Genomic DNA, 43,847 nt, shown 5'->3' on the forward strand with positions numbered 1-43,847 from the left:
CTTGGCGGTGACCGTGCCGTCCGAGCCCAGCGTGACCTCGGCGCCCGGCGGGACGTCAATGGGCGCTCCGCCATCGGAGAGCACCGGCAGCCCGGTGGGCGTGAGCAGCTGGCCCGTGGCCGACAGCTCGAAGGTGCCCGCGCGGGTGTAGGCCTCGGTGCCGTCCAGGCCCTGCACGGCAAACCAGGCGTTGCCCGCGGCCATGGCATCGAGATTGCGGCCGGTGCGCTGCACGGGACCGGGCGTGTTCACATGGCCGGAGGTGGCTTCGAGCGCGAACACGCGGGTCTTGGAGCCGTCGCCCTGCAGCGGCACCGAGCGGAAGGTGGAAAGCTCCGCGCGAAACCCCTGGGTGGATGCGTTGGCGAGGTTGTTGGACAGCACGGCCTGCCGGTGGGCGGCGGCGTTCGCGCCCGTCATCGAGGTGTAGATGATGCGGTCCATGGTGCGATGCTCCTTTCAGTACCCTGCAGTGCTGCGTGCCGTGCGCAGCGTGTGCAACCGGCGCGGCCCAGGCGCGGGCAGCCGCGCAAGGGCCGCCCCGCCGCGCTGGCTGCGTCCCCCTCCCGGAGCGCACAGCGCGCCGAGAGAGGGGGAAGGCGCGAAGCGACTCAGGGGGTGTTTCATCTCAGGTTCACCAGGGTGGACATCACCTGGTCTTGCGTCTTGATCGTCTGGGCGTTGGCCTGGTAGGCACGCTGCGCGGTCATCATGTTCACGAGTTCGGCCGTGAGATCGACGTTGGAGTCTTCCAGGGCGCCCGAGCGCAGGGCGCCGAAGTTGCCGTCCGTCGCGGTGCCCACCACGGGCTGGCCGGATTCAAAGGTGGCCACCCAGTTGTTGCCGCCCACAGAGGCCAGGCCCTGCGTGTTGCGGAAGCTCGACAGCGCGAGCTGCCCTTCCGCGCGGGTCACGCCGTTGGAGTAACGGGTCATGATCATCCCGTTGTTCTCGATGTTGATGCCGGTGAGCTCGCCCGTCGTGTAGCCGTCCTGGCTCAGGTTCGAGACCGCGAACTTGCTGCCGCTCTGGGAGACCTTGTCCAGGCTCACGTCAACGGTGAACGTGGGCAGGTTGTTCGGGTTGGGCGGCGTCGGATTGACGGTGAGCGGCAGCGAAAAGCCCGTGGCGGGTGGCGTGGCGGTGGGGCCGGTGATGACGCCGTTGTTGTCGAACGTGATCTGGCCGATGGGGGTGGCCACCACGGGCGGGGTGGCCGTGGGATCGTCGAGCGCGTCGTACACGTCCCAGGTGTTGTCCGTCGCGGTCTTCTGGAAGTACAGGCTCACCGGCTTGGCCACGCCCTGGCTGTCGAACACGTTGATGGAGGTGCCATAGGTGGCGCGCGGCGTGGCCGGGATGGGTGGCGTGGCGGCGGGGTCGCCGGCCGCGTCGGTGGCGGTGGCGGGCAGGTTGAAGGCCGCGGTGATCTTCGTCGTCTGCTTGGCCGGGATCGGCTCGGAGGTGGGGAAGACCATGGGGATGGGGTCGGTGCCCGAGCGCAGGCCGGTCACGGGGTCCACGGGGTAGCCCATCACGTTCGCGTTGTCGTTCGTGATCATGTTGCCCTCCTTGTCCAGCTTGAAGTTGCCGGAGCGGGTGTAGGCGGGCGTGCCGTCGGGCAGGGTCAGCGTGAAGAAGCCATTGCCGTTGATGGCCACGTCCAGGCTGTTGCCCGTGATCGTGAGGTTGCCCTGGGTGAACTGCTGCGAGACGGCGCCGACTTCGACGCCGATGCCCGCGTTGGTGCCGCCGGCCGAGCCGATGGCGGAAGCGACCATTTCAGCGAATTCCGCCCGCGAGGCCTTGAACCCGACGGTGTTGGAGTTGGCAATGTTGTGTCCGATGACGTCGAGGTTCTTGCTGGCGGCATTCAAGCCCGAGAGGCCTTGCTGAAAACTCATGGTGTTCTCCTGATAGAGGCGAAGAAAGGGTTTGGGCCGGCGTTAGACCAGGGCCTTGATCTGGCTGTAGTTGATGGTCTTGCCGTTCGCGAGCGTCAGCTTGAGCTGGCCGTCCTCGGCGCCCGCGGCGGTGACCTTGGACAGGGACAGCGGCGTGCTCGACAGCTTGGCCGAGCCGTTGACGGCGCTGACGCGGAACTGCAGCGCATCGGTGGCGCCGGTGTATTTGCTGGCGTCCCACTCGAAGGTGTGGCGGCCCGCGGCCTTGGCGCCCAGGTCGATGGTGTCCACCACCTGGCCACCCGCGGTGGTGACCTCGATCTTCACGTTCGTGGCGGCCGAGGGCAGCTCGAAGCCGCCCTTGCCGACCTTGTCGGCCACGGCGACGCTCGAGCCTTCGGTCATCACGTTGCGGCCGATCAGCGCCGTGCCCTGCATCACCTGCAGCGAGTTGAACTGCTCGGACATGCTCTGCATGGTCTGGTTGAGCTGCTGGATGCCGGTCACCGTGTTGATCTGCGCGATCTGCGAGGTCATCTGCGCGTTGTCCAGCGGGTTCATCGGGTCCTGGTTGTTCAGCTGCGCGACGAGCAGCTTCAGGAACCGGTCCTGCGCGGCGGCGGGGTCGGTGGCGGCGTTGGCTTTCGTGCCGGTCGCATCCGTCACGGAAGGGGCGTTGGTGGCGCTGAGGATCATGGTGGGGTCTCCCGGAAATTACTGGCCCATCTGCAGGGTCTTGAGAAGCAGCGACTTGGCCGTGTTCATGACCTCGACGTTGTTCTGGTACGAACGGGAGGCGGAAATCATGTTGACCATTTCCTCCACGGCGTTGACGTTGGAGTGCGTCACGTAGCCCTGCTCGTCGGCCGAGGGGTGGGCGGGGTCGTGCACGCGGCGTCCGGGGGTGTTGCTTTCGCTGATGGCGCTCACCCGCACGCCGGCGGAGCTGTCGGCGCCCATCGGCGCGGTCTGGAACACCACCTGGCGCGCCTTGTACGCCTGGCCGTCGGGGCCGGCCACCGCATCGACATTGGCCAGATTGCTGGCCACCACGTTGAGCCGCTGCGACTGCGCGCTGACGGCGCTGCCCGACACGCTGAAGATGGAGAACATGGACATGGGGTGACTCGCTTTCTGCGCTGCAATGCGGTGGGCTTTACTGGCCCTGGATCGCGCTGAGCATGGTTTTGGCGTTGCCGTTGATGAAGCGCAGCGTGGCTTCGTAGCGCACCGCGTTGTCGACAAAGTTCGCGCGTTCCCGGTCCAGGTCCACCGTGTTGTTGTCCAGGCTCGGCTGCGCCTGCACGGAATAGCCCAGTGCGCCGGGGGCGCCAGTGCCCGTGCTGGCCGCGGGCAGTGGAATGTGGCGGGGGTCTGTGGCGCCCTTGGCCCCCAGGTTGCCCGTGGTGCCCACGGAGCCTGCGGTGGCGAGGCGGGTTACGCCCGATCCGGACCCCGTGGCTTCGCGCATCGCGTCGCCAAAGCTGAAATCGCGTGCCACGTAGCCCGGGGTGTCGGCGTTGGCGATGTTGCTGGCGATGGCGCGCTGGCGCTCGGCACGCAGCGTCAGCGCGTTGCCGTGAAAGTCCAGCCGGTTGGTCATCTTGTCAAGCATGGTTGCCTCACACCCTGGGTTGCAATGGCGCCGGGCAGGGGGCTTTCCGGCGTGGCTTGATTATGGAAACCGTGGCTTTTTTCTAAAGCGCGAAGAACGAGGAAATGGGCGCGCAGTTTCGGGTTTTGCGCTGTGCCCGGCTGCCTATAGTTCCAGTCGTGAAATAGTCTTTGCCGCCCTGCGCGGGAAGACGCGCGACGCCCAGGAGGCCCCATGCCATCGATCTTTTCTTCCCGTTTCGTCCGAGCCTGCGCGCAGGCTGTGTCCTTGCGCGGGCAGGTGGCCGCGCACCGCGCCCTGGCGGGCGTGGCGCTGGCGGCCGCTGTGGCCGGCGGCAGCGGCGCCGCGTTCGCGCAGGCCGCCGCCGATCCCGCGGCCGACCTGGGGCCGCTGACCCAGCGCTGGCTGGACGATGCGATGTCGCGCAACCAGCCTGCGGGGCTCCCCTTGCGGATGGAAGTGAGCGTTGGCTCACTGGATTCCAGGCTGCGGCTGGCGCCGTGTGCGCGGGTTGAGCCCTATCTGCCGGCCGGCGCGCGGCTGTGGGGGCGTACGCGCCTGGGACTGCGCTGCGTGGAGGGGCAGACCGCATGGAACGTGTATCTTCCGGTGACCGTCAAGGCCTTTGGCCCCGCCTGGGTGCTGATCAACCCCGTGGCTCCTGGCGCCATCCTCACGGCCAACGATGCGACGCAGGCCGAGGTGGACTGGGCCGAGGAGTCGGCGGCCGTCATGGCCAATCCGGAGCTGTGGGTCGGGCAGGTGGCCGCCCGCCAGCTGGTCGCCGGGCAGACTTTGCGCCAGACCATGGTGCGGGCCCCGCATCTTTTCCGGGCAGGGGCCCAGGTCAAGGTGGTCGCGCAGGGGCCGGGCTATGCCGTGACATCGGCCGGCCAGGCAATGTCGGCAGGGGCAGCGGGGCAGATTGTTCGCATCCGCATGGACAATGGCCGCGTTGTCAGTGGAACTGTGAATGAAACTGGGACAGTGGTCGTGGCTCTTTGATGACGCTGTGGCGATAAATGGCTAAAGTCCGGGCCAAAAGGGTCGAAAACATTGCTACTGTGCCCCACATCAAGCGGGGTGGTGGAGAGAGCGATGAAGATTGGTCAAAAACCGGAACTCCCGGGCGCCTTGGCGCAGACGGGGCCTGCCAAGCAGGCCAAAAGTCCTGCCAGCGCTGCTGAAGGAGCCGCCAAGGACGCAGCGGCCGTGTCAACCGCCGGTGTGCCCGTCACGGTGTCCACCGCAGCCCGCGCACTGGACCAGACGGCCCGTTCCACGGGCGATTTCGATGCCGGCAAGGTCAAGGCCGTGCGCACGGCCATCGAAAAAGGCACGTTCTCGGTGGATGCCGAGGCCATTGCCGACAAGATGCTCACCAACGCCCAGGAAATCCTCTCCCGCTCCCGCGGCTGATCCCACAGCTCGCTTGGCAGCCAGATGCCATCCAGCGCACAATGGGCCATGTCGCTGGAAGAATCCCTCTCGGCTGTTGAACAGCTGATCGAAAAAGTCTCCGCCGCCCTTCTTGCGGCAGATCCCCCATCCCTTGAGAAAAACAGCATGGCCTTGCGGGACGCTGCGGCCCAGTTCGCGCGCGTCCTGGAGCAGGCGGCGGCCCGGGGCCTGCCTTTGCCCGCGCAGTTGCAAAAGAGGGTGGATGCCATCGGCGACATGCTCGCCAATCACCGCGAGGGCCTCGCCCGCCTGTCCGCCAACGCCGACCGCCAGGTTGCCAGCCTGCTGCCCCAGGCCGGCTCCCCCGCCACCTATGGCGACGGCCGCGGCGCCCAGCCCGGCAAGCCCGGCGTGGCACGGATCTACAAGTCGGCAGGCTGAGTCGAGTCGCAACTCAAAAAAGATAGCTGCCAGCGCTTGAGCTACCTGCGTTTGAATGGCCAAACCGGCTTGATCCAACGCAAGTCAAGCGCAAGCAGCTATCCCATCGATAGCGAACCGGGGTCAGTACGCCGGAGTTCGGCCTTGCGCAATGGCCGTCGAAACGGTCGCAGCCCAATACCAGTGCCACCGTGGATCTGGCTTCGCCAGTCCAGGGGTGGTGTCCCCCTCAGGGGGAAGGCGCCGCAGGCGACTCAGGGGGAGCCATGGCCTCAGGGAGCCCTAATGCGCCCGCATCTTGGCACGCAAGCGGGCGATGGACTGGCTGTGCAGCTGGCACACCCGTGACTCGGTAACCCCCAGCACGGCCGCGATCTCCTTGAGATTCATGTCGTGCTCGTAGTACATGCCCATGATGTGCTGCTCGCGCTCGGGCAGGCTCTTGATGGCGTTGACCAGGGACATCTTGAGCCGCTGGTCGCGCAGCAATTCCATGGGGTCGGCATCGCCGTCGGCAACATGGCGGTCCAGGAAACCGTCGTCGTCCTCGTTGCCGTGTGTCATGTCTTCCAGGTACACCAGCTGCGTGCCCCGCACCTTGCCCAGCAGATTCTGGTAGTCCGCCAGGTTCATGCCCATTTCGCTGGCGATCTCGGATTCGAGCGGGCTGCGGCCGAGTTTCTGCTCCAGCCGTTGCACGGCGTGCTCGATGTCTTTCTGGCTCTTGCGCGAGCTGCGGGACATCCAGTCGCCCTCGCGCAACTCGTCGAGCATGGCGCCGCGGATGCGCTGGGTAGCGAAGGTCTCGAACTGCACGCCCTGGGCGGCTTCGTAGCGCGAGAGTGCTTCCGCCAGGCCCATCATGCCGACCTGGATCAAATCGTCCAGCTCCACGTTGGGCGGCAGCTTGGCGATCATGTGGTGCGCAATCCTTCGCACCAGCGGGACGTGCTGGCGGATCAGCGCATCACGATCGAGCTGGCCTTTGGCGGTGTACATCAGATCAGTGGCTCCGGACAAAATGCGCAGGCATGCCTGTCAAGTTGCTGGGTGGCAGCGCAGTCAGCGATTCACTGATAGTGCCCGCATTTTCCAGTAGTTGCAAGGCCAGGCGCTGGAGGTCCTGGGGGTTCTGCGTGGCGATGGTGGTCGTGCGCACCGGGCCACCCAGGTGGCGCTCCGCGCAGTCCTGCAGGGTCAGCAGCGCGTGCTGTGTCTTGCGCCGTTCGGCGGCGGTGTCGCCGCGCAGCAAGGCCGCCACCATGCAGGGCAGGGTCGTGTGCAGGGCGATCTGCTTGAGGCTCTTGTAGCTGGTCAGCACGCCGGCCGATCCGTCGCCCATCACCACCAGCGGTATGGTGGACGTGTGCGTCAGCAGCGGCCCGAGCGTGGCCGCAGGCGCGTGCAGCACGATCAACCCGTAGGTCCGGAAATAGGGCAGCAGGCTGGGCAGGGGGGCCGTTTCATTGCGGCTGGCTTCCCGGCTGATGCGCAGAAGGCCCTTCGCCGCCGGAATCACCGCCAGCGAGGAGGCCATGGCCCCCATGTTCAGGCTGACACCCTCGTTCCAGGGCGCCTGTTGCAGCAGGTGCAGCAGCCCTGGGCTGTCGTCCGTCTCCTGGGCGGTGCCATCGAGCACCACCACCGGGTAGCCCAGGCGCTGCAGGCTTGCGCAGATCTGCCACAGCGTCTCCAGCCCGGTGCCCGCGTTGTCCTGGCTGGCGACCGCCACCACCCGCAGTTCCGATTGCGGGGTGAAGCTGTGCAGGCCTGCCGCCTGGTGAAAGCCGATATCAAGCATCGACCAGCCCCCGTTCGTTCATGGTGTCGGGCGAATGCGAGAAGAAGAAGTTCAGGTCGGTTGCCTTGGGGTCGAAAGCCGACTTGGCGGGAGCGCGCATGGAGGTGCTGATGAGCTTGTGTGCATCGGCGCGCTCCCAGTCTTCCGGCACGCGCTGGCCGTTGGTCACGCCGCGCAGCACCATCTGGTGGCGGATCAGTGCGTCGATGGCCGGGCCGAGTTTCACGGCTTCGTCCACCTTGGACAGGATGGCCTGCTGGGAGCCTTCGGTCTTGAACGCCGTGAGCACATCGTCGAGCGTGTCGCCATGGCAGCCCGCGTTGAGCACCAGCAGGCGGTTCACATGGGGCAGGTCCAGCACGTCGAGCATGTCGCGCTTGCGCGGGTCGCGCGGGGCCACGCCCGTGGTGTCGATGAGCACCATCTTCTTGCCCGACAGCAGGCCCAGCAGGTCCTGCAGCGCGGCGCGGTCGTGGGCCAGATGGGCGACGATGCCCAGCATGCGGCCGTAGGTGCGCAGCTGCTCGTGGGCTCCCACACGGTAGGTGTCCAGCGTGATCAGGCCCACGCTGCCGGGGCCGTGGATGCGCGCGCACATCGCGGCCAGCTTGGCGGTGGTGGTGGTCTTGCCGACGCCGGTGGAGCCCACCAGCGCGAAGATGCCGCCTTGTTCGTACAGCGGGGGTTCGGCCAGGTCGGTCCTGAGGTTGCGCTCCAGCACCTCCATGAGCCAGCGCACGGATTCGGCGGCCGACAGCTCCTCGGGCATGCGCTCCAGCACGGCACGGGCGAGGGAAGGGGAGTAGCCTGCGCGGATCATCTTGAGCATGAGGTTGGACTGGATGGGGTTCTGCCGCGCCTGCCCCAGCCACGCCAGGGTGTTGAAACGGTCCTCGATCAGTTCCTTCATCGCGTGCAGCTCGCTCATCACGCTCTGCTGGTTGGCGGCCGATTGCACGGCGCTGCTCACGGCGGGCTCCTGCCGGCGGCGTGGCGGCTCGGGCGGAATGTCCATGGGGATGGTGCGCAGCGGGTTGTGGCGCGCCACGGCAGGCGCGGGCATGCGTTCGCGCTCCGGTTCCTGGTCGCGGCTGCGCTCCGACAGGGTTTGCGGTTCGGCCGGGCCATTGAGCGCCTCGTGGCGGCGGCGCAGCATGCGCTCGCGCACATAGTCCTGGAACGACAGCGTGCTCATCGCCAGCTGCTCGGTGTCTTCCTCCACCGCGTTGCGGCCCAGGGTGCTGGCGGCGGCGGCGGCTGCCTGGCTTGCGCGCTGGGGCGCGCTGCGCGCCGGTGTGGGGGCCAGCAAGGGCGGGTTGGCGGACGGGCCCGCGCCACCACCGTCCAGCGCCGAGAGCGTGTCCTCGGCCGTGGCCACGACTTCGACGCCGTTGGCCGTGGGGCGGTTGGACAGGATCAATGTGCCGTCACCAAAGGCCATGCGCGCTTTGGCCAGAGCCTCCCGGGATGTGGGAGCGTGGAAGCGTTTGATGTTCATGCTGATGCACCTCTAAGGATCGGCCCAATGCGGATGGTGTGGGTCTCGGGGATTTCACTGTGGGCAAGCACCTGCAGCCGGGGCGCGACGCGGCGCACCAGGCGGGAGATGGCATTGCGGATCTGGTCTGGCACCAGCAGGCAGGCGGGCAGGCCCATCTCTTCCTGCTTGAGGGCCACCTCGGCGGCCTTTTGCGTGAGGATGTCGGCCACGCCAGGGTCCAGGGCGGGGCCGGCCGTGTTGCCCAGCGCCTGCACCAGCAGGCGTTCGAGGCCTGGTTCGATGGCGATGACGTTGAGTTCGCGGGTGGGGCCGTAGATCTGTTGCACGATGGCGGGCGACAGCGCGATGCGCACGCGGCGGGCCAGCTCGACCGGGTCGGAGATGCCGCCGGCAAACTCGGCCAGCGTTTCGATGATGGTGCGGATATCGCGGATGTGCACAGACTCTTCCAGCAGCAGCTGGAGGACCTTCTGGAACGTTGCGATGGAGACCATTTTCGGGACCACTTCTTCGATGAGCTTGGGAGCCAGCTTGGCCACGTGCTCCACGAGTTGCTGCGTTTCCGTGCGACTGAGGAGCTTGGCGGCTTGCACTTGCATCAAGTGTGACAAATGGGTGGCCATCACGGTTTCGGAATCAACGACCGTAAAACCCGCCATTTGTGCGGCTTCCTTCTGGCGGTCGTCGATCCAGTGTGCTGGGAGGCCGAACGCGGGGTCGGTGGTGGGGGTGCCGATCAGGGGCGTGGTGATGCCGCCCGGGTTGATGGCCAGGAACATGCCGGGGAAGGCCTCGCCTTCGCCGACCACCACGCCACGCAGCGTGATGCGGTAGCCGCTGGGCTTCAATTCGAGGTTGTCGCGCACGTGCACGGCGGGCGGCAGAAAGCCGACTTCCTGCGCGAACTTGCGGCGCACGCCCTTGATGCGCGTGAGCAGGTCGCCCTGGCGGCTCTTGTCCACCAGGCTGATCAGGCGGTAGCCCAGCTCCAGGCCCAGCAGGTCCACGGGCTGCAGGTCGTCCCAGGTGGCCTCGCCGTCGCTCACGGGGGCGGGCGGGGCCTCGACTTCGGGCGGCACCTTTTGGCGTTCGTGCAGCACCCAGGCGCCATAGGCGAGCAGACCACCCATGGTCAGAAACACCACGTGGGGCATGCCCGGGATCAGGCCCAGCAGCAGCAGGATGCCGGCGGTCACGCCCAGCACGCGGGGCGACATGAAGAGCTGCTGCACGATCTGGCGGCCCATGTCGTGGTCCTTGCCCACGCGCGAGATCACCATGGCCGCAGCCACCGAGATCAGCAGGCCGGGAATCTGCGCCACCAGCGCATCACCAATGGCCAGCAGGATGTAGCTGTCGGCCGCCTGCTTGGCCGACAGGTCGTGCTGCAAGACCCCGATGGCGAAGCCGCCGATGATGTTGATCAGCAGAATCAGGATGCCAGCGACCGCATCGCCGCGCACGAACTTGGAGGCACCGTCCATGGACCCGAAGAAGTTCGCTTCTTCCGCCACTTCGGCGCGGCGGCGCTTGGCTTCCTTCTCGTCGATCAGGCCGGCGTTCAGGTCGGCATCCACCGCCATCTGCTTGCCGGGCATGGCGTCCAGCGTGAAGCGTGCCGACACCTCGGCGATGCGCTCGGCGCCCTTGGTGATCACCACGAAGTTGATCACCACCAGGATCGCGAACACGATCAGGCCCACAGCGAAGTTGCCGCCGATCAGGAAGTGGCCGAAGGCCTCGATCACCGCGCCGGCGGCGCCCGGGCCCGTGTGGCCTTCCAGCAGCACCACGCGGGTGGAGGCCACGTTCAGCGACAGGCGCATGAGGGTGGTCAGCAGCAGCACCGAGGGAAAGGCCGCGAAATCCAGGGGGCGCAGCATGTAGGCCGCCACCATCATCACCATCAGGGCCACGGCGATGTTCAGCGTGAAGAACGCGTCGAGCAGCCACGGCGGGATGGGCAGCACCATGAGCGCCAGGATGGCCACCACGAGCAACGGGGCCGACAGCCCCTGGAGGGCGTTGGCATTGCTGCCCGCCCATTGCTGCAAAGATTTCACGGAGGTGTTCATGCGGCGGCACCTTGCACGGGCGTGCGGTTCAGCGGATCGAGTTCAGGGGGCACAAACGGCTCCACCAGGCTGTCGGGCATGCGGCCTTCGCCGCGCAGGGCGGCCTTGAGGCGGTAGACGTAGGCCAGCACCTGGGCCACGGCGGTGTAGAGCGTGGCGGGAATGGCCTGGTCCAGCTCGGCATGGGCATACAGCGCCCGGGCCAGCATGGGCGACTGCAGCACGGGCACGTTGTGCTCCTTGGCCACGTCGCGGATCTTGAGCGCGATGAGGTCGGTGCCGCGCGAGATGACCTGCGGCGCGCTCATGGTCTTCTCGTCGTACTTGAGCGCCACGGCGTAGTGGGTGGGGTTCATGACCACGAAGTCGGCCTTGGGAACGGCGCCCACGCTGGCACGGTCGGCGATCTCGCGCTGCTTCTGGCGGATGCGGCCCTTGGTGTGGGGGTTGCCGTCGGATTCCTTGTGCTCCTGCTTGATTTCCTCGTGCGACATCTTCAGGCGCGCCTTGAAGAAGTAGGCCTGCAGGGGCACGTCCACCAGCGCCGCCAGGAACACCACCAGGAGCAGCAGGCTCATGCCGGACGTGAGCCAGTCGGCCAGCTGGCGGATGGCCATGGGGGAGGGCTGCAGCACCAGCATGGCCACGGTGTCGATGCTGTTGCCCATGAACTTCCAGGCCACGTAGCTCAGGACCGCGGTCATCAGCACCATCTTGGCCACGTTGGCCATCTGCTGCTTGGAAAACAGGTTGGCGAGCCCCGAGATCGGATTGAGCCGGTTGAACTGGGGCGAGATGGGCTTGAGGCTCAGAATCCAGCCGCCGGCGCCGATGGCGCTGATCAGGGCCGCGGCACCGGTGAGGATGGCGAACACCGCGCTGGCCACCAGGCCCACGACGACCATGTCCTGCAGGCGCTTGAGCATGGTGCCGGGCGCCATGACGGTGGTGGCGTCAAACGCGAGCTGCTGGCTCATCGCCCGCTGCATGTGGTCCATCAGCTGGGGGGCCAGAATGAGCAGGCAGGCCGCGCCCGCGCCCAGGATCGCCAGGTGGGAAAGATCGCGCGAGCGTGCTCCCTGGCCGTCTTCGCGCGCTTTCTGCAGCTTGCGCTCTGACGCGGGTAGGCTTTTTTCTTGGCTGGATTCCATGGTGGCATGACGGCTCGTGTCATGCCATTGTCGTGAGCGACCCGGAAATCTAAAGGCCGATAAGGAGGCTGCAGCCCCCTCTTTTCAGAGACGTAACAGGCGCCGGCGTGGCGCCTGCGGCCGCCGCAGGGCCGCGGGCGGCGTTGCGTGGCCGCAGCCTCAGAAGCCGAGGCTGGCCAGCAGGTCGTCCACCTGGGACTGGTCGGTCACCACGTCGGGAGTGTGCTCGGGGTCCACCACGGGGCCCTGCAGGTGCTGGGTGCGGGGCGGTTCGGCCACGGCGGCCACCTGTGCATTGGGGGGGGCGGTCTGGATCAGCAGCTGCACCAGCTGGTCCTCGATGGTGGCGGCGAGGTTGACCACCCGGGCGATCACCTGCCCGGTCAGGTCGTGGAAGTCCTGCGCCATCATGATTTCGGTGAGGTGCGTGTCGGCTTCCTTCGTCACCCGCTCGACATCGGTGAGGAAATTCATGATTTCCCCCTTGGCCACGGCCGCCACCGGGTCCTTGACCAGGGACGTCACCACACGGCGCGTCTCGGCGGCGATGTAGTCGTGCTGCGCCTTGGCCTGCTCGACGCGGTTGAGCACTTTCTCGGCGGCTTCCCCGGTCAGCCGGGCGATGTACGACAGGCGGCTCTGGGCGTCGGGCAGCTCGCCCATGGAGCCGCGCAGCTTGTCGGCGTAGCCCAGCTCGTTGAGCGAGTCGTGCAGCTGGCGTGTCAGCAGGCCGATCTTGTGGTGTACATCCGCAGGCGGCTGGCTGTTGTCCGGTATGTCGTCCATGGTGTCATAGCCCCATCTTTTTCAGGATCAAGGTCACTTTCTCTTCGAGTGTTGCCTTGGTGAAGGGTTTGACGATGTAGCCGGCGGCCCCGCCCTGCGCGGCGGCCACGATGTCTTCCTTGCGGGCTTCCGCGGTGACCATCAGGACGGGCAGGTGCTTGAGCTTGTCGTCCTTCTTGATTTCCGCCAGCAGCTGGAAGCCGTTCATGTTGGGCATGTTGATGTCGGTCACCACGAAGTCGAACTTGCTGTTGCGCAGCTTGTTCAGGGCGGCCACGCCATCTTCGGCCTCGTCGGCATCGGCAAAGCCGCTTTCCTTGAGCAGATTGCGCACGATGCGCCGCATGGTGGAGAAGTCGTCAACGATCAAAAAACGAAGGGCTGTGGTCACGTGGGACCCTTTCGGTCGGAAATGGCTGTAAGTATTGTCATGGGTGGCAGGGTTGGTGACAAGTCGTAACGTTTACCTGCCGGGGGGGGGATTTTCCCGCTTTTCATTCAACAGTTCTGTCGAAGTGATTTCGGGAATCCCCTTGCCCATGAGTCGTTCTTCGGCCTCCCGGGTCAGCACCGTGATGGTGATGCGCCGGTTGGCGGGTGCGCGCGGGTTCTTTGGCTCCAGCAGATCGCTGGCCGCCAGGCCCACCACACGTCCCAGTTTAGCGTCTGGCATGCCGGCCGAGACAAGCTCCCGGCGCGAGGCGTTGGCGCGGTCGGCCGAAAGCTCCCAGTTGCTGTAGCCCCGGTCGCTGTTTCCGTAGGGGACTGCATCGGTATGGCCAGCCAGGCTGATGCGGTTTTCCACCCCGCCGAGGGCGGCGCCGATCTCACGCAGGATGTCGCGCATGTAGGGTTTCACCAACGCGCTGCCGCTGTCGAACATGGGGCGGTTCTGGTCGTCGATGATCTGGATCTGCAACCCGTCGGGCGTGATGTCGATGCGGATCTGCGACTTGTATTCATTCAGGCGCGGGTTTTCCGTGATGAGCGCATCGATCTTGGCTTCCAGCGCCTTGATGCGGTCCAGGTCCTGCTTGGCCTGCTCGGCCCGGGCTGCGTCGATGCTCATGCGGCGCTGCTTGGCGGCCTCCACGTCGGAGCGCCGCACCTGGCCGTGCACCTTGGACAGGTCGTTCCCCCCGCCGGGAATCACGCTGGAACTGTTGCCGGCACCGTCGCCGCCGGTCATGGCCACCTTGAGCGGCGACGCGAAATAGGCTGCAATCCCCTGCAGCTCGCCCTTGGCGGTGGAACCCAGCAGCCACATCAGCAGGAAGAACGCCATCATCGCCGTCACGAAGTCGGCATACGCGATCTTCCAGGCGCCGCCATGCACCGCATGGCCGCCTTTCTTGATGCGCTTGATGATGATGGGCTGGAGCTTCTTTTCTGCCATGGTCAGCTATCCCGTCGGCTCCCCATGGCGCTGCGCACCACCCGCAGCCTTTGATGCCGGCTTGTCCCAAGCCAGGGCAGCAAGCCAAGGTCCGCCCCGCAGCGCCGCGAGCGCGGAGGGAAGGCGCGTGGCGCACCAGCGCGGTGTCTCATTTCTTCCCCTTCACATGCCCCTCCAGCTCGGTGAAGCTGGGGCGGACGCTGGAGAAAAGCACCTTGCGGCCAAACTCGATGGCCGTGGCCGGGTTGTAGCCCTGCATGCTGGCCAGCAGGGTGGACTTGATGCACTGCAGCTCCTTGGCGGCATCTTCGGTCTTTTGCTCGACCAGGCCGCCCAGGGGCTCGACCACGCCGTAGGCCAGCAAGATCCCGAGGAACGTGCCCACCAGCGCCGAGCCGATCATGCCGCCCAGCACCGAGGGCGGCTGGCCCACCGAGCCCATGGTGTTCACCACGCCCAGCACGGCGGCCACGATCCCGAACGCGGGCAGGGCGCCGGCCAGGCGCGCCAGCGCGGCCACGGGCGCGTGGGCCTCCTGGTGGTGGGTGTCGATCTCGCTGTCCATCAACGCCTCGATCTCGTGCGAGTTGAGGTTGCCCGACACCATCATGCGCAGGTAGTCGGTGGTGAACTCGATCACGTGGTGGTCGCTGCCCACCGTGGGGTATTTCTTGAAGATCTCGGATTCGTGGGGTGCTTCCACATCCTTTTCGATGGCCATCAGCCCCTCCTTGCGGGCCTTCTGCAGGATGTCATAGAGCATCGCCATGAGCTCCATGTAGCGCGCCTTGGTGTACTTGGATCCCTTGAGCGCCATCGGGATGGCCGCCATGGTGGCCTTGATCACCTTGGGCTGGTTGTTCACCACGAAGGCGCCCAGCGCGCCCCCCAGGATGGTGATGATCTCGAAGGGCAGGGCCTTCAGGATCACGCTGATATTTCCCCCGTGCACGATGTACACGCCGAAGATGCAGCCTAGGCAAACGACGTAACCGATGATGACAAACATGCTTTGTGCGTGATGAGTTGCGGCGAGCGGGCAAACGATGCGGCGGATTCAGGGGGGGCAAACAACGCGGGCGCTGTGTTCTCAAATGTATCGGATTGCAGGGGCCAGACCAACGAACGGGTTGCCTGGGACGACCTGGCGGCCGGCGTGCCGCGCAATGACGTTAGCACAAGACGGCGCAAAAAAAGAGGCCAAATTGGCCTCTAGTGGTTGTGTGGTAAGCGGTAGATGCTCCTGTTTTTGAGACTTTTCGCCCGCCCAGGCCTGCGTGCCACCACTACTTGAGCAAGGCCAGCACGCCCTGCGGAATCTGGTTGGCCTGGGCCACCATGGCCGTGCCAGCCTGCTGCAGGATCTGGGCGCGCGACAAGTTGGCGGTTTCTGCGGCAAAGTCGGCGTCCTGGATGCGGCCACGCGAGGCAGACATGTTTTCCGAGGACAGCTGCAGGTTCGAGATGGTGGTCTCGAATCGCGCCTGCAAGGCACCAAAGCTTGCACGCTGGCCGTTCACTGCCGCCAGGGCCGAATCGATGATCTTCAGGGCCTTGGTCGAGCCGTCGACGGTGGACACGTCGATGACGTTGACGGCGTTCAACGTGGATGCCGTCGCCGTGACCGGGGGCGTGCCCGTCAGATTGGTAATGGCGAAGCCCTTGTCCGAGCTCATCTCCAGGTACCCGGTGGCCGTCGCAAAGCCGCCGGCGGGCGCAGCGGCGACACCCGCGACAAAGGTGGGGGTGCCGGTGGAGGCCGACGTCGCGGCATCGTAGGCGCCCACGGCAATGGTGTTGCCCGCCAGGGAGTTGTTCTGAATCTGGATGTTGGCACCCGACTCATTGATGAGCACTATGCCGTCGCCGGCGTCGTTGAGTTTGGCGGTGATGCCGGTTTGCGACGACACGTCGTTGAAACCCTTGATGGCTTCCGCCAGCCCGCCCGCGGTCGCGCCGGCGGCGGATACGCTGAAAGTCACGTTGGCGGCGGTCGCGTTGTCTCCCTTCACCGCCAGCGAATAGGAGCCGCCAGCCACGAAGGTGGTCAGGTTGACCTGGTTGCGTGCAGACGCGGAGACACCGGTGGATTCGGAGAGCGCATTGATTTTGGCGGCCGCGGTGGCCATCGTGTCGGTGGCGGTGAGCGTGACCGTCTTGGTTTGCAGCCCGGCGATGTCGAACGTGCCGGTCAGTGCCGTGGGGGCCGCCGCCGCCGTCACCACCACGGGCGCCGACTGCTTGAGCTGTGCTCCGTACGTCGTCGTGCGGAAGTTGCCGGTGGTCGCTGTGATGGTCTGGTTGGCGTTGGCGCCCACCTGGAAGGTGGCGGAGCCGAACGAGCCGTCCAGCAGCTTCTGGCCGTTGAACTCGGTGGTGACGGAAATACGGTCCAGCTCGGACAGCAGCTGGCCGACTTCGGCCTGAATGGCCTTGCGGTCGCCGGCGGAGTTGGAGGCATTGGCGGATTGCACGGACAATTCGCGCACACGCTGCAGAATGTTGCTGGCGCCCGCCAGGGCGCCTTCAGCGACCTGGGCCAGGGAAATACCATCGTTGGCATTGCGCACCGCCTGGTTCAGGCCCCGGATCTGGGTGGTGAAGCGCTCGGAAATGGCCAGGCCGGCGGCGTCGTCCTTGGCGCTGTTGATGCGCAGGCCCGACGACAGGCGCTGGATGGAGGTGCTGAGCGATGCCTGGCTCATGCCCAGATTGCGCTGGGCGGTCAGGGAGCTGACGTTGGTATTGATAGTGGCTGCCATGGATATGCTCCTTAAAGGCTTGAAAAACCAAATCTGCGCCGGTAGAAGCCCCACCGTCCGGCAGACAAGACGGGAACGATGGGTGAATTGTGAAAGTCGAGCGCGGTGCGCAGTGGTGCGATAAAGCGCACAAAAACCCTGCAACTTGTGCGTTTCGCCCTAAAGTTTTCGCCGCAGCTTCCGAAAACATTTGCAACGGGACGTAAATGCCCGCCGTTCTACAGAAGGCCATGCTGGCGCTGTGAACCGTATGGCCGGGTGCCTTGCCTGGCACCAGGTTGGCGGCAACGCCATGTTCAGTCAGTTCTTTTCAGGAGATTTGCAAATGGCAGCTACCATCAACACCAACGTCAGTTCCTTGACCGCCCAGCGCAATCTGGGTATGAGCCAACTGTCGCTCAACACCTCCATCCAGCGCCTGTCGTCGGGCCTGCGCATCAACAGCGCCAAGGACGACGCCGCCGGCCTGGCCATTTCCGAGCGCTTCACCTCGCAGATCCGCGGCCTGAACCAGGCAGTGCGCAATGCCAACGACGGCATTTCGCTGGCGCAAACCGCTGAAGGTGCGCTCAAGGCCTCTGGCGACATCCTGCAACGTGTGCGTGAACTGTCCGTGCAGTCCGCCAATGCCACCAACTCCGCCGGCGACCGCAAGGCCATTCAGGCTGAAGTCGGCCAGCTGCTGTCCGAACTGGACCGCATCTCCACCACGACCGAATTCAATGGCCAGAAGCTGCTGGACGGCTCTTTCGGCTCCGCCACCTTCCAGGTGGGCGCCAACGCCAACCAGACCATCACGGCGACCACCGGCAACTTCCGCACGACCACCTATGGTGCGCAGCTGAAGGCCTCGGCCAGCGTTCCTGCGGCTGCCGCCGCCCCCGCCGCCGCCGCCGCGACCGTTATCGTGAACGGCCTGCAAAGCAAGACGGTGAACGTCGACGCTGCCGACACGGCTTCGAAAATTGCCGCAGCGGTCAACGCAGCGGCCGAGACCACCGGCGTGACGGCTTCGGCTCGCAATCTGTCCGAGTTCAAGATCACCACGGCAGGTGCCGTGTCCCTGGCGATCAAGGGCGACAACACCACGACCGCCGCCAACATCACCTTCAGCGCGACCTCGGCAACCGACTTGGGCGAAGCCGTCAAGGCATTCAATGACGTGGCATCGCAGACCGGCATCACCGCCAAGCTCAACAGCGCCGGCGATGGCATCCTGCTGACCAATGATGCGGGCTCGGACATCAATATCGTCAACAACTCGACGGTGGCCGTGACCACCCTGGCATCGCAAAACGCGACGGCCGCTACGCTGACCTTCTCTGCCGCGCAGTCCATGGCAGTCGCTGGCGGCACGGCCAACTCGCGTGGCACGGTGGAGTTCAGCTCCGACAAGGGCTTCTCTCTGGGCGGCACCTCCGCGTACGTGGCAGCCGGTGCTTCGACCCTGAATTCCGTCAACACCATCGACGTGTCGACTGTCGACGGTTCGACCAAGGCCCTGAAGATCATCGATTCGGCCCTGTCCGCCGTCAACGGCCAGCGCGCCAGCTTCGGTGCCCTGCAGTCGCGCTTCGAGACCACGGTGAACAACCTGCAAAGCACGTCCGAAAACATGTCTGCCTCGCGTGGCCGCATCCAGGACGCCGACTTTGCCGCAGAAACCGCCAACCTGTCGCGCGCCCAGATCCTGCAGCAGGCTGGCACGGCCATGGTGGCCCAGGCCAACCAGCTGCCACAAGGTGTTCTGGCCCTGCTGCGCTGATCATCTTTGGCAGAGGGTTGAACAGGCGGGGCGGGTTTGTGAAACAAGCCCGCTCCTCACAAGGCGGAGGCGACCTGGTCGCCGCCGCTTTCCGCTTTTTGCCAATCGGGCTGCAACGCGGTAGATTGGTGGCTTTCTTGGGTGCTTATCGGCTGGATGCAACAAGCCAAAGGCCTGGATAATTTCTGGCGATTCAACCCGACACGGATTCAGGAGGTGGGATATGGCTAGCTTTTCATCGATAGGCATCGGCCTGGGCGGCAACGTGGACGTCAATGGGCTGATCAAGGCTTCGGTCGACGCCGTGAAGATCCCCATCACCAAGACCAACGGCCTGAACCAGCAGGCGGCCATCACGAATGCGAAGGTGTCTGCCTTCGGCCAGTTCAAATCCCTGGTCTCCACGCTGGCCGATGCCGCCAGCAAGCTCGCCAGCGTCACGGGCTGGAACGGGGTGAGCGCGACCTCCGCCAAGCCGGAAGCCGTGTCGGTCTCCGCCGTGGGCGGCGCCGCGGCGACGTCATTCAATGTGCAGGTGCAGAACCTGGCCAAGGCGCAGTCCTCCATCTCCGTGGCGTTGTCGCCCGTCAAGCAGGCCGTCGGGGCGGGCACGCTGACCTTTGAAACGGGCAAGTGGTCCGGCGAGCCCAAGGTCTTCACAATGGGCAGCGCGGGCGCAGTCAATGTGGACGTCAGCGCCACGGATACGCTGGCGGACGTCGCCAGCAAGATCAATGGCTCGAAGGCCGGCGTGACGGCCACCGTGCTGAGCGATGCCTCCGGCGAGCGCCTGATGCTGCGCAGCAAGACAACGGGCGAGGATGCCGGCTACCGGATGAGCGCGGCGGACGCCGACGGCAACCTGGCGGACGGTGCGGGCTTGTCGCGGCTCGTGGTGGGCGGCGTGACGGAGTATGCGGCGAACGCGAACGCGACCGTCAACGGCGTTGCCGTCACTTCGGCAACGAATGCCTTTGCCGATACCGTGTCGGGCGTGACGTTCACGGCGCTGCAGGTCACCACGGGCGACGTGGCGGTGACGGTGGCCAAGGACAACTCTGCCGTGAAGAAGAACATCGAGGCCTTCGTGAGCGCATACAACGCCATCAATCAGGCGTTGAATGAGGTCACCAAGTACGACCAGGGCACCAAAACGGCGGGGTTGCTGCAGGGGGATAGCGCGGCGGTGACCTTGCAAAACACCTTGCGCATGGCGCTGCAGTCCGTGAACAGCTCGGGCGCGCTGCGCAATCTGTCTGCCGTGGGAGTGGTCTCGGAGGGCGGGCTCGGCAACGTGGCGCCCACCGGCAACCTGACGCTCGACGCGACCAAGTTCAACAAGGCCATGGAAAACGCCGACGACGTCAAGGCTTTCTTCCGGGGGCCGGAGGGCGGCAGCGTGGAGGACGGGTTCGCCGGAAAATTCAAGGCGGTCACGACCAAGCTGCTCGCAAACGACGGGTTCTTCGCCAGCAAGGCAAAAATCTACGAGCAATCCCTCAAGCTCAATGCCAAGGACGTGGAGACGATCAACGATCGTGCGGACCGCCTGGAAAAGAGCCTGACGGCGCGCTACACCGCCCTTGATACAAAGATGTCGAGCCTGAATGCGCTCAATGCGTATATCTCGCAGCAGGTGACCACCTGGAATAAATCCTCGGGCTGACCGCTTCAGTTTTTCTGGCTGTAGCCGATAACTAAAGTAATACATCGCAAGGATTGCCAGCATGTTCAGCGCCTATAGCCCCCGTGCAGCCAACGCTTATCAGCGTATCAATGTAGAAACCAGCATGCACACGATGGACCAGCACCAGCTGGTCAGCCTGCTGTATGAAGGTGTCCTGAACTCCATCGCCACGGCGCGGGGTGCCATGGCGCGCGGCGACGTGCTGGGCAAGGTCAACAATATCTCCAAGGCCGTCCGCATCATTGAAGAGGGGCTGAGCACGGCGCTCGACAAGGTGGATGGCGGGGAGCTGGCCCAGAACCTGGGAGCCTTGTATGACTACTGCCTGCACCGCCTGATCCTGGCGAATGCCCGCAACGACGATGCCATGATGCAGGAGGTCATGCGCCTGATCGAGCCGGTGGCGCAGGGCTGGAGCCAGATCAAGCAATCGGGCGCCGTCGCGGAGGCCGCCACCCCGGGGCAGCCAGCACTGGTGGAGGCCTGAACCATGTCCCACATGCTGATTGACTACTACAAGGCGATCGAAGACAGCAGCGCCAAGATGCTGGAGGCCGCCAGGCTCAAGGACTGGGATGGCGTGGTGCGCTATGAAGGAGCCTGTGCCGTGCTGATCGAGCAACTGCGCTTCAAGTCGCAGGAACACGAACTGCTGCCAGAGCACCGGCGCGAAAAGACCCGCATCATGCAGCGCATCCTGCGCAACGATGCCCAGATCCGTTGCCTGGCCGAGCCCTGGCTGGCGCAGTTCGAACACCTGTTCGAAGGCCAGCCGCAGATGATGCATTGAGGCATGCGCCAAGCCCCAGACAAAGCCGACCCCGCGAGGTCGGCTTTTTCATGGATGAAATACGGCGCTACCGCTTGTCCATCAGGCGCAAGCAGCTATTAAGTTGAGAGCAGCTGATTCCTGACGCTTGTCACGAAGCTGCCACGGCCAGCGATGCGTCGCGGAGCTCCCTGTGCTGAGAGTGTGGCGTGTCTTTTACGGAGTAAAAAGTGCCTGTAGCGCTTATCCATAAAGCGCAAGCAGCTACAAAATCAGGAGTAAGCGCAGACCTGCGCTGCCAGATACCGGCGCGCCCCCCGCGAGGGATGCCCAGCAAGGGCCGCCCCGCAGCGACGGCATCGTCCCCTTGCCCACAGCGCGCAGCGCTGTGAGAGCGAGGGGAAGGCGCGCAGCGCCTCAGGGGAGCGCCCCTGCTATACCTGCATGTTCATGATGTCGGTATAGGCCTGCACCATCCGGTTGCGCACGTGCAGCGTGGCCTGGAATCCGATCTGGGCCTTCTGGATCGCCACCATGGTTTCCTCGAGGCTGACGGAGGGGTTCTCCATCTGGACTTCCGTCTGCAGGTCGCTGGCACGGTTCTGGGCCGCACTGACCGACTGGAGCGCGCCTTTGAGCGCCCCTGAAAAACCCACTTCATTGGCGTCGTTTTGCGGCGCCGCAGCACGGCGCGCCACGCCAGCGCCCGTGAGCGGGGCGGTAGAGCTTGAGATGCGAAGGTCCATGGCGGTGTCCGTGGGAATGGGGGTATGCTGCGTATCCTAGCCATCGCGCCCCCGCCCATCGCTCTGAATTGATGGCCAAACGCGCGGCTTATCCAGCGAACATTTTGAGGGCGTGGCCGAATAATCGACCCCACGCTTTGGTCCTTGTCGGGCCTGCCCTACTGGAAAGCAAGATGTCTGCAGTTGCTGAAGTTCCTCTCACTCCCCCTGCCGGCCCGAACTGGCTGCAGCGGCTGTCTGCCCTGGACAGGGCGCAGCGCATGCGGCTGGGCGTGGGTGCGGCACTCCTGGTGGCGGCGGCCATTGCGGCCATCGTGCTGGGGCGCCAGCCCGACTACCGGGTGCTGTTCGCCAACCTGAACGACAAGGATGGCGGTGCCATCGTCGCCCAGCTGTCGCAGATGAACGTGCCCTACAAGCATGCCGACGGCGGCGGTGCGATCCTGATCCCCGCGGACCGCGTGCATGACGTGCGCCTGCGCCTGGCCACCCAGGGCCTGCCCAAGGGTTCCGTGGCGGGCTTCGAGCTGATGGAGTCCAGCAAATTCGGAATGACGCAGTTTCAGGAACGCCTGAACTTCCAGCGGGGCCTGGAGGGTGAACTCACCCGCTCCATCCAGGCGCTGTCGTCCGTGCAGGGCGCGCGCGTGCACCTGGCGCTTCCCAATCAGAATGGCTTTTTCCGGGAGCAGCAAAAACCCTCGGCCTCCGTGCTGGTGAGCCTGCATCCCGGCCGCGTGCTCGACCGTGCCCAGCTGGCGGGCATCGTGCACCTGGTCGCCTCCAGCGTGCCGGAACTGGCGCCCTCCGCCGTGAGCGTGCTGGACGACACGGGCAAGCTGCTGTCCCAATCGCCCGATGGCGCCGCCGGAACCGGGGTCGACGCGCAGCAACTGCTGTATGTGCAGCAGATCGAGCAGCAGTACACCCGCCGGATCCTGGACATCCTGGAACCCGTGGTGGGCCGCAACAACGTCAAGGCGCAGGTGACGGCCGAGGTGGACTTCACCCAGACCGAATCCACGTCCGAGCAGCACCGCCCCAACCTCGCCACCGATGCCAGCGCCATCCGCAGCCAGCAGATCGTGGAAAGCTCCGGTCCGCAGGGCAATCCGCTGCCCACGGGCGTGCCGGGCGCCACGACCAACCAGCCTCCCGCTCCTGCTGCGGCGCCCATCAACGGCGCCAATCCGGCACCCACGGCGGCGGGCCAGCAGGCCCAGGGTGCGCAGGCAGCGGCGAGCAAGCGCGAATCCATCACCAATTACGAAGTGGACAAGACCGTGCGCGTGACGCGTGGCGGCAGCGGCGCCCTCAAGCGGGTGAGTGCGGCGGTGGTCGTGAACTACCAGTCCGCCGAGGACAAGGGCAAGACGGTATCCAAGGCGCTCACGCCAGAGCAGCTCGAGCAGATGACCGCCCTGGTGCGCGAAACCATTGGCTTCAACCGGGATCGTGGCGACTCGGTCAACCTCATGAACACCCCGTTCCAGGTGGACGCGACGCCTGCCAACGACGTTCCGCTGTGGAAACAGCCTGAAGTGATCGAACTGGCCAAGACCTTCGCCTGGCCAGTGGGTGCGGTTCTGTTCGCGGCCCTGGTGCTGCTGGGCCTGGTGCGGCCGGCGCTCAAGGGCGGCGCCGCTGCCAAGCCCCGCGCCATCCCGGTGGCCGGCGGCCAGCTCGACGCCGTGGAGTCCGAAACACCCGAGCGCCCCGCGCTGCCTGCGCCCGCCGCGAAGAACGAAGTGCTTCCCGCCACGCCGGAGCAGCTGCGCCTGGAAGAGGCGCGGGTGCTGGCCAAGGAGAACCCTGTGGCCGTGGCCAATATCCTGAAGACCTGGCTCAACGGCGAGCCAGTCTGACCGCCGACATCACGGACGACGACGACCATGGACGACCAAGGACTCAACGACGCAGCCATCATGCTGATGTCCCTCGGCGAGGAAGAGGCGGCCGAAGTGTTCAAGCATTTCTCGCCCAAGGAAGTGCAGAAGCTCGGCGAAACCATTGCGCGCATGCGCTCGGTGTCGCGCGACAAGGTGGACGAGGTCATCAACAAGTTCTCCAACGCGGCGGCGGCGCAGAGCCTTCTGGTGTCGGATACCGGCAACTACGTGCGCGCCGTGCTGCGGCGTGCGCTGGGGGATGACAAGGCCGGGCTGCTCATCGACCGCATCCTGCAGGGGGGCGACGTCTCGGGCATCGAAAGCCTGAAGTGGATGGACCCGCTGTCCGTGGCCGAGTTGCTGCGCAACGAACATCCCCAGATCGTCGCGGCCATCCTGGTGCACCTGGACAGCGACCAGGCATCGGGCATCCTGATGCACCTCACGGACCGCCAGCGCAGTGAAATTCTGTTGCGCGTGGCCACGCTCGAAGGCATACAGCCGACGGCGCTCAAGGACCTCAACGAGGTGCTGTTCAAGGTGCTGGCCGGCGGCGACAAGATCCGCAAGAGCTCGCTCGGCGGCGTCAAGGCAGCGGCCGAGATCATCAACCTGCTGGGCGGCAACATGGATGCCGTGGTGCTGGAGTCCATCCGCGGCTACGACCCCGACCTGGCCCAGAAGATCATGGACAAGATGTTCGTGTTCGAGGACGTGCTCAAGCTCGACGACAAGGCGATCCAGACCGTGCTCAAGGAAGTGGCTTCCGAAACGCTCATCGTAGCGCTCAAGGGAGCGGTGCCGGAGTTGCGCGAGAAGTTCCTCTCGAACATGTCCTCGCGTGCTTCCGAAGCGCTGCGGGAAGACCTCGAATCGCGCGGCCCGATGCGGCTGTCCGAAGTCGAGGCCCAGCAGAAGGAAATTCTCAAGACCGTGCGTCGCCTGTCCGACGAGGGTCAGATCGTGATTGGATCCGGCGGTGATGATGCCTTCGTCTAGCCAGCGTTCGTACTCGCGCTTCATCCCCAGCGAGGAAGTCGGCGATTTCACACAGTGGAAGTTTGGCGCCGTGGATGGCTCCGACCTCGTCGAGCCAGAACCAGAGCCCGTGGCCGAGATTCCGGTCGAAATAGACGAGGCCGCGCAGCAGGCGCTGGTCCAGCAGGCGTGTGACGACGCGTATGCCGAGGGCTTTGCCCAGGGCCAGGCCCAAACGGCACTGGAGTGGCAGCGCCGCATGGATGACTACATCGCGCAGCAAGGGAACGAAGCCGCCCTGCGCCTTCAGGGTGTGATGCAGACGCTGGACGCGAGCCTGATCGACATGCAGCAGCAGATGGCCCAGCAGCTGCTGGAACTGGCGTGCGACATCGCACGCCAGGTGGTGCGCCAGGAGCTGTCCGTCAACCCCAATGCCCTGCAGCCCGTGGTGCGGGAGGCCGTGGGCATGCTGGTGACCGAAGGCCGGCCCGCGATGGTCCGGTTGAATCCCGCCGACATGGAGGCGATGGCCCAGCCCCTGCGCGAGGAGATGGATGCGCCGGGGGTGCAATGGCTGGCCGATGCCGCAGTACCGCCAGGCGGCTGTCTGGTCGAGTCTGCGGGCACCGTGGTGGATGGCAGCCTGGACAAGCGCTGGCAGCGCGCCATCGCGGCGCTGGGCCTCCAGTCGCCCTGGCAGGAGGAGGGCGGCGATGAGCGTTGAAGCCCCCGCCGCCTGGACACGCCTCATCGAGGATGCGCGCGAGCGTGTTGCCGAGGGCGCTCCGCTGGAAACACGCGGCACCCTGACGCGGCTGACAGGCCTGGTGCTGGAGGCCGTGGGCATCCGCGTGCCGGTGGGCTCGCAGTGCATGGTCCAGATGCCGGGCCATGCCCCGGTGCTGGCCGAGGTGGTGGGGTTCTCCGCCGATCGCGCGTTTCTGATGCCCGCGGGAGACATCCACGGGCTGTCCAGCGGCGCGAGCGTGGTGCCGGCGGCGCCCTACATTCCCATGCCGCGTCTGGGCGAGCCCGCGCGGGCCATCCAGCGCGCCGGTGTGCTGCGCTTGCCCATGGGCGAGGGCCTGCTCGGACGGGTGGTGGACGCGCAGGGCCTGCCGCTGGACCATGGCGGGCCGGTGCAGGACGTGGTGTCCGAGCCCATGGGGCGCCGCCAGATCAATGCCATGGACCGCGATCCCGTGCGCGAATCGCTGGACACCGGCGTGCGCGCCATCAACGCCCTGCTCACGGTGGGGCGCGGCCAGCGCCTGGGCCTGTTCGCAGGCTCTGGGGTGGGCAAGAGCGTCCTGCTGGGCATGATGGCCCGCTACACCCGCGCCGACGTGATCGTGGTGGGGCTGATTGGCGAGCGGGGGCGCGAAGTCAAGGAATTCGTCGAGGACATCCTGGGCGAAGACGGCCGCGCGCGCTCGGTCGTGGTGGCCGCTCCGGCGGACGCCCCCCCCCTGCTGCGCATGCAGGGCGCGGCCTATGCCACGGCCGTGGCCGAGCATTTCCGCGACAAGGGCAAGCATGTGCTGCTGCTCATGGATTCATTGACCCGCTATGCGATGGCCCAGCGCGAAATCGCGCTGGCCATTGGCGAACCCCCTGCCACCAAAGGCTATCCGCCCTCCTGTTTCGCCAAGCTCCCTCAACTCGTGGAGCGCAGCGGCAACGGACTGCATGGCGTCGGGTCCATCACGGCCTTCTATACAGTGCTCTCGGAAGGGGATGACCAGCAGGACCCCATCGCCGACGCGGCGCGCGCCATCCTGGATGGCCACATCGTGCTCTCGCGCGCGCTGGCCGAGACGGGCCATTTCCCCGCCATCGACATCGAGCAATCCGCGTCGCGCGTGATGCACAACGTGGTGTCGCGCGGGCATTTCGACCTGGCGCGGCGCTTTCGGGCGGTGTATTCGCGCTACCAGAAAAGCCGCGATCTGGTGCAGGTGGGCGCCTATATGAGCGGCTCCGATCCGGCGCTGGACGAGGCCATCCGTCTGCAGCCGCAGATGGCGGGGTTCCTGCAGCAGGACATGTTCGAGGCGGCCTCCATGGACCAGAGCGTCGCGGGCATGGCGGCGGTGCTGGACCACTGAACACAGCGGATCGCCAGCCATGTCCAGCCTCAATTCGCTGTCCGTCGCCGTCGAGGTGGCTTCCCGCAAGCGGGACGACGCGCGCAAGGTGCTGCAGGACACGCAGGCAGCGCAGCAGGCGGCACGCGCCCAGCTCGACCAGCTCGAAGACTATGCCCGTGAAACGCAAGCGCGCTGGGGCATGAAGGCCGACACCACGATGAAGCCCGAGGTGATGTACCACCACTACCAGTTCATGGACCGTTTGGGACATGCGGCGGGTGTCCAGACCGGGGTGGTGGGTGACCATGCCAACCGGGTGGAGGCGGCCCGGCGCAGCCTGCTGGAGGCGGAACTGCGGCTGGCCAGCCTGCGCAAGGTCATGGAGAAGCGGCGCCACGACCTGGAGCGGGCTGAAATGCGAAGAGATCAGAAACAAACCGATGAACGGGCTGCCCTGCAGTACCGAAGTGCGATGCAAGGCTCTGCGGGCCGGGAGTAGTGACAATGGAACAAGCAAGAATTTCTTCTCCCCAGGGCACCCAGCCGGCCCACGCCGCGCGGACCCGGTCCACGGCGCAGGCGCCGGACGACGCCCACAGTGCCGCCCCCAGCGGCTTTCTGGCCCTGCTGGCAGCGCTCGGGGATGCTGCTGCCCCGGGGGACGCCGGGCCGCTGGACCTGCCGTCCGCCGGCGCGGCGCCGGCCGATGGGTTGCCCGCCGATGCCGCGAAGGATGCCCTGGATGCTTCGGCCCTGGCGGCATGGCAGGGATTGCTGGCGCCCGACGCCGCTGTGCGGGGCGATGCCGCCGGGGCGGCGGCGGGGCAGGGCACCGGCCTTCGCATTGCAGTGCAAGATGGAACGGCGGCAGGCTCGGGGATGCCCGGCGCGGGCGCCCAGGCAGGGGCGAACCCGTTGGCGGCTGGTGTGCCGGGCGTGGACGGCCTGCCACAGGGCATGGTGGCCGAAACGGCCATGCTCGACGCTTCCGCGGACCTCAAGGGCGGGGCACCACAGGCCGGTGCCGCAGCGTTCGGCCGGGCTTTCTCGCGCATGCAAACTGCATTGGCCCAAAGGGCGGATTCCGCAGAAATGTCCCTGGGCCGGGCCCGGGCGGGCGATGTGGCGCTGCCGACGCAAGGGCACCACATGGCGGCCGTGGCGACGGTGCAGGCCGCCAGCGAGCGCATGGCGGCGGGCCTGCCGGTTGCGGGCGCCCCCGATCGGAGCGCGGCTGCCGGGGCCGGCGACCTGGTGGCCAACGGCGCAGCGATGGCGGGCGACCTGCTGGCGGCTGCAGCGCCCGCACGGGGTGGGGAGGCCGCCGGCAATGGCGGCCGCCCTGGCGAAGGGCGGGGGGATGCCGGCGCATGGTTCGACAATGGCGGGGGCGTGGCGCCCGTGGAGCCAGGAGCGGCCGTCGATGGCGCCGCGGCGTTTGGCGATCCTGCCCAGGCCGGCATGGAGGACCAGGTCGCCGAGCAGGTGACGTACTGGATCAACCAGAAGACTCAGAATGCGGAGCTGACGCTCAACCGCGACGGGCAGCCCGTCGAGGTGTCGGTGTCGCTGTCGGGCAATGAGGCCCATGTGACTTTCCGCAGCGACCAGCCGCAGACCCGCGACATGCTGGACCGGAGCATGGCGCAATTGAGCGAGTTGCTGCGCAGCGAGGGGCTGGTGCTCTCGGGCATGTCGGTCGGCACGTCGGCCGGACAACGTGAAAATGCGGCCGACCCCGAACGGCAGGGCCGCCGCGATGGGTCACGCCAGGCGCAGGTGGTGGCCGCCACGCCGGTGGGCATGGCCTCGCCGCTGCGCGGCGGTGGCGGCGCGCCAGACCGTGCCGTGGACATCTTTGTGTGAGTCCGCATGGCGGCGGGAACCTTCGGCCCGCCCCGCATGCGCCGCGCCGTGGGCGCATTGCCGGCTCACAGCTCCTGGCGGGTGACCTGCAATCGGGATAGCGCTGCGAATGCCATGGTTTTGGGCTTTTATTCTGGCTATTATTGGTCGCAGCATCGCCCAATAATGGGCCATCCGGTCTTGTCCGCCCATTGATTGCGTGGGTACGGCCCGTCTCCCACCAAGGAATCCGCATCGTGTCAGCCAATACCCCCGCAGCGGCTCCGGCCAAAAGCAAGAAGATGCTCATCATCATCATCGGCGTTGTGGCGGTGCTGGTGATTGGCGGCGGGGTGGCGGCCTGGCTGATTTCCAGCCGCTCCCACGCCGAAGACGAGGAAGGGGCTGCGCCGGCCCGCAAGGAGGCCCCCAAGGTGGCTCCCACCTTCCTGCCCATGGAGAACATGGTGGTGAACCTGGCGGACCCCGGTGGCGACCGGTTTGCACAGATCGGCATTACCCTGGAGCTGGAAGATGCCAAGACGGCGGAACAGGTGAAGCTGTACCTGCCCACCATCCGCAGTGGCATCCTGATGCTGATTTCCCAGCGGACCTCCGCCGAATTGCTGCAAAGGGAAGGCAAGGAAAAACTGGCCTCCGATATCCTGCGCGAAGTCTCGCGTCCCCTGGGCTATCCGGTTGCCACGGAACGCGACCGCGCGCGTGCCGCGGCGGCCGACAAGGACGGCGACGAAGATGAACGCCCCGCGCGCCGGCGCACGGAGCGCAACCCGGTGCACCGGGTGCTTTTCTCCAGCTTCATCATCCAGTGACCCGGGCAAGGACCAGTCATGAGTGATTCATTTCTTTCGCAGGAAGAGGTCGATGCCCTTCTCGAAGGGGTTACTGGCGAGAGCCAGAAATCGGTCGAGGAAGTGGCGGAGGCGGGTTCCGTACGCAACTACGACATTTCCAGCCAGGAGCGCATCGTCCGTGGACGGATGCCGACGATGGAAATCGTCAATGAGCGGTTCGCGCGCAACTTCCGCATCGGCCTGTTCAATTTCATCCGCCGCAGCCCCGAGATCTCGGTGGGCACCGTGTCCGTGCAGCGCTACAGCGCCTTCCTGCGGGAGCTTGCGGTCCCCACGAATTTCAACATCGTGGCCATCCGTCCGCTGCGCGGCAGCGGGCTGATCGTGTGCGAACCCTCGCTCGTGTTCGGCATCATTGACACGCTGTACGGCGGCGTGGGCAAGTTCCAGACTCGGATCGAGGGGCGGGACTTCTCGCCCACGGAGCAACGGGTCATCAACCGCCTGGTGGATGTGATCTGCGCCGAATACAAGAAGGCGTGGCAGGGGATCTACCCCCTGGAGCTCGAATACCAGCGCTCGGAAATGCAGCCGCAGTTCGCCAACATCGCCACGCCCAGCGAAATCGTCGTGTCCACGGCCTTTCAGCTGGAAATCGGCGACCTTTCGGGGGCGATCCATATCTGCATGCCCTACGCGACGCTGGAGCCCATCCGCGACGTGCTGTATTCGTCCACACAGGGCGATTCCATCGAGGTGGATCGCCGCTGGGTGCGCGTGCTGACCCGGGAAATCCAGGCCGCCGAAGTGACGCTGGTGGCTGAACTGGCCCGCGCTGATGCCACGGTGGAGCAATTGCTGGCCATGAAGCCTGGCGATTTCATCGAGCTCGACCGCGAGCCCCGCATCCGCGCGTCGATCGGGGGCGTGCCTATTTTTGAATGCCAGTACGGAACGCACAATTCCAAGTACGCCATTCGTATCGAAGAATGCCTGCGCAATGCCGACATGAGCTGGCTGGGAGAAAAAGATGTCAACTGAAGAAGATAACAAGGACGGCGCGGCGGATGACCCCTTTGCGGGTTGGGCCGAGGCGCTCGAGGAGCAAAAGCGGACCGAGGACAAGCCCGGCGATGCCGAGCAGGGCGGCCCGCTCTCCGGCGACCCCGTGCGCCCTTTCTCTGGCGGCGGGGATGGCACGGTCAACGACATCAACATGGTGCTGGACATTCCGGTCCAGCTGTCGGTGGAGCTCGGGCGCACCAAGGTGCCGATCAAGTACATCCTTCAGCTGGCCCAAGGCTCGGTGGTGGAGCTCGACGCGCTCGCGGGCGAGCCCATGGACGTCCTGGTGAATGGCTATCTCATCGCGCAGGGCGAGGTCGTCGTGGTCAATGACAAGTTCGGTATCCGCCTCACGGACGTGGTGACCCCTTCCGAGCGCCTTCGGCGGGTCAGCCGTGGATAGTGGCAGCATGACCCAGACGCTGGTGGTGGTCGTCCTTTTCGTGGGCGCCATGGCGTTGCTGCCCTGGCTGGTCCGCCGGCTGCAGCAGCGCCACGCCACCGCCGGCCTGGGGGCTGGAGCGGCTTCCCGCGTGCTCTCCGCCGTGGCCGTGGGTCCCCAGCAGCGCGTGGTCACCGTGGAGGTGGGGCCGGAACACGCGCGGACCTGGCTGGTTCTTGGCGTGACCGCGCAGCAGGTGAGCTGCCTGCACGTGCTGCCGGCCGTTGCCGCCAGCATGCCTTCCGCGGCGCCCAAGGCGGAACCATCTTTCGCGCACGCGGTTGCGTCGGCCGTCAACGCGCCTGGAAGTCCTTCCCATGGCTGAGGCTTCACGGGTGCGTCGTGTGCTGCTGCTGGCTGCGGTGGCCTCCCTGGGCGCCATGGTGCATGGCACGGCCGCCGCGCAGGCCTCCGCGGGCGCGCTGCCATTGGTGGTGGGCAGCGGCCCTTCGGGCAACAGCTATTCGGTGCCCATCCAGACCCTGCTGTTCTTCACGGCCCTGTCCTTCCTGCCGGCGGTTCTGCTCATGATGACGGGCTTCACGCGCATCGTGATCGTTTTGTCTCTCCTGCGCCAGGCGCTGGGTACCCAGTCGGCGCCGCCCAACCAGGTCATCATCGGACTGTCGCTGTTTCTCACCTTCTTCGTGATGGGGCCCACCCTGGACCGGGTGTACCAGGACGCCTATGTGCCTTACACCAACAACACCATCAGCTTCGAACAGGCCCTGGTCAAGGCCGAGGCGCCGATGCGCAGCTTCATGCTCAAGCAGACCCGGCAATCCGATTTCGCCCTCTTTTCCCGGCTGGCGCGCCTGGATGCGAGCGTGACGGCGGAAACCGCGCCGCTGCGGGTGCTGGTGCCAGCCTTTGTCACCAGCGAACTGAAATCGGCATTTCAGATCGGCTTCATGATCTTCATCCCGTTTCTGGTGATCGACATGGTGGTGTCGAGCATCCTCATGTCCTTGGGCATGATGATGCTGTCTCCGGTGCTGGTGGCACTGCCGTTCAAGCTCATGCTGTTTGTGCTGGCGGACGGCTGGAATTTGCTGATCGGCTCGCTGGCTGCCAGTTTTGTTCCCTGAAGGAGTGGGCGATGACTTCGCAAATGGTGCTGACCATCGGGCGCGACGCCTTGACGCTGCTGCTGATGATTTCGATGCCGGTGCTCGGTGCCGTGATGGCGGTGGGTCTGATCGTGAGCATTTTCCAGGCGGTCACGCAGATCCATGAGGCGACACTGGCCTTTGTTCCCAAGCTGATCGCCGCGATGGTGGTTTTTGCGATCGCAGGGCCCTGGATGCTCAGTACCCTGGTGGACTTTATCCGCCGGACGATCGAGTCCATTCCGTCGATGATCGGCTAGTGCGGGGCACGGCCTTGCGCTTCGCGCCGCACCCTTTGTTCGCCAGCCCCATTTCTGGCTGCCCATCGGGGATCGCGTGATCACTTTCTCCGAAGCCCAGCTGATGGCCTGGCTGTCTCCCATCCTGTGGCCATTCTTGCGCGTGCTCGCCGTCTTCTCGGTCGCGCCAGTGTTTTCCATGCGGACGATACCCATGCGCGTCAAGATCGGACTGGCGTTCCTGGTGGCGCTGTGCGCCCAGGGCGTGCTGGTGAATCAACCGGTCATCAGCGTCAACGGGCGCGAGGCATTCGGAGCCGTGGCCCAGCAAGTGGCCGTGGGGCTTGCGATCGGGTTTTCCGTCCGGCTGGTGTTTGCGGCCGTGGAGCTGGCGGGCGAAATCATCGGGTTGCAGATGGGGTTGAATTTCGCATCATTTTTCGACCCCTCTTCGAATGCCCAGATCAGTGCGGTAGCCCGCTTTTTTGGACACATGTCCATGCTGCTCTTTGTGGTGATCAATGGCCATCTGCTGATCCTGATGGCCGTGGTGAAGAGTTTTGACCGCTTTCCGGTCGATGGCAACTTCCTGCAGGCCCTTGGGCAGATGCGCATTTACGAGCTGGGTTCGTCCCTGTTTTCCAGTGCGCTGTGGATCGCGCTGCCCATGATCGCGCTCCTGCTGTTCGTCAACTTGACGCTGGGCATCATTTCGCGGGTGGCGCCGCAGATGAACATCTATGCCGTGGGGTTCCCGGTGACGTTGACCGTGGGCATGCTGGGCATCGTGGCCACGCTTCCGCTGCTGGAGCAACCCGTGCTGGCGCTGATGCAGCAGGCGGTCGATCTCTTTGCCACGCAGCGATAGTGGGGAAAGAGGGGGTGGGCAGGCCGTCTCAGACCAGCTGGTTGCGGATGGCGTAGACGGTGAGTTCCGCGTTGTTCGAGAGCTTCAGCTTCTCCAGCACGCGCGAACGGTACACGCTCACGGTCTTGGGGCTGAGCATCAACTCCTCGGCGATGTCCGACAGCCTGCGGCCGGAGGCAATCTTGACCAGTGTCTGCAACTCCCGCTCGGACAGCGCCGCATGCGGCGCCTCCGGCGTGGGCTGTGCCAGGCTGTCCGCCAGCATCTGGGCAACCTCTGCCGTGAGGTACTTGCGCCCCTGCATGACGGTGCGCACGGCCGCAATCAATTCGACCGGATCCCCTGCCTTGTTGGCGTATCCCTGGGCGCCGGCCTTCAGGCAGCGCAGGGCGTACTGGTCTTCCGGGTACATGGACACCACCAGCACCTTGATGGCGGAGTGCGTCTCGCGCAGGCTGGCCAGCACCTCAAGGCCGCTGCGCCCCGGCATGTTCAGGTCCAGCAGCAGCACATCGCAGGCTGCCGAGCGCAGCACCTCGCGCAGCTCGGAATATCCCCCGGCCTCTCCAGTCACCTGGATATCGGGGGCGTCGGCCAGCGTGTCGCGTATTCCGCGCCGCAGAACGGCATGGTCATCGCACAGGACCACATGAATCACTGCACATCTCCTGGGGCTGGTGATGGGTGCGATGTTAGCGGTATGGAAAGGATCACGGAGGTGCCCTGGCCGGGCCGGCTGCTGATATCCAGCCACCCCCCGACAGTCCGGGCGCGTTCATGCAGGCCCTTGAGCCCGAAGGCCTTGGGCTTGTCGAGCATTTGCGGATCGATGCCCCGGCCATCGTCGGTGACCTCCAGCGTCAGGACGCCCTCCTTGTCGGAGAGATCGATACGCACAGTGCCTGGATGGGCATGTTTGGAAATATTGGTCAGCGCTTCCTGCGCGGTGCGGTAGGCCGCCAGCTGGATATCCGGCGGAGCGTGGATGGTCTCGCTGCTGGTCACGACCGGAGCCGGTATGCCCGAGCGGCGCTCGAAGCCGGCGGCAAGCCACTGAACGGCTGCCACCAGCCCCTGTTCGAGGATCGGCGGGCGCAGGTTCATCATGATCCGCTGGCTCGCCTCGATGGCGTGCTGCAGCATCTCGGCCGCCGACGCCGCGTGTTCCTGCATCGCCGGGGCCGTGCTGTGGCGTCCGATCCATGCCACATCGAACCTCACGGCCGTCAATGCGCCGCCGATGTCGTCATGAATTTCTCGGGCGATGGATGCGCGTTCCTGCTCGATCGATGTTTGCAGGTGTTCTGTCAGTTCCGCCAGCCGGCGTTCGGACGCCTCCAGCTGCGCCACGGCCTGTTCGCGCGCCTTGCGGGCGTCGTGGACCTCCAGAGCGCGTGCGATCACATGGGGCAGGCGCTGCAGGTCGTCCTTGAGCAGGTAGTCTGCGATGCCCAGGCGGATGGCGTCCACGGCGGCTGCCTCGCCGATGGCGCCGGACAGCAGCACAAAAGGGGGGTGCTGCGGCTTTTGCGCCACATGCGTCCATGCGTCCAGCGCGGTAAAGCCTGGCAGGCGGTAATCTGCCAGGATGATGTCAAAAGCCTGGGTATCGGTCAGCCGCTGGAAGTCGGCAAGCGAGTCGACCTGATGGAGATGGCAATGGAGCCCGGACCGCCGCAGGGTCAAGGCGGTCAGCTCATGGTCCGCCAGTGAATCTTCAAGATGCAGGATGCTGAGGGTCTGGTCTGGTGCTATGGTGACCATAGGAGCGCTATCATAGGATACAAATTGGAACAAACAAGGGTGTTTGTCCGATTGGGATGGTTTCAGCGTCAGCGTCCAATGGATGCCGACACCATGGTGCGCATGCCTTTGCTTTGGGCTTTTGTGCAGATATCGTAGTCCTGGGATTTTTGCGTGCTTTGCTGCTGCGTGCTGCGATGGAGAAACGATGCAATCTACGCTAACAACGTCTGGAGGACCTGCTGTCCAGGTTCCCGTCATGGTGGCGGCAGAGCTGCAGGATTCGTTGCTGGTCGTGATGCATGACCTGCATCGCCTGGAAGGCCTGCTCAGCCATGCCACCGACAACCTGCTGGAACGTTTTGGAGAGGCCAATGCCGTGCTGACGGACGCGGCTGTGGCCGATTCTCCGGAGCTGGTGGCCGCTCGGGCCGCGCTGCGCAGCGCCGTGACCGAATTGCAGTTCCAGGATATGGCGTCCCAGTTGATCTGGCACACGACCAAGGTGCTTCAAGGATGCGCTTTCCGCTTGGCCTCCGAGGCCATGGGCAATGAAGATGGTGAAGAAGCAGCGCCATTTGCAGAGATGGCGCCGGACCGGCCCAACCCCGTCACGCAAAGCGAGATGGATGCCGGTTCCGTGGACCTGTTCTGATCTTCACGTCACTGGTTAACCTATATATTCAAGTCAGTTGGAGCCTTACATGCAATCGATCCTAGCCGTAGATGATTCACCGTCCATGCGGAAAATGGTGTCGTTCACTCTCACGGGTGCCGGCTACCACGTTGTGGAGGCGGTGGATGGGCAGGATGCCCTTGAGAAGGCCGAGAGCCATGACATTGATCTGGTCCTGGCCGACCAGAACATGCCGCGCCTGGACGGTATCGGATTGACGCGCAAACTGCGCGAGAACCCCAAATTCAAGACCATCCCGATCCTGATCCTCACCACCGAGTCGAGCGATCAGATGAAGCAGGCCGGGCGCACGGCCGGGGCGACGGGCTGGCTGGTCAAGCCTTTTGATCCCAATCGCCTGATCGAAGTCATTCAGAAAGTGATCCGCTGAGCCGGATTGGATTGGCCCGGACCACCAAGTACACAGGAGCCCACGATGGCGGAAACCTACCAAGAAGGATCGGGAGCAGGCGCTGACTTCGACCTGAGCCAGTTCTATCAGATCTTTTTCGAGGAAGCGGGCGAAAACCTGGACCAGATGGAGCAGATGCTCCTGGATCTGGATCTGAGCAGCGCCAATGATGAAGAGCTCAACGGCATCTTCCGGTGCGCCCATTCCATCAAGGGTGGCTCGGCCACCTTTGGTTTTTCGGACGTGGCGGAGCTGACGCACCAGATGGAGTCCTTGCTGGACCGGTTGCGCCGCCATGAGCTGCAACCCGTTCCCCAGATGGTGGACGTGCTGCTGGAGTCCGCCGATGCATCCCGCAGCTTGCTGGCCCGCCATCAGGCCGGAGGCCAGGGAGAGGCTGTCTCCACCACGTCGCTGGTGCGCCGCATCAGTGAGCTTGCTGCGGGGCTCGTCCCCAGCGACGCGCCCGCCGTGGCACCACCGCCACCTGCGCCAGCCCCGCAGGTAGCGGCTCCGGCGCCCAAGGCGGTGACGCCCGCAGTCGCCGGACAGGCGCGTGCACTGGAAATCCAGATCGGCCCGCTGGAGCGGCCGCAGCAGGCCGATGCCATCAAGGAACTGTTCCGGGATATTCCCGGGCTCGGTGCCATCCGGGACATGGAAAGCACCCAGCCCAACACGCGGCTGTTCGCGGTGGAGACCACCTCCACCAACGATGATCTGCTCGACCTGTTCGCCTTCCATGTGTCCAAGGAGCAGGTCCTCATCCGTGAGGCCGCTGCAGCAGCGGCTGCAGCCCCGGAGGACGCGGACGACGATGTCGTGGTCGCCGCGGATGCCGCCGGAGGCGAGGCGTACGGCTTCTTCAGCGATGCGCCGGGTGCTCCCGGTACCGATGCGCCCCGGGCGGCAGCGCAGGCCCCCGCACAAGCGCCCAAGGCTGCGGCCCCCAAGGCTGCGGAGCCCAAGGTCGCCATGCAGGCGCAGATGGAGTCCACGACGATTCGCGTGGACGTGAAAAAGGTCGACCAGCTCATCAACCTGGTGGGTGAACTTGTGATCACCCAGGCGATGCTCGCGCAGAACAGCCGGGGGCTGGATGCAGGCGCCTACCAGCAGCTGCTGGCGGGGCTGGCCGACCTGGATCGCAACACGCGCGACCTGCAGGAATCGGTCATGTCGATCCGCATGATTCCGATGTCCATCGTCTTCAGCCGCTTCCCCCGCATGCTGCGGGACTTGGCGAACAAGCTGGGCAAGAAGGTCGAACTGGTGACGCTGGGCGAGGCCACCGAACTGGACAAGGGGCTGGTCGAGAAGATCACCGATCCGCTGACACACCTGGTGCGCAACAGCTGCGACCACGGGATCGAGATGCCGGCGGACCGCTTGGCCAAGGGCAAGTCGGAACACGGGACCATCACGCTGTCGGCCTCGCACCAGGGCGGATCGATCGTGATCGAGGTGCGCGACGATGGCCGTGGCCTCTCGCGCGAGAAGATCCTCAGCAAGGCGCAGGAGCGCGGCATCGAAGTGTCCGAGCAGATGAGCGATGCGGAGGTCTGGCAACTGATCTTTGCACCAGGCTTTTCCACCGCCGACGAGGTGACCGACGTGTCCGGGCGTGGCGTGGGCATGGACGTTGTCAAGCGCAATATCGCGGCGCTCAACGGGTCGGTGGAGATTGACTCGGCCGAGGGTTACGGAATGAAGGTTTCCGTGCGCCTGCCGTTGACGCTGGCCATCATGGATGGCATGTCCGTGGGGGTGAGCGACGAGGTCTACATCCTGCCTCTGTCTTCCGTCGTGGAGTCCTTCCAGGTCAACGCGGACGATGTGAGCACCGTGGCACAGGGATCGCAACTGGTGAAGGTGCGCGACGAATACATGCCGGTAATCGCGCTGGAAAAGATCTTCCAGGTGCCGCGTTTTGACCCCAACAAGTCCAGCAACATCATGGTGGTCGTGGAAGCGGATGGCAGCCGTGTTGCGCTGCTGGTGGATGAGCTGCTGGGCCAGCACCAGGTGGTGGTCAAGAACCTGGAATCGAACTACCGCAAGGTCCCCAACGTGTCGGGCGCCACCATTCTGGGCGACGGCACGGTGGCGCTCATCCTGGATACGGGCGGGCTGGTGCGGCGGGCGCGCCACTAGATTTGAGCAGCCGTGCCCGAAGGGCAGGGCGCTGTCACGAAAGGAGAATTCACCATGAGTGTGATGGGTAAAACCGCAGAGGCGGTGCCAACGGGCACCCGCGAATATCTGACGTTCCGCCTCGACCAGGAAGAGTACGGCATCGATATCCTGAAGGTGCAGGAGATCCGTGGCTATGAGCCACCGACACGGATTGCGAACGCCCCCAGTTTCATCAAGGGCGTCGTGAACCTGCGTGGCACGATCGTGCCCATTGTCGACATGCGCCTCAAGTTCAACTGCGCGCAGGCGGACTACAACAGCTTCACGGTGGTCATCATCTTGAACCTCCGCAACCGGGTGGTCGGAATCGTGGTGGACTCCGTCAGTGATGTGATGGAACTGACGCCCGAGAGCATTCGCTCTGCACCGGATATTGAAAGCGCCATCGACAACAGCTGCATCCTCGGGCTCGGGTCGGTGGGTGAGCGCATGCTGATTCTGCTGGACATCGAGAAACTCATGTCCGGTGTGGACATGGGGCTGGTGACCGCCAACGAATAGGGCGAATAGGGCGCAACCGTCACACCAGTGGTGGATCCAGCACCTGCCAGCAGATGGCGGGTGTGGCTAGCAGGTCTCTTGGAGCGAACAGGATTTCCCGTCGGACGATCAATATGGCCCAACCCACCAGTGCATTCCCCACGGCCCGGCCCACCACCGCCAGGGTGGATCCGGCCTATGCCGCCGCGGCTGCCCCCTCGGGGCCGCTGGCCCAGGGGCGCGAGTTTGTCTGGACCAATGCGGATTTCGCGCGGGTGCAGGCGCTGATCTATCAGCGCGCGGGCATCAGCTTGCACGACGGCAAGCACGCCATGGTGTACAGCCGCCTTTCGCGCCGTTTGCGTGACACGGGGCACAACAGTTTTCACGACTATCTCGGATGGCTTGAGACGCATGACGGTCCGGAGTGGCAGGAGTTCATCAATGCGCTCACCACCAACCTCACGGCCTTCTTCCGCGAACAGCACCATTTCGAGATATTCGCCTCGCATCTGCGCAGCAGGCCATCGACTGGCTGGCGGGTCTGGTGCAATGCCGCCTCTACCGGAGAAGAACCCTATTCCATCGTGATGACGGCGTTCGAGGCGCTGGGGGCCAACGCGTCTTTCAAGCTGACCGCCAGCGACATCGATTCCCGCGTGCTGGCGACGGCAGCGCAGGGGGTGTACCGCCTCGACAGCCTCAAAGGCCTGAGCCCGGAGCGCCTGCAGAAGTTCTTTCTGCGGGGCAAGGGGGCCAATCTGGGCATGGTGCGGGCCAAGCCGGAACTGCGGCGTGCCATTGATTTCATGAGTGTGAACCTCATCCGGGACGACTGGCCGTTCAAAGAGCCCTTCGATGTGGTTTTTTGCCGCAACGTGATGATCTACTTTGACGCACCCACGCAGCGGCGGGTGCTGGAGAGGATCCACAGGGTCCTCAAGCCCGGCGGCATGCTGTTTGTAGGGCATGCCGAGAACTTCAGCGAGTCCAGGGACCTGTTTACGCTGCGTGGCAAAACGGTGTACGAGCGTCGCTGACCCGCATGTTGCCTAGCACCGAGCACACATGACCACCACTCCATCAGGCTCATCCCCTTCTTCGGCCGTTGCCGCGCCTGGCATGTCCGAGCGGCGCCGTGCTCCCCGCATCGCCCCCCTGAGCGCGGACATCTATGCCGCCGGGTCAGGGCCGGCCCGGGAGTCTTCGCTGCAGGAGCTCAAGGCGCACAGCCGCAAACCCGGGGAGGCTTCCTTCTTTTATCTGGACCATCACTTTCAGCACAATGCCGTGAAGGTCCTTCCGGGCGAATATTTTGTCGCCGACGAGAACATGGTCATCATGACCGTGCTGGGGTCATGCATTGCCGCCTGCCTGTGGGACAGCCGTGCGCGCATAGGAGGCATGAATCATTTCATGCTGCCCGATGGCGATGTGGGGGATGCCTCGGGGCGCTATGGCTCGTACGCCATGGAATTGCTGATCAACGAGATGCTCAAGCTCGGAGCCCGCCGCGAAACCATGCAGGCCAAGATTTTTGGCGGGGCGCAGGTCATGCACAACTTCACGACCATGAATGTCGGTGAGCGCAACACCAATTTTGTTTTGAACTACCTTCACACGGAGCGTATTCCCATCGTCTCCGAGGATGTGCTGGATATCTATCCGCGCAAGGTGGTTTTTTTCCCCATCACAGGGAAAGCCATGGTCAAGCGGTTGGCGCACGCACATCCCGAGGCCTTGGTGGCCCAGGAAGTGCGCGGCAATGCCGCCACCGTGGCCAAGACCACCTCGGGCGGTTCTGTCGATCTGTTTTGAGGAAGGCGTGAGTTAATGAGCAGGAAAATCCGGGTGATCGTGGTGGACGATTCGGCGTTGGTCCGCAGTCTGCTGTCCGAGATCATCAACCGGCAGCGGGACATGGAGTGCATCGGCACGGCCAATGATCCCTTGGTGGCGCGCGAGATGATCCGCGAGCTCAATCCCGATGTCATCACACTGGATGTCGAGATGCCACGCATGGACGGCATCGACTTCCTGGGGCGGTTGATGCGCTTGCGACCGATGCCGGTGGTGATGATTTCCACGCTGACGGAGCGGGGCGCTGAAGTGACGATGAAGGCGCTGGAACTGGGCGCGGTGGATTTTGTGGCCAAGCCCCGTGTCGGCCTGGCCAGCGGCCTCAACGATCTGGCCACCCAGATCGTGGACAAGATCCGCGTGGCCGCGGTGGCGCAGGTTCGCCGCGCGCCCGCTCGCGAAACCACCGCCGCTGGCGGTGCGGGGAGTGGTGCAGGTGCAGCGCCTGCCATGCCCGCGTCGGCGCTCCTGGGGCGCCTGTCCACCGAAAAACTGATTTGCATCGGGGCATCCACCGGCGGTACCGAGGCCATCAAGGAGGTGCTGGTGCAGATGCCGGCGGATTCGCCCGCCATTGTCATCACCCAGCATATGCCCCCGGGTTTCACCACCAGCTTCGCGGCCCGCCTCAATGGCTTGTGCCAGATCACGGTCAAGGAAGCCGTGAACGGCGAACGCATCCTGCCTGGCCATGCCTACATCGCTCCGGGGGGAACCCAGTTCCACGTGGCCCGCAGTGGCGCCAACTATGTTGCCGTGGTGGATGATGGCCCGCCGGTGAATCGCCACAAGCCCTCGGTCGAGGTGCTGTTCAAGTCGGCCGCTGCCGTGGTGGGGCGCAATGCCTTCGGCATCATGCTCACTGGAATGGGCAACGATGGCGCGGCGGCGATGAAAGAGATGAAGGATGCCGGCAGCTACAACTACGTGCAGGATGAAGCCAGCTGCATCGTATTTGGCATGCCGCGCGAAGCCATTGCCCACGGCGCCGCGGATGAGGTTCTGCCGCTGGGGCAGATCGCCTCCGCATTGATTACGCGTTTGCGGGGCGCGACGGATCGGCTGCACCACCGGATCTGATGGCCGGGCACGCCTGCGTTGCAGGCCGCGCATTTTGGCGACAGAGCAGCGCGGTCCTGCTTGTGCCCGGTGCCTTGGTGCCTCAGGCGGACAGGGCCGTCCAGCGTTCCAGTGCAGCCATCAACTCTTCCTCGATGGCCCCGGCCCGCGTAGTCATGGCGGCGGCCCGTGCGGGGTCGGCGCTGTACAGGGTGCCATCCGCCAGAGCGTCCTGCAGTTCCTGCTGCTCTGCTTCGAGTCCGGCGATCTGTGCAGGCAACTGGTCGAGCTCACGCTGTTCCTTGTAGCTAAGCTTCTTTTTTGATAGCGGCTCGCGCTTGCTGGATGAGGCCTGAGCCGGATTTTCGCTCAAATTCTCTCGGCCAGCCTTCTGGCCGGGCGCGGGGGAGGCCTGGAGTGCCCGGCTGCGCTTGGATTGCTGCAACCAGTCCTGCACGCCACCTTCATATTCCCGCCACAGGCCGTCGCCCTCGAAGGCGATGGTGCTGGTGACCACGTTGTCGAGAAAAGTCCGGTCATGGCTGACGAGGAACACGGTACCTTCGTAGTTCTCCAGCAGCTCCTCCAGAAGATCGAGGGTGTCGATGTCCAGGTCATTGGTGGGCTCATCCAGTACCAGGACATTCGCGGGACGCGCGAACAGCCGGGCCAGCAGCAGCCGGTTGCGCTCGCCGCCCGACAGCGAGCGGACAGGGGAATGCGCGCGGGCCGGAGAGAACAGGAAGTCGCTCAGGTAGCTCTTGACATGCTTGCGCTGGTTGCCGATTTCGATCCATTCGCTGCCTGGGCTGATGAAGTCCTCCAGCGTGGCATCCAGGTTGACGGCATGGCGCATCTGGTCGAAATACGCGACCTGCAGATTGGCGCCTTGGCGGATGGTGCCTTCGTCGGGTGCCAGCTCCCCGAGAATCATCTTGAGCAAGGTGGTTTTGCCTGCGCCGTTGGGTCCTATCAAGCCCACCTTGTCGCCGCGCAGGATCGTTCCGGTGAAGTTGCGCACAATGGTCTTGTCGCCGAAGGATTTGCCCACACCGTTGAGCTCCGCGACGATCTTGCCTTGATACCCGCTGGAACTGCCGGTCGCCACGTCCATGCGAACGCTGCCCACCACTTCCCGGCGGGCCTCGCGGCGCGCGCGCAGGTGCTCCAGGCGGCTGATGCGGCTCTGACTGCGGGTGCGGCGCGCCTCGACGCCGCGGCGAATCCAGACTTCCTCCTGGGCGAGGAGTTTGTCGGCCTTGGCGGAAATGACGGCTTCCTGGGCCAGCTGATCCTCCTTTTGTATCTGGTATTGCGCGAAGTTGCCGGGGTAGGAGCGCAACTGCCCACGATCAAGCTCCACGATGCGGGTGGCAACGCGGTCCAGGAACGACCGGTCATGGGTGATGGTGACCACACTGCCTGGAAAATCAAGCAGAAGGTCTTCAAGCCATTCGATGGAGTCGAGGTCCAGATGGTTGGTGGGCTCATCCAGCAACAGGACGTCCGGGCGGGCTACCAGCGCTTGTGCGAGTGCCACACGCTTCTTGGTCCCCCCTGACAACGTGCCCACAACGGCATCCGGATCCAGATGCAGGCGCTGCAGTGTTTCCTCTACCCGCTGTTCCCAGTTCCAGGCGTCGTAGGCTTCAATTTCGGATTGCAGGGCATCGAGGTCCAGGCCTTCCGCACCCGACAGGTACTGGTCACGGATGGCAATGACGCGCTGCAATCCTTCGGACGCGGACTTGAAGATGGTGGCGGTGGAATCCAGAGAGGGTTCCTGGGCCACGAAGGCAATGCGCACGCCCTGTTGTACCTGCAGTGAGCCGTCGTCTGGTTTGGCCAGCCCCCCGAGAATCTTGAGCAGCGAGGACTTGCCCGCGCCATTGCGCCCGATCAGTCCCACGCGCTCGGCAGTCTCCAGGGAAAAGCCGGCGTGGTCCAGCAGTGCAACATGCCCAAATGCGAGTTGGGCGTCCAGTAAGGTGATAAGTGCCATAAGGGCAGGATTATCGGGGGGAGGGTAGTGTTGCCGGCGATGGGGCAGAACTGGGCGGGGCGCTCGCATCCCCACTGGATGTGTTTTCTCCCCCTTTAATAGAGGACCGCAAGGAGGCGCAGTGGTCGTGGCGTGGCCGGAGCCTGCACGGAGCGCAGGTTGGAGAAGGCCTTCAGGAAAGAATTGATCAGCTTTCCCTTTGCCCTCCGAACTCATGCTATAGTCGAGGGCTTCGCTACTGAGGCGGTGCTGCAGAGATGCGGGGCGCTGGAGGTT

Annotated in this window: 46 protein-coding genes (1 of these 46 cut by a window edge); 27 read left to right on the forward strand and 19 right to left on the reverse strand. The window is 65.1% G+C overall.

Translation table 11 applies throughout. The features are described 5' to 3' along the window. The 5 genes from flgF to flgB all read right to left on the reverse strand — a co-directional run. Window positions 1–444: the 5' portion of a flagellar basal-body rod protein FlgF gene (flgF, locus tag AC07OC_RS23965; RefSeq protein ID WP_218296949.1), read on the reverse strand. 297 nt of this gene lie to the left of the window's left edge; the window shows 444 of its 741 coding nt (coding positions 1–444); the start codon lies at window positions 442–444; its stop codon lies off the left edge, out of view. 179 nt (window positions 445–623) lie between these two features. Next, window positions 624–1,904, reverse strand: coding sequence for a flagellar hook protein FlgE (flgE, locus tag AC07OC_RS23970; protein ID WP_218296950.1), 1,281 nt, complete (start codon window positions 1,902–1,904; stop codon window positions 624–626). A gap of 42 nt (window positions 1,905–1,946) precedes the next feature. Continuing rightward, complete coding sequence (locus AC07OC_RS23975) at window positions 1,947–2,600, reverse strand: flagellar hook assembly protein FlgD (protein WP_494602418.1); 654 nt, start codon at window positions 2,598–2,600, stop codon at window positions 1,947–1,949. An 18-nt stretch (window positions 2,601–2,618) separates the two neighbouring features. Continuing rightward, window positions 2,619–3,023 carry a flagellar basal body rod protein FlgC gene (gene flgC / locus AC07OC_RS23980; protein WP_218296952.1) on the reverse strand — a complete coding sequence of 135 codons (405 nt, stop codon included), beginning with the start codon at window positions 3,021–3,023 and terminating at the stop codon, window positions 2,619–2,621. Between the two features lie 37 nt (window positions 3,024–3,060). Next, window positions 3,061–3,519 carry a flagellar basal body rod protein FlgB gene (gene flgB, locus AC07OC_RS23985; RefSeq protein WP_218296953.1) on the reverse strand — a complete coding sequence of 153 codons (459 nt, stop codon included), beginning with the start codon at window positions 3,517–3,519 and terminating at the stop codon, window positions 3,061–3,063. Between the two features lie 213 nt (window positions 3,520–3,732). Here flgB and flgA point away from each other — a divergent pair, with 213 nt between their 5' ends. The 3 genes from flgA (at window position 3,733) to AC07OC_RS24000 (ending at window position 5,361) form a co-directional block, all read left to right on the forward strand. Next, window positions 3,733–4,524, forward strand: coding sequence for a flagellar basal body P-ring formation chaperone FlgA (gene flgA / locus AC07OC_RS23990; protein WP_218296954.1), 792 nt, complete (start codon window positions 3,733–3,735; stop codon window positions 4,522–4,524). 93 nt (window positions 4,525–4,617) lie between these two features. Next, the gene (flgM, locus tag AC07OC_RS23995) at window positions 4,618–4,938 is read left to right on the forward strand and encodes a flagellar biosynthesis anti-sigma factor FlgM (RefSeq protein ID WP_218341822.1); all 321 of its coding nucleotides are present in this window, start codon (window positions 4,618–4,620) and stop codon (window positions 4,936–4,938) included. A 147-nt stretch (window positions 4,939–5,085) separates the two neighbouring features. Beyond that, window positions 5,086–5,361: a hypothetical protein gene (locus AC07OC_RS24000; protein WP_255591934.1), complete on the forward strand. Its 276-nt coding sequence runs from the start codon at window positions 5,086–5,088 to the stop codon at window positions 5,359–5,361. A 282-nt stretch (window positions 5,362–5,643) separates the two neighbouring features. Here AC07OC_RS24000 and AC07OC_RS24005 read toward each other — a convergent pair whose 3' ends face one another. The 10 genes from AC07OC_RS24005 to AC07OC_RS24050 form a co-directional block, all read right to left on the reverse strand. Beyond that, window positions 5,644–6,360: an RNA polymerase sigma factor FliA gene (locus tag AC07OC_RS24005; protein WP_218296956.1), complete on the reverse strand. Its 717-nt coding sequence runs from the start codon at window positions 6,358–6,360 to the stop codon at window positions 5,644–5,646. A gap of 4 nt (window positions 6,361–6,364) precedes the next feature. Next, window positions 6,365–7,162 (reverse strand): hypothetical protein, encoded by a 798-nt coding sequence (locus tag AC07OC_RS24010; protein ID WP_218341823.1) that lies wholly within the window; start codon window positions 7,160–7,162, stop codon window positions 6,365–6,367. Next, complete coding sequence (flhF, locus tag AC07OC_RS24015) at window positions 7,155–8,660, reverse strand: flagellar biosynthesis GTPase FlhF (protein ID WP_218341824.1); 1,506 nt, start codon at window positions 8,658–8,660, stop codon at window positions 7,155–7,157. The genes AC07OC_RS24010 and flhF overlap by 8 nt, the downstream gene beginning before the upstream one ends. Continuing rightward, window positions 8,657–10,738, reverse strand: coding sequence for a flagellar biosynthesis protein FlhA (flhA, locus tag AC07OC_RS24020; protein ID WP_218296959.1), 2,082 nt, complete (start codon window positions 10,736–10,738; stop codon window positions 8,657–8,659). Before flhA ends, flhF begins: the two co-directional genes overlap by 4 nt. Next, on the reverse strand, window positions 10,735–11,889 hold the full coding sequence (locus tag AC07OC_RS24025) for an EscU/YscU/HrcU family type III secretion system export apparatus switch protein (protein WP_218341825.1): 1,155 nt from the start codon (window positions 11,887–11,889) through the stop codon (window positions 10,735–10,737). Before AC07OC_RS24025 ends, flhA begins: the two co-directional genes overlap by 4 nt. A gap of 159 nt (window positions 11,890–12,048) precedes the next feature. Further along, entirely contained in the window at window positions 12,049–12,675 is a 627-nt protein-coding gene (locus tag AC07OC_RS24030) for a protein phosphatase CheZ (protein ID WP_218296961.1), read from the reverse strand. Between the two features lie 4 nt (window positions 12,676–12,679). Further along, window positions 12,680–13,066: a chemotaxis response regulator CheY gene (gene cheY, locus AC07OC_RS24035; protein WP_010466076.1), complete on the reverse strand. Its 387-nt coding sequence runs from the start codon at window positions 13,064–13,066 to the stop codon at window positions 12,680–12,682. A gap of 72 nt (window positions 13,067–13,138) precedes the next feature. Further along, window positions 13,139–14,071: a flagellar motor protein MotB gene (gene motB / locus AC07OC_RS24040; protein ID WP_218296962.1), complete on the reverse strand. Its 933-nt coding sequence runs from the start codon at window positions 14,069–14,071 to the stop codon at window positions 13,139–13,141. A 148-nt stretch (window positions 14,072–14,219) separates the two neighbouring features. Continuing rightward, on the reverse strand, window positions 14,220–15,080 hold the full coding sequence (motA, locus tag AC07OC_RS24045) for a flagellar motor stator protein MotA (protein ID WP_218296963.1): 861 nt from the start codon (window positions 15,078–15,080) through the stop codon (window positions 14,220–14,222). Window positions 15,081–15,357: 277 nt separating this feature from the next. Beyond that, window positions 15,358–16,833, reverse strand: coding sequence for a flagellin N-terminal helical domain-containing protein (locus AC07OC_RS24050; protein WP_369643497.1), 1,476 nt, complete (start codon window positions 16,831–16,833; stop codon window positions 15,358–15,360). 325 nt (window positions 16,834–17,158) lie between these two features. Between AC07OC_RS24050 and AC07OC_RS24055 the strand changes: the two genes are divergently transcribed. The 4 genes from AC07OC_RS24055 (at window position 17,159) to AC07OC_RS24070 (ending at window position 21,075) form a co-directional block, all read left to right on the forward strand. Continuing rightward, complete coding sequence (locus AC07OC_RS24055; protein ID WP_218296965.1) at window positions 17,159–18,598, forward strand: flagellin N-terminal helical domain-containing protein; 1,440 nt, start codon at window positions 17,159–17,161, stop codon at window positions 18,596–18,598. 223 nt (window positions 18,599–18,821) lie between these two features. Beyond that, window positions 18,822–20,264 (forward strand): flagellar filament capping protein FliD, encoded by a 1,443-nt coding sequence (gene fliD / locus AC07OC_RS24060; protein ID WP_218341827.1) that lies wholly within the window; start codon window positions 18,822–18,824, stop codon window positions 20,262–20,264. A 61-nt stretch (window positions 20,265–20,325) separates the two neighbouring features. Then, window positions 20,326–20,772 (forward strand): flagellar export chaperone FliS, encoded by a 447-nt coding sequence (gene fliS, locus AC07OC_RS24065; protein WP_218296967.1) that lies wholly within the window; start codon window positions 20,326–20,328, stop codon window positions 20,770–20,772. A gap of 3 nt (window positions 20,773–20,775) precedes the next feature. After that, window positions 20,776–21,075: a flagellar protein FliT gene (locus AC07OC_RS24070; RefSeq protein ID WP_063461658.1), complete on the forward strand. Its 300-nt coding sequence runs from the start codon at window positions 20,776–20,778 to the stop codon at window positions 21,073–21,075. Window positions 21,076–21,488: 413 nt separating this feature from the next. On the opposite strand, the gene fliE is transcribed toward AC07OC_RS24070, so the two are convergent. After that, window positions 21,489–21,800, reverse strand: coding sequence for a flagellar hook-basal body complex protein FliE (gene fliE / locus AC07OC_RS24075; RefSeq protein ID WP_218296968.1), 312 nt, complete (start codon window positions 21,798–21,800; stop codon window positions 21,489–21,491). 173 nt (window positions 21,801–21,973) lie between these two features. Between fliE and fliF the strand changes: the two genes are divergently transcribed. The 13 genes from fliF (at window position 21,974) to fliR (ending at window position 33,143) form a co-directional block, all read left to right on the forward strand. Then, window positions 21,974–23,665 carry a flagellar basal-body MS-ring/collar protein FliF gene (gene fliF / locus AC07OC_RS24080; RefSeq protein WP_218341828.1) on the forward strand — a complete coding sequence of 564 codons (1,692 nt, stop codon included), beginning with the start codon at window positions 21,974–21,976 and terminating at the stop codon, window positions 23,663–23,665. Window positions 23,666–23,692: 27 nt separating this feature from the next. Continuing rightward, on the forward strand, window positions 23,693–24,688 hold the full coding sequence (gene fliG, locus AC07OC_RS24085) for a flagellar motor switch protein FliG (RefSeq protein WP_218296970.1): 996 nt from the start codon (window positions 23,693–23,695) through the stop codon (window positions 24,686–24,688). Further along, on the forward strand, window positions 24,672–25,394 hold the full coding sequence (locus AC07OC_RS24090; RefSeq protein WP_218341829.1) for a FliH/SctL family protein: 723 nt from the start codon (window positions 24,672–24,674) through the stop codon (window positions 25,392–25,394). The genes fliG and AC07OC_RS24090 overlap by 17 nt, the downstream gene beginning before the upstream one ends. Beyond that, complete coding sequence (fliI, locus tag AC07OC_RS24095) at window positions 25,384–26,778, forward strand: flagellar protein export ATPase FliI (RefSeq protein ID WP_218341830.1); 1,395 nt, start codon at window positions 25,384–25,386, stop codon at window positions 26,776–26,778. Before AC07OC_RS24090 ends, fliI begins: the two co-directional genes overlap by 11 nt. A gap of 19 nt (window positions 26,779–26,797) precedes the next feature. Continuing rightward, on the forward strand, window positions 26,798–27,259 hold the full coding sequence (gene fliJ, locus AC07OC_RS24100) for a flagellar export protein FliJ (protein WP_218296973.1): 462 nt from the start codon (window positions 26,798–26,800) through the stop codon (window positions 27,257–27,259). Window positions 27,260–27,264: 5 nt separating this feature from the next. Next, window positions 27,265–28,626 (forward strand): flagellar hook-length control protein FliK, encoded by a 1,362-nt coding sequence (locus tag AC07OC_RS24105; RefSeq protein WP_304505107.1) that lies wholly within the window; start codon window positions 27,265–27,267, stop codon window positions 28,624–28,626. A 236-nt stretch (window positions 28,627–28,862) separates the two neighbouring features. Further along, entirely contained in the window at window positions 28,863–29,438 is a 576-nt protein-coding gene (locus tag AC07OC_RS24110) for a flagellar basal body-associated FliL family protein (protein WP_218296974.1), read from the forward strand. A gap of 18 nt (window positions 29,439–29,456) precedes the next feature. Beyond that, entirely contained in the window at window positions 29,457–30,461 is a 1,005-nt protein-coding gene (gene fliM, locus AC07OC_RS24115; protein WP_010466026.1) for a flagellar motor switch protein FliM, read from the forward strand. Then, window positions 30,451–30,888, forward strand: coding sequence for a flagellar motor switch protein FliN (gene fliN, locus AC07OC_RS24120; RefSeq protein ID WP_218296975.1), 438 nt, complete (start codon window positions 30,451–30,453; stop codon window positions 30,886–30,888). Before fliM ends, fliN begins: the two co-directional genes overlap by 11 nt. Before the next feature lie 7 nt (window positions 30,889–30,895). Then, the gene (locus tag AC07OC_RS24125; protein WP_218296976.1) at window positions 30,896–31,252 is read left to right on the forward strand and encodes a FliO/MopB family protein; all 357 of its coding nucleotides are present in this window, start codon (window positions 30,896–30,898) and stop codon (window positions 31,250–31,252) included. Then, window positions 31,245–32,015 (forward strand): flagellar type III secretion system pore protein FliP, encoded by a 771-nt coding sequence (gene fliP / locus AC07OC_RS24130; protein ID WP_218296977.1) that lies wholly within the window; start codon window positions 31,245–31,247, stop codon window positions 32,013–32,015. The genes AC07OC_RS24125 and fliP overlap by 8 nt, the downstream gene beginning before the upstream one ends. Before the next feature lie 11 nt (window positions 32,016–32,026). Beyond that, complete coding sequence (gene fliQ, locus AC07OC_RS24135; RefSeq protein ID WP_218296978.1) at window positions 32,027–32,296, forward strand: flagellar biosynthesis protein FliQ; 270 nt, start codon at window positions 32,027–32,029, stop codon at window positions 32,294–32,296. 76 nt (window positions 32,297–32,372) lie between these two features. After that, window positions 32,373–33,143, forward strand: a complete 771-nt coding sequence (fliR, locus tag AC07OC_RS24140) for a flagellar biosynthetic protein FliR (protein WP_218296979.1) — start codon at window positions 32,373–32,375, stop codon at window positions 33,141–33,143. A 28-nt stretch (window positions 33,144–33,171) separates the two neighbouring features. Here fliR and AC07OC_RS24145 read toward each other — a convergent pair whose 3' ends face one another. Beyond that, window positions 33,172–33,801 (reverse strand): response regulator, encoded by a 630-nt coding sequence (locus AC07OC_RS24145; protein ID WP_218296980.1) that lies wholly within the window; start codon window positions 33,799–33,801, stop codon window positions 33,172–33,174. Beyond that, complete coding sequence (locus tag AC07OC_RS24150; protein WP_218296981.1) at window positions 33,798–34,907, reverse strand: hybrid sensor histidine kinase/response regulator; 1,110 nt, start codon at window positions 34,905–34,907, stop codon at window positions 33,798–33,800. Before AC07OC_RS24150 ends, AC07OC_RS24145 begins: the two co-directional genes overlap by 4 nt. Window positions 34,908–35,094: 187 nt before the next feature. Here AC07OC_RS24150 and AC07OC_RS24155 point away from each other — a divergent pair, with 187 nt between their 5' ends. The 7 genes from AC07OC_RS24155 (at window position 35,095) to AC07OC_RS24185 (ending at window position 41,590) form a co-directional block, all read left to right on the forward strand. After that, window positions 35,095–35,541: a hypothetical protein gene (locus AC07OC_RS24155; protein WP_218296982.1), complete on the forward strand. Its 447-nt coding sequence runs from the start codon at window positions 35,095–35,097 to the stop codon at window positions 35,539–35,541. A gap of 49 nt (window positions 35,542–35,590) precedes the next feature. After that, window positions 35,591–35,953 (forward strand): response regulator, encoded by a 363-nt coding sequence (locus AC07OC_RS24160; RefSeq protein ID WP_056173069.1) that lies wholly within the window; start codon window positions 35,591–35,593, stop codon window positions 35,951–35,953. 45 nt (window positions 35,954–35,998) lie between these two features. Continuing rightward, window positions 35,999–38,128: a chemotaxis protein CheA gene (locus AC07OC_RS24165; RefSeq protein ID WP_218296983.1), complete on the forward strand. Its 2,130-nt coding sequence runs from the start codon at window positions 35,999–36,001 to the stop codon at window positions 38,126–38,128. Window positions 38,129–38,182: 54 nt separating this feature from the next. Beyond that, the gene (locus AC07OC_RS24170) at window positions 38,183–38,671 is read left to right on the forward strand and encodes a chemotaxis protein CheW (RefSeq protein ID WP_218296984.1); all 489 of its coding nucleotides are present in this window, start codon (window positions 38,183–38,185) and stop codon (window positions 38,669–38,671) included. Between the two features lie 113 nt (window positions 38,672–38,784). Further along, window positions 38,785–39,690: a CheR family methyltransferase gene (locus AC07OC_RS24175; protein WP_255591949.1), complete on the forward strand. Its 906-nt coding sequence runs from the start codon at window positions 38,785–38,787 to the stop codon at window positions 39,688–39,690. A gap of 28 nt (window positions 39,691–39,718) precedes the next feature. Next, a complete protein-coding gene (gene cheD / locus AC07OC_RS24180; RefSeq protein WP_218296985.1) occupies window positions 39,719–40,468 on the forward strand; it encodes a chemoreceptor glutamine deamidase CheD in 750 nt (249 codons plus the stop codon). Window positions 40,469–40,483: 15 nt separating this feature from the next. After that, entirely contained in the window at window positions 40,484–41,590 is a 1,107-nt protein-coding gene (locus AC07OC_RS24185; protein WP_218296986.1) for a protein-glutamate methylesterase/protein-glutamine glutaminase, read from the forward strand. A gap of 82 nt (window positions 41,591–41,672) precedes the next feature. Here AC07OC_RS24185 and AC07OC_RS24190 read toward each other — a convergent pair whose 3' ends face one another. After that, on the reverse strand, window positions 41,673–43,571 hold the full coding sequence (locus AC07OC_RS24190) for an ATP-binding cassette domain-containing protein (RefSeq protein WP_218296987.1): 1,899 nt from the start codon (window positions 43,569–43,571) through the stop codon (window positions 41,673–41,675). Between the last annotated feature and the right edge of the window lie 276 nt (window positions 43,572–43,847).

The sequence above is a fragment of the Acidovorax sp. GW821-FHT10E04 genome (genome assembly GCF_059415185.1).

Bases quoted from the DNA above. Each gene is read 5' to 3' on its own strand.
- flgE (WP_218296950.1), bottom strand. From the start codon at position 1,904: ATGAGTTTTCAGCAAGGCCTCTCGGGCTTGAATGCCGCCAGCAAGAAC.
- AC07OC_RS23975 (WP_494602418.1), bottom strand. From the start codon at position 2,600: ATGATCCTCAGCGCCACCAACGCCCCTTCCGTGACGGATGCGACCGGC.
- flgC (WP_218296952.1), bottom strand. From the start codon at position 3,023: ATGTCCATGTTCTCCATCTTCAGCGTGTCGGGCAGCGCCGTCAGCGCG.
- flgB (WP_218296953.1), bottom strand. From the start codon at position 3,519: ATGCTTGACAAGATGACCAACCGGCTGGACTTTCACGGCAACGCGCTG.
- flgA (WP_218296954.1), top strand. From the start codon at position 3,733: ATGCCATCGATCTTTTCTTCCCGTTTCGTCCGAGCCTGCGCGCAGGCT.
- flgM (WP_218341822.1), top strand. From the start codon at position 4,618: ATGAAGATTGGTCAAAAACCGGAACTCCCGGGCGCCTTGGCGCAGACG.
- AC07OC_RS24000 (WP_255591934.1), top strand. From the start codon at position 5,086: ATGGCCTTGCGGGACGCTGCGGCCCAGTTCGCGCGCGTCCTGGAGCAG.
- AC07OC_RS24005 (WP_218296956.1), bottom strand. From the start codon at position 6,360: ATGTACACCGCCAAAGGCCAGCTCGATCGTGATGCGCTGATCCGCCAG.
- AC07OC_RS24010 (WP_218341823.1), bottom strand. From the start codon at position 7,162: ATGCTTGATATCGGCTTTCACCAGGCGGCAGGCCTGCACAGCTTCACC.
- flhF (WP_218341824.1), bottom strand. From the start codon at position 8,660: ATGAACATCAAACGCTTCCACGCTCCCACATCCCGGGAGGCTCTGGCC.
- flhA (WP_218296959.1), bottom strand. From the start codon at position 10,738: ATGAACACCTCCGTGAAATCTTTGCAGCAATGGGCGGGCAGCAATGCC.
- AC07OC_RS24025 (WP_218341825.1), bottom strand. From the start codon at position 11,889: ATGGAATCCAGCCAAGAAAAAAGCCTACCCGCGTCAGAGCGCAAGCTG.
- AC07OC_RS24030 (WP_218296961.1), bottom strand. From the start codon at position 12,675: ATGGACGACATACCGGACAACAGCCAGCCGCCTGCGGATGTACACCAC.
- motB (WP_218296962.1), bottom strand. From the start codon at position 14,071: ATGGCAGAAAAGAAGCTCCAGCCCATCATCATCAAGCGCATCAAGAAA.
- motA (WP_218296963.1), bottom strand. From the start codon at position 15,080: ATGTTTGTCATCATCGGTTACGTCGTTTGCCTAGGCTGCATCTTCGGC.
- AC07OC_RS24050 (WP_369643497.1), bottom strand. From the start codon at position 16,833: ATGGCAGCCACTATCAATACCAACGTCAGCTCCCTGACCGCCCAGCGC.
- AC07OC_RS24055 (WP_218296965.1), top strand. From the start codon at position 17,159: ATGGCAGCTACCATCAACACCAACGTCAGTTCCTTGACCGCCCAGCGC.
- fliD (WP_218341827.1), top strand. From the start codon at position 18,822: ATGGCTAGCTTTTCATCGATAGGCATCGGCCTGGGCGGCAACGTGGAC.
- fliS (WP_218296967.1), top strand. From the start codon at position 20,326: ATGTTCAGCGCCTATAGCCCCCGTGCAGCCAACGCTTATCAGCGTATC.
- AC07OC_RS24070 (WP_063461658.1), top strand. From the start codon at position 20,776: ATGTCCCACATGCTGATTGACTACTACAAGGCGATCGAAGACAGCAGC.
- fliE (WP_218296968.1), bottom strand. From the start codon at position 21,800: ATGGACCTTCGCATCTCAAGCTCTACCGCCCCGCTCACGGGCGCTGGC.
- fliF (WP_218341828.1), top strand. From the start codon at position 21,974: ATGTCTGCAGTTGCTGAAGTTCCTCTCACTCCCCCTGCCGGCCCGAAC.
- fliG (WP_218296970.1), top strand. From the start codon at position 23,693: ATGGACGACCAAGGACTCAACGACGCAGCCATCATGCTGATGTCCCTC.
- AC07OC_RS24090 (WP_218341829.1), top strand. From the start codon at position 24,672: ATGATGCCTTCGTCTAGCCAGCGTTCGTACTCGCGCTTCATCCCCAGC.
- fliI (WP_218341830.1), top strand. From the start codon at position 25,384: ATGAGCGTTGAAGCCCCCGCCGCCTGGACACGCCTCATCGAGGATGCG.
- fliJ (WP_218296973.1), top strand. From the start codon at position 26,798: ATGTCCAGCCTCAATTCGCTGTCCGTCGCCGTCGAGGTGGCTTCCCGC.
- AC07OC_RS24105 (WP_304505107.1), top strand. From the start codon at position 27,265: ATGGAACAAGCAAGAATTTCTTCTCCCCAGGGCACCCAGCCGGCCCAC.
- fliM (WP_010466026.1), top strand. From the start codon at position 29,457: ATGAGTGATTCATTTCTTTCGCAGGAAGAGGTCGATGCCCTTCTCGAA.
- fliN (WP_218296975.1), top strand. From the start codon at position 30,451: ATGTCAACTGAAGAAGATAACAAGGACGGCGCGGCGGATGACCCCTTT.
- AC07OC_RS24125 (WP_218296976.1), top strand. From the start codon at position 30,896: ATGACCCAGACGCTGGTGGTGGTCGTCCTTTTCGTGGGCGCCATGGCG.
- fliP (WP_218296977.1), top strand. From the start codon at position 31,245: ATGGCTGAGGCTTCACGGGTGCGTCGTGTGCTGCTGCTGGCTGCGGTG.
- fliQ (WP_218296978.1), top strand. From the start codon at position 32,027: ATGACTTCGCAAATGGTGCTGACCATCGGGCGCGACGCCTTGACGCTG.
- AC07OC_RS24150 (WP_218296981.1), bottom strand. From the start codon at position 34,907: ATGGTCACCATAGCACCAGACCAGACCCTCAGCATCCTGCATCTTGAA.
- AC07OC_RS24155 (WP_218296982.1), top strand. From the start codon at position 35,095: ATGCAATCTACGCTAACAACGTCTGGAGGACCTGCTGTCCAGGTTCCC.
- AC07OC_RS24160 (WP_056173069.1), top strand. From the start codon at position 35,591: ATGCAATCGATCCTAGCCGTAGATGATTCACCGTCCATGCGGAAAATG.
- AC07OC_RS24165 (WP_218296983.1), top strand. From the start codon at position 35,999: ATGGCGGAAACCTACCAAGAAGGATCGGGAGCAGGCGCTGACTTCGAC.
- AC07OC_RS24170 (WP_218296984.1), top strand. From the start codon at position 38,183: ATGAGTGTGATGGGTAAAACCGCAGAGGCGGTGCCAACGGGCACCCGC.
- AC07OC_RS24175 (WP_255591949.1), top strand. From the start codon at position 38,785: ATGGCCCAACCCACCAGTGCATTCCCCACGGCCCGGCCCACCACCGCC.
- cheD (WP_218296985.1), top strand. From the start codon at position 39,719: ATGACCACCACTCCATCAGGCTCATCCCCTTCTTCGGCCGTTGCCGCG.
- AC07OC_RS24185 (WP_218296986.1), top strand. From the start codon at position 40,484: ATGAGCAGGAAAATCCGGGTGATCGTGGTGGACGATTCGGCGTTGGTC.
- AC07OC_RS24190 (WP_218296987.1), bottom strand. From the start codon at position 43,571: ATGGCACTTATCACCTTACTGGACGCCCAACTCGCATTTGGGCATGTT.